Below are 57,671 nucleotides of genomic sequence, written 5' to 3'. Positions count from 1 at the left end.
AATTATGTGTCCGATAATCATACTATAGATGAAATAGCTCATCATTATGCGCTCGAAAAATTTATGACTGAGTATGGTTCAACTCATGTGGTGACATTTCACTCATCAGTTAAAAAAGCTCATGCATTCAAAGAAAGACATAAGAGGGACTATATTAATACTTTTTCTTATCATGTGAATGGGGGACAAAGCACTAACGAGCGTAAAGTTATTATGAATGACTTTGTTAGATCACCTAAATCGATAATGACGAATGCACGTTGCTTAACTGAAGGTGTTGATGTTCCATCAATTGATGCTGTTTATTTCTGCGATCCTAAAAACTCAAAGACTGATATTATTCAAGCTACTGGCCGGGCACTTAGACGTGCTGATTTTAAGAATAAAAAATTTGGTTATATTATTGTTCCTATTTTTCATCAAACAACCGAAGAGATAGAGGATGTTATTACAAGCAGCCCCTTTAAAAATTTAATGAGTATTATCAGGGCTCTTTCATCACACGATGAAAGATTAATTGATGAGATTAAGAAAATTAAGTTTAGTAAGGGAAAAAATATTGCTGTATCTGAACATATCGTTATTTCCGAGCAACTTAAGTTTATTAAGTTAGATGGTTTTCAAGAGAAGTTATTAGAAAGTCTATACTTACAAATAATTAATAAATCCCCCATTGTTTATAGAAGTTTTCAAGAGGCAAGAAAGTTTACCCAATCGCTTAATTTAAAAGGACAACATGATTGGGTCGATTATTGTAGGAATGGCTTGAAACCTGTTGATATTCCGTCTAATCCTGATCAAGTCTATAAAAATCATGGATGGAACGGGATAGGTGACTGGTTGGGAACCGGTAATGTAGCAAATAGCCAAAAAAACTTTCTTTCATTTGATTTAGCTAGAGCTTTTGTTCATACCTTAGGTTTAAAAAGTGCTAGAGCTTGGTCAATGTATTGCAAAAGCGGAAATAAGCCTCCAAATATACCCACAGCACCTGAAAAAACCTATGAGCATAACGGATGGATATCCTGGGGAGATTGGCTTGGCACAGGAAGTGTATCTCTTCAAAAGAAACAGTTTCGATCATTTGAAGAGGCAAGAAGATTTGTGCGCTCTTTAAAATTGAGAAGTCATGCTGAATGGTTGAAATTCCGTGAGAGCGGTCAAAAACCAGACGATATCCCAGTAAACCCTAATAATACTTATAAAGATGATGGTTGGGTATCATGGCCTGATTGGCTTGGTACTAACAAGAAACAACGAAGCAAAATTTTTCTTCCATTTGAATTGGCCAGAATGTATTCCCGCGCATTAAGTCTAAAAAGTCGAGCTGAATGGAACGTATATAGTAAGAGTATTCAAAGACCAGAAAATATTCCATCGAGTCCTGATAAGTTTTACAAAGATAATGGTTGGGTATCATGGTCTGATTGGCTTGGTACGGAGAATATTTCGTCGAAAAAAAGAGTCTATTGGGATTTTACTTTAGCAAGAGAATTCGTTCATTCACTTCAGTTGAAGAAATTTACAGAATGGAGAGTTTATTCTCAAAGTGGGCAACGCCCAAATTATATTCCTTCAAGTCCTGACGAAGTATATAGAAATAAAGGATGGGAATCTTTTTCCGATTGGTTGGGAACGTAATACTTAATAATTCTGTTTCAATTTGGTGATATAAAATTTTTATTTGAACATTTTATTCTTTGAGATAGATAACGTACCTTATCTATCTCATAGAGAGAATTCTCAATAATAAGAACCCATGTATTGTGTTTGCATAAAGTGAAATAAGGTGGAGTTTGGGATAGATAAGATTTTTATATATCTTCTTATATTTTGAGTTTGCGTGGACAAATAGAGATGACCACGCAAATTTAGTAAAAACGCTATTTAGTGAGTGCTAATAATAATCTCTGCATTTGTTTAGAATCCCAAATATTATTTAAACTAATAATATTTCGAGTTCGAATTTGATCAGCTAAGTCTTTTTTCTCAGGCGTCCATTCTTCAAAAACATATTTATCTAAGGCGATTGGAATTAAGATAGCGCTGGCTCCTTCTCTTGCTTCTCTTTCTAAAATTCTTTCCAGTTCATTAAGAACCCCATTTCTATGTAAAGAACTTTTAGAGCACAGCAATATAACCCGATCTGCTTCATTAATCATGTTACTCATCATTCTATGAAGCTTTTCACCTGGCAATGAATGCTCAGGATAAAACCAGGTTTTCACGCCATTTTGTATTAGAAAATCATTAAGTTTATCTGCTATATCTTCATCTAAGCCCCCATATGATATTGCAACTGAGTGATAATTAACTTTGTCGTTTTGTGCTGGTAACATGGGAGTAGGAGGTTGTAATTCATCAGTACTACGGTTCATTGGAATTCCAATATTCTTTATCATAGAGGAGATGCTATCAATGTGTAGTTTCCTTTTATTACAAAGACGTAACACAATCTCTTTAAGCGAAACATTGTACTCATTTAAATCATGATTTAAATAGTTGATGTGTTGTTTAATCCAGTTTATATAGTTTTCAAGGGTCTGTTTTGTTTGATCTGGATTAAATGTATCAATAACTACCTCAAAACTTAGGGTTTCATTACTAATTTGTATTTGAGGCAACGAGGCTAACATATTGGTATTGGGAGCCATATTCAGAAGTGTAAGATCTCCAGTGCAGGGAACTTTATAAATTAAAATTTCTTGTTGATGCGACTTATTTTGAAAAGGGCTCATTCCAAATCTCATTGCTGATATAGGATCTAATTCATGCGGCGAGATTTCTTTTTGGGCATGAGTTATAGAGTGACGATCCCATTCAGGTGTAAGTAGCTTAATAGTATTTTTTTCAATACAGGCATTGATGTAAGCATGTTCGTTTGACATCTGTTGTTCTGTTGCGGTGTCAATTTCTAGAGAAATAAGTCTTGTTTGTTCACGAAGATACTGACTCAAGTATAGAGCCATAGGAGCCCTGACTAAACTTCCATTTCTAACATTAATCATTTCAGAAAAATCCTTACTTACTTTAATCCTGAGCTCCCTCCAAATAAATGAAGAGAAACTTGATTTTTTTGATTATAGGGTATGATATTCGCGCAATTTTCTTTTATTAACATAGGTATTAAGGCCAATATGATTGGTATATCCCAGAAATAAAGCTATTTTTCTAACCGATAAGCCAAGAATTAATAATTCTTTGATTTTATCAGTATCTTTATCAAACTTACTTTTCTGAATAGTACCCTTTGGCTTACCCAATTTAATACCTTGGGATTTTTTATTTGCTAGAGCCTCTTTAGTTCTGAGGCTGATAAGGTCACGTTCAAGTTCAGCAAAAAGTGAGAACAATGTAATCATAATTTTAGAATTCATGTCATATTGCTTCATATCAAGGTTTTGCTTTATAACAATTACTCGTACTTGTTTTATTATTAATTCATTAATTAATCCAATAACTTCAGCTGTACTTCTACCCAATCGACTTAATTCTGTAACTATAAGAGTATCTGCATCTTTCAAAACGGCGAGCATCTCATCAATTCGTCGTTCTTTACTTGTTTTTCTACTTGAAATAGTCATCTGGATAAAATCATCCACTTCGAGTTTATTTTTTTTGGCAAACTCAAATATTTCAAGTTTTTGATTGTTTAAATCTTGTTTATCAGTTGATGCGCGAATATAAGCAATTGTTTTGGCCATATTTTACTCAAAAAATTGTCCGTTAAGTTTTAACATTCAATTACAAGATTAATTATACAGTTTATTATAAAAATATAAAGTGTAATACATTAACATTTTATATTAATTAAAACGGTCGTTATTACTTATACAAAAAAACAAGTTAGTGGGGCACCGAATATCCCTTAATAACGTCTCCTAAATCGATTTGAAGATAGAGGTGTCCCTTTAATATGAAAATGCGATTTAGGAGACATGGAATGAGATTCAATTTTTACCTCTAATAACTTATAAGTTAATAGACAAACTTTATATTTAATTTTATTTGATGAAGCTCATTTAAGATTTTTCGAAATTTGACGACAATACTTTAAAGACAACTTTTGCTATTTTTTGAAACTTTCACCTTAGCTAAATGAGAGATTATTGGTCTTATCTTTGATTTAATGCTCTGTATGAATAAGTACCTATTTTCCAAAAAATTTAAATACCTATATGACAATAGATAATAAGGATTATTATGAGTTGGAATGATAATTTAGATGATAAGGGCTTGGAAATAGCAAGTTCACAATCCACGCGGATTAGAATTATGGCTGGGCCAGGAACTGGCAAATCTTATATCATGAAAAAAAGAATTATGAGGTTAATTGAGAATGAAAAAATTAACCCAGAAAAAATTCTCGCAGTCACTTTTACAAGAACAGCAGCTAACGATTTAAAAAAAGAATTGCAATTAGGGATTGTTGGAGCAGAAAAAATTCACGCCATGACACTACATTCTTTTTGTTTTGGCCTGCTAAACCAAAAAGAAGTGTTTGATGGCCTACAAAGAACTCCTCGTCCTCTTAAAACTTTTAACTCAAAAGGGTCTCCACAATTTGAACTAAGTCCATTGCTTGCTGATTTAGATTTAGTTCATGATTTTGGCAATAAAAGAGAAAAATTTAAAAGAATCAAGGCTTTTGAGGCGGCTTGGGCACGAACACAAGAAGAAAAATTGTGGCTTAAGGATGAGGAAGATAGATTATTCCAACACGAGATAGAGCAATGGCTTAAGGTGCATAAGTCCATGCTTATTGGTGAGTTAGTACCACTTACTTTGCGATATTTACAAAATAATCCCGCTAGTAATATTTTTGATAAATACTCTCATATAGTTGTTGATGAATATCAAGACCTAAATAAAGCTGAGCAAACACTTATAGATCTATTAGGTGAGAGAATTAGCATCAGTATTGTGGGTGATATAGATCAATCAATTTATAGTTTTCGTTACGCTAATTTTAATGGTATTGAGGATTTTTCATCAAGACACAAGAGTGTTGAGGATAAAACGCTTAACAAATGTAGACGGTGTGATAAAAAAATCGTGGATCTTGCTGATTCATTAATCCGTTATAACCATCCAACAGGAACTTCAAATAAATTAAATTCAGATCCTGATAAGGAAGATGGAGAAGTCCGTATTGTTCAATGGAAAAATGCAGTTGAAGAAGCAGATGGCATTGCACATTTTATCAAATCATTAATTGATCAATCACGATATAAAGCAGGAGATATACTTATACTCTCTCCTCGTAGATTATTAGGATATAGGTTAAGAAATGCCATTCAAGCACTGAATATCTCTGTGCATAGTTTTTTCCATGAAGAAGCTGTCGAAGATATTAAAGCCCAAAAGGCTATTACCTTGCTAAATCTTCTTGCTAATCCAGATGATGCTGTTTCTCTCCGTTTTTGGCTAGGAATGAATAGCTCTACTTGGCTGTCTAATCAGTATAAAGTACTTGTAGAAATAGGTGAGCAAGAAGGGAAAAGTGTCCGTGAAGTATTAGATGAATGCATAAACGGTCGAAATATTAATAAAATTTCTCAAATTAAAAAGGCTTATATTAGTTTTCTATCTGCAAAATCCGATGTTTCAAATCTCTCCGTCACTCAGTTAATTGATTATCTTTTTCCAGACAAAGAAGAAGGAACATTGATATTGAGAGAAGCTTCACTTTTATTTTTAAATTCTAACCCTCTCGCGATAATAAAAGATCTGTGGGATTGTTTAGAAAATTTGATTACTCAGCCAGAGATGCCAGAAGAAGGTGATTTTGTTCGTATAATGAGTTTACATAAATCAAAAGGACTTACTTCAAAGGTAACTATTGTAACCAGTTGCGTACAAGGGTTAATCCCTAATATTGATAATGAGTTGGAAGGTTATGAAAAAGAAGAGTTTTTGCGTGAGCAAAGAAGATTGTTTTATGTAGCCTTAACACGGGCTAAGGAATATTTAGTAGTATCATCGTTTAATACAATCGAAACCAAATTAGCTTATACTTTAGGCGCTAAATTTTCTCATAGAGGATCTTTACCAGAGACTATTGCAAGCGTTTTTATACAGCAATTAGAGGGTCGGCCGGGATTCTGACGGAAAGGTCCGTTTGATGTTCTATTTTAATTCAATTTGTATTCAACCATTAATTTGTCTCTATCCATGCTCAATGGAAATACACCATACCTATTAATATGCCCACCATGATAGGGAGATAGACCATTTCGCATATTTTCTGTAACCTCAAGACCTTCTTCAGTTAATTCATTAATAACATTTGTCATGTTTGCCACAACATGTAACATGACAGCATTCGCAACAAGTCGACCAAAATTAATAGTCTTTTTCTGGTTAACTCGCAAATTATCTTCAATTGTTCCATCCCGGCCAAAGGAAACCCAGTCAATGAAATTGTTAAATTCCTCACTTTTACAAGTAGCGGCCTGAATTAAACGCCTTAAATCAATATCATTGATATAATTGAGTAAAAACATGGTTCTAACAACACGCCCCAACTCACGAAATGCCTGGTAAATTTTATTTTTTCGGCTTTGAGTGCATAATTTTCGTAAAATTGTAGAGGCTTTTATATTACCACTCCGAATGGACATTACGACGCGTAGCATGTCGTGGTAATGCGCCTCTATCAATTCCCAATCAATCTTATCATTAGTAAAAATACTGTCGATATGTTCAAATATAACACCATCACTCATAATGGGCCTGTAGTATTTTAAATGCTTAAAATTTCTAATTCTCGGCATAAGCTGTATAGCGAGAAGGTAAGCAAAAGCAAATACCACTTCGCTTTGTGCACCAGTATCTCCATGGATTGTAGTAGGTTGAATATCAGATTCATTTTCAATAATACCATCAAAAATGTATGTTGCCTCATAAACTCCACAGGGAATAAAATTGCTGAACAGCGCAATATATTGATCCGAAACATGGTAATAACCTATCCCACCGTACTGGCCATAACGAATGTGGTGCTCAGCAAGTAAATTGTTTGTGTAGACATTCCAATAAGTACCATCGACAGATCCAGTTTCACCAGTTCCCCATGATTTTGGCAGATCAAATTGATTGTAGGCATTAATTATTTTTTCAGTTGCCTTACTTAACCTATAGTCTGTGATGTGGTGGTTAAATAGCCAGGCAATTTGTTTACGACTGTACTTTTGTAAGCATCGCTCTGCTTGAACTGGACCCACGTTACACCCATAGGAAAAAGAAGTGGCAACAAACCTCATATCATAGTCTTTAATTTTAGAATCAAAACCAGACAATGGTTTAAAGTCTTTACTGATACTGAGCCATTGTTCAATATCAATAAACACATCTACAATATTTGTCAGCGGCAATCGAGTAGAAACTTGTTCAACAAAAGACATTATTGCCTTATCTTCTTTTTTACTGATGGCACGTTTTAAAACAGGTTCGCAGTTTTCAATACTTAGGTATTCATTAGCCAAAAAGCCATCATTTGTTTTTTTTGCTGCTGCATAATGTTGAATTTGGAGTGCGGCAATAAAATCAGAAGATTTACTCGGTTGTTTAATTAAATTACAATACTCTTCAAGTTGTGTGTCAAAATCATCCCATGAAATAAGGGGCTTATTAGGATCATCATAGTTGTTAGCACCTGGTAAAAACATATCAGCACAATTAATTTCATCAGCTAATGCATTAAATACTGCCAATTCAAAATTCTTTTTATTTACTTCCATAATTTCATCGTGCCTTTTTTGGCTTGTAACAAAACTGAACCATTTCTCACTAAGCCAGCTTAACTGATCAAAATCATGGGCGATGATTGACAATGTTTTTTGCTTACTATGACGATTTTTAATAATAAAAGTAACCGCCAATTCTAAGGACTTGTCCTTTGAGGCTGATTGCAAGCTAATCTGTTCAAGCAGCTGAAACAGAACGTAACGTTTATTTTGATAAAGCTTTAACATAAAAGGCAAGTAGTTATCACTCGCATAAGCTAAATACTTCTCACATTGATAAATAATTCCATTTTTATCTTCGGGTAAGCTGCTTTCAATAGCGGCTAGTCTCTCGGAAGGAGTACCTAGGTTATTAGATGCAAGCAAAACTCCAAGTAAAGTATTAACCAAACAATCAGTCTCAGTTTTCTTAGATAGCGTATATTCATCTAGTGCTACCTTTGCCTCATGCCTCATTTTCCGCATCCAACGAATCATAACCATAGCGATATCATCTAATCCTTGAGCAAGTTTAAAATGGAGTAACGTTGCTGCTAATGCATATCGTTTTTCTGGCTTAATATTTTTCATATCAGAGCTATCAAGGGCTCTCGCTTCATCTACGAATTGTTCGAGTCGATGGGCTGGGAGCTCATGAGTTGACGCAGGAGCTTCGGCCTTCCATTTTTTTAACAGTTCTAAATTAGTGACAAATAATTTAACATTATTTGTGGTTGGGCTTTTCATTTCCTGTTTTAAAAAGTCCCAGCCAGTTGTTGCTTTATCAGGAGCAAGTGATGTATCAAATAGGCTATCAAGAAGAGTTTTAGATTTATCATCAAGATTACTAGTTATTTCCTCACAGAGTCTGGTGTTAACAATAACTCTAGCTGCTCGAGCTAGCCGCTCTAATGTACTAAACCCAGGTAACTCGAAGCGCTCCTTAACTAAGGTTTCAATCATATCGTTAATAATATCGGCGAGACTTTCTTTAAATGATGCTGATTTTAGCGCGCACTCCTTTAAATAAATTCGCTGTTTTGTTCTATCATCTGAGATATCAAGATATTTTAAAATGATCTTTCGATGCCGCTTTTTCGCAGAAGAAGAATAGGTGTTTAAATCGAGGAGATTTTGAATTCCCATTGCTTGACTAATATAATTAACAATGACCTCTGGTATTTTTTGAATGTTAATCACATAACCGAGGCATTGGAAACATTTTAGTGTCAATATGAATCCTAACTTATAAACGTCCGACAATGACGACTTGGTACTATCTTCCATTAAAAATATTTCGTCATAGGTTGGCTTAAAATTTTTCTCAAGTTCATCTGGGCTCGGATTAGGTTTTAATCGAGGATAAGCTGTCTCATGGATTGCAGTCATGTCTAATTTTGGTTATCTTATAAGCGGCCGAAAACAGTAGTTTATGGCCATGTAAAAATCAAGACTTTTGATCCTTATATTTAAAGGCTTTGCGATAGACGAATTTCAAGGGGTTTTTGGCCAGGTATGAAAGTAGGAATTTATGCCCGAGTTTCAACGCATGATCAACATACGCTCGATTTGCAAATTGAGGCAATGAAAAAATATGTCAAAGCACGCGATTGGCAAATTGAAACTGAAATAGCTGAAATTGGCTCTGGTGCAAAAGAAAGGCCAAAGCGCGATGAACTTCTTAATCAGGCAAGGCGGCGGCAGGTCGATGTCATTATTGTTTGGAAACTTGATCGATGGGGCCGCTCTGTTAATGATCTTTTTCACACACTAAATGAACTCAATGGTCTTGGCGTTGGTTTTATTTCGCTAACAGAAGCTTTGGATTTAACTACACCAACAGGTCGAGCAATGGCAGGATTGCTGTCAATATTTGCAGAATTTGAGCGGGAAATTTTACGCGAGCGTGTTAAAGTAGGTATTGCTCATGCTAGAAGTAAAGGTAAATCACATGGACGGCCTGCAACAACAAAAAAATATTCAGATGAAGTTATTAGATTATTTAAATCAGGTCTTAATCCATCTGAAATTGCAAGGACGATTGGCATTGGACGCACATCGGTCAGGAGAATACTAGGCCTAATAAATGATAAATAGAAGTTATTCTTCTATCATTCATGTTAATTTATAAAAGCCAAATATGGCGCATTATAGACACTATTCTATTTACGCGAGGCACCCTACTAATTTATATACATTAGTGATAGATTACTTTACGTCCACGCCCTGAAGAGTGGAAGTATCTAATTATGTAAGGAAGCAAAATGAAATTATCAACTTATGGCATGTGGGAAAATCCTCGCCTTGATTTAGTGAATGCTCTTTTTAAAGATTTAGAGCTTAATTGTAGTATGGAACAAATTGATAAAGCTTTACTTGAACCTGTGATAACAAAAATTATTGATACATCCTATAGCTATCAACAAAAACTGCAAATAGAACAACCCCAACTTAGCTTAAAAGAAAAAACTCTAGCCACTTATAAGGTAGCCTTATCCACAATGTTATCAACTTTAGCGGAATCGTTGGACCGACCTGAAGAGCTGTTACACTCTTATGTCGAAAAATTTATTTCTGAATCTTTGGCTTTGTCTAACCAAAATATTGATTATTTAATGCAGTTGGCAACAATAAGTAGGCAAATCAAAATAAATGGAGTTACCGAGCTTTATGGGGATAATTTTTCTATGTCTTATCCCATATTAGCGCAAACATTACCTTTTAATGATGTTCAATTAATTGAAAAAGCGACAAAAGCCGTAACGGAGGCAATTCATAAGGATTGTCCTACTGAAATTTATCCAATAATGGCAGAACATATAAAATATATGAATGAAATTACTGCTCAAAAATTGGCTGACCCGCAATTTGCAGAAAAGTTCAAAAGTGAAACAGGTATGACAATGGAAGAGTTTAAATCTCAAATACGATTGAGTAAATTCACAGAAATACCGTCAGTAAGTTTGGTAGGGCACTTTAAAATGAGAAGCCAATTAAAAGAAACAGTTGAGGAAAAACCAGCAACAACTTTCTCAGGCCCCTAGTCAGACTAAATACTTAACCTCGTTTACTTTGGCAAAACGAGGTTAAGTATTATAAGGATAAAATATCAATCTTGGTTTCCGCATTAAATATTGAATCGAAATTAAACAATAAACGGCCCTTTTCGTCAGAATCCCGGCCGACCCTCAATTAGGTCAAAATTGTCCTTCCACCAAATTAGGATCGAAATGGCAATTAGATGGCTTTGGATGAATGATTGAAAAATTTTGTGCTTAGCCCGCAAAAAACGCAGTAACCGAGTATTTAAATTATAAGGAAAGAATCCAATAATTTTTGAGTAATGAAAATTCTAGGCTCATATATTTATTTAACCCTGAAAATTTAACTTAGTTTTTTAACCAAATTTTCTTGAGTTTCTGGTGGACGACAGAGAAGAGCGAACCAGTAAATAATCCTCCCCATTTTTTTACTTCACATTTAACTACATAAGATCTCTCATGAAAGAAAAGGGGACTGAAAGATTTTCGAAGTCATATATATTAAAGTATGAAATTCTCATTTCATCGCTATTTGACTATTTTTTTAGTACACTTCATTATTAAATGTTAATACATCTAATTAATAAGTTAGATTAATAAACTTTATTAACAATAAATTTGATTGTCCTATTTAGGAAATATTTATATCTATTCTTAGAAACGTAGAGTAATTATGTTCGCATTATCTCCTTCTCTCGAAATTGGCTCCTATGAATATCTTTTAAATGAGAGAGTATCTTCCTATAAGCAACTTGTTGATTTAATTGAAAAATCACATGCAACTAGCTTGAGTGATTTAGTTGAAAAGGATATTGCACAAAAGTATTTAAATCTTGTTTTGGAAAAATTTAATAAAGCCCCTATTCCTAATCTAAACGTATTTATTAGAGGTACTATAGATTATTTATCTAAATTGAATGATGCTGAATATCCTCTTCCTCTATTATATTATCAAGGTAATCTTGATTATCTATATACTAGGGGAGTTGCTGTTGTAGGATCGAGAAAGCCCTCTGAGACTGGTATAAAAAGAACACAGAAATTAGTTAAAGAGTTAGTATCTGAGGATTTAACAGTAATTTCTGGATTGGCGTCGGGAATAGATACTGCAGCCCACAAAACATCTATAGAGTTAAAAGGTAGAACTATCGCTGTAATAGGCACACCAATTACTCATTTTTATCCCCCTGAAAATAGATCTCTTCAACAATTGATTGCACAGGATCATTTGTTAATCTCGCAAGTTCCAATTATTAGATATGAGAATGGAAATCCTAAAAGTAATCGCTTTAATTTTCCAGAAAGAAATAAAACTATGTCTGCAATCAGTGAGGCAACAATCATTGTAGAAGCGGGAAATACTTCGGGCTCATTAACACAAGCAACAGCAGCAATTAAACAAAAAAGAAAATTATTTATTCTTAACAATAATTTTGAAAATAAAAACTTAACATGGCCTGAAAAATTTGAGAAATTAGGCGCCATTCGTGTTAAAAGCACCAACGATATATTGGATCATTTACTTTGATGTATAAAATACTTGCTTTAGAAAATTGGGAATTAGAGAGAAATCGCTTTGCCCTAGAAGAAAAGGATAAATGTTATTATTATATGACATATGATTCATGGTCTAGTATATTTGATAATGAACAAAAACAGATCGTTTCGAATTTAAAAATTTCCCCCCAAGATATTCGTAAGAATCCCCTGAGAGAAAAGTACAAAACAAAGAGTATAGCGACTATTTCTGAATGGTTAATACAGACAATTAAGAAACATCCTGAATTAACTAATTTTTTATGGATCCCTGCTCCTCCATCAAAAGCACCTGGGGATGAAAATCATGATAATAGGTTAGTTAGAATATTAGAGTTGGTTAGTGCTGCTATTCCTGAATTTATTTTTTTTGACGCACTTTATGTTAAAAAATCTGTGGACGAAAGCCATAAGACAAATGAGAGAGATGTGCAGAAAAAGCTACAGAATTTAGGAATTGACGAGAATTTTATCAATAAACTTAAAAATAAAAGTGTTGTTATTTTTGATGATGTATTAACTACCGGCACAACATTTAAAGCTGCACAAATAAAAATTCATGAGATTGATAATGCCTTAAAAGTTATTGGTATTTTTATTGCCAAAGCAATAGCCACTTCGAATAGTATTATGTAATGTTTATTCTATTAGCCACGGTGAATTAAATATTTTCTAACCACGTGAGGACTAAATCTGGATAAAACCACTAATAATTACTATAAAATCTGATTAATCTCAAAATCAATTATAAAGTAGCTCTTGCTCATACCTAATAAGTAGTACTATTTCTGCTTTTGTTATATTATTGCCCACATGATAAAAATTCAGGCATAAAACAATCGAAAATGATTTTCTTAATAACAATCCTGCCTGTTGAAACAAGCTTTAATAACGCGCGCAAAATAAATACAACTTAATAATAAAAACCAAAAGAATATTAATTATGAAGTTCAACTCTTGAAACGCCGGTTTTTGATCTCGGCACTGGAAAATGGCAATAAAATGGTGGATTTTAGGTTCGCTAGTTGTTTTTTTGATTTTTAATGTCATTAAACAAACTCTGCTGTACATCGTTTATGGTAAAAAATTTACTTTAGGTTGGTGAAACGATTCATGAAAAATAAATTCATTTATATAGTTCTTAGCTTGATATTTGCACTATTTATAACAATTATCTGGCTTTATCAGTTCGGACCACTTTTAACTACTAATGCATCAGTATTTTTAGATACAAGTTTTGGTATGTCTCTTTCCGAAGTTCAGCGAGCGCTGAAAAAAAACAATGTTGAATTGGTTGATGGGACTACTTTTGAACACCTTAAATCAACTCCGGAAAGAAATATTTTTTGGGGTAAATATCAAGTACCTTTATTCCATGATAGTGAGTTTAAGAGAACACTATGGTACATGCCATCAATCGAAATGTATAATTCTAGAGTAGTTGCAGAATTTGAATTTATTGAAGATAAGCTTACTAGTATAGAAATTCAAATTTTTCCAATTTCTGATAAAAACGTCGTCCATATCATTGATGCAATTACTGAGTCACTGAAAAGTAGATATGAATTTAACGATAAAAAATTTAATCAATGGATGAAAATTATAAAGAACCGTTATAAAACTCTTAAGTTATCAAGTAATACAACCATAGATCGTTCTGGGGCTAAGCGACCCATAGATCTTCTTGCCGACCGCCCTGAGCTGAATAAAAATGTAAAATTAGCATATAATCTGATATTAAAAAATAAATTATCACGATTGAATTTGTGGCTCAATTTATCAGATCAGTATAATCCAATAATAAAAGTTAGCATTTTTCCTACTAAAACAAATAAATACAAAATCAAACAAAGAGAAAAAAATGCATTTAGTTAACTAGCTGTTGTTGATCGCACTTATGATTTTACTTCAATCAAGAAAATATCGATGGTCTGATGGAAAAGTAATTTACCTAAATGTTGGTACACCATTGTTAATAAGAGCAACTACGTCTAGAAAAAGATTGATTGATTTAGAGTTAGTTTGGCATTCAAATTAACAATTAATAGAAACCTATTCTTTTATATTAGACAAATAAACAGAGTAATTTCGGGCTCTTTCAGTTAAACCATCTAAATTCATATGCGACAATTTTTGAACAATAGATTTTTTTTCTAAATTTTGATCTAGTTGAGGCTTTACCCAAAGCATAAATAAGTCATCTTCTGATAATAGGTTATTTACATCATTTCCTTCATCAAGAAGCAGCTCAATAGCGCAGGATACAAGCCATTTTGACGGATTGCTCTCGCCACTAGCCATACTCTCAAGAGCTTTAGGCGAGTAGCTTTTATCTTTTCCAAAAAGAGATTTTGCCTTTTCATATAATTTTTCTGATCTATTATGAACATGCAATAATTCTGCAAATACACCTTGTATTTGGGAGCTGTAATCAATTTTCTTATACTCAGCTATGTTTGCCTTTTCTAATATTGAAAAAGCCTCTGTTTTGCTCTCATTGCTTAATTTTGCGGTACTGATTTTCATTTGTTGGATGATATTCAGAATAATAGGGTCATAAACGTTAAGCTCCACGTTTTCCTTATTGCAAATAATACTTAATTCATTGAGAGCGTGGATTAAGCTTATAGGAAGCCTTAATCTGAATTCAGTGAGCACATCATTGATTTCTGGCTTTATATGTTTGTTCACAGCATCAATATTGTGAATAAACTGTTTCAATTCTGTTTGTTGCGCTACTGTTAACGCCTCCCAATTTTCAAAGGCATTTGTATTGTCCAAACTAAAAGATCCATAAATAGTCTTCAAATCAGGCGACTTAACATAAACTCGCGCAGGCCGACGTAAATTATGTTTTATTTCAAATGCTAATAATTTTTTCATTAAAGTATTCATCTTTTTTATTACTTAATGATGATGCTAGAGAATCAAATCAAAAAAGTCAAATAAAAAGATATAATAAAAACATCTAATTATTAGATATAATTAATTGACAATTTCTTGGGAATTTGCGATACTTATCTTGTCCATTAGGGACATCAATAACCAAAGGAAATCATTATGAAAAATTTTATTAGTATGGATGTGTTACGTTTTAAAGCCCCTTCCATTTTTACTCAAGCAAAAGCTGAATACACCAGTGAGAAATACCAGCATATTTCTACGAGCAATGTAATTGATGGGTTAATTGCAAAAGGTTTTTATCCCACTTGGGCAGCTCAAAGTAATTGCCGTTTAGAATCTAAAAAACCATTTACTAAGCACATGATTCGTTTTCGTCATTGCAATACAGCCCCGTCATTTTCAATGCTTTTCCCAGAATTGGTTTTAGTCAACTCTCACGATGGATTATCCTCGTATCGACTAAATGCTGGATTATTTCGTTTGGTCTGCAGTAATGGTTTAGTCGCTGGTCATTCCTATGAAGAAATTAGAGTGCGTCACCAAGGGGATATTGTGGGTAACGTCATTGAAGGCACTTATCAAGTCGTGGAAGAAACACAAAAGATGATTGATGCAGCAGAAAAAATGTCACAAATTAAGCTGAGCAATGATGAGAAATTATATTTTGCCGAAGCTGCTCACTCACTAAGATTTGACGATAACCCTATGGGGCAGATCGTAACACCTGATAAATTTCTTAAAGTGCGCAGAAGCGCAGAAGCCAACGCAAGCGATCTGTTTTCTGTATTCAATGTTGTTCAAGAAAATGTGATAAAAGGCGGATTAACTGGCTATGCAAGAGAACGGGGACAGTTTAAAAGAGTTCGTACCCGTGAAGTTAAGGGAATTGATCAAAATATTAAACTCAACAAAGCTCTATGGACTCTCGCTGAAAAAATGCTGCAATTAAAGCAATAAAATAACTACCATAAAACGCCTTGAGAATGCCCAAGGCGTTTCTTATCTTAAAAGTGCAACATAATAATGCTTGTATCAATTTCAACTTTTATTTTTTTCAGGTTGGTTTACGTTCCGTAATTCAAGGCATCATATTCTTTTTTAATATTATAAATTCTTAACACAGTTACTATCTATTCCAATAATCAAATGAATTAAATTGATTATTGGAATGCATATTGCTAAAGCCGGAAGGATTATTAATATGATGATGTATTGAGTGGTTGAAATTAAAACCAAATGGACTCCCTCCCGCATCATACGAACCTATCATGGGCAAACCAGTAACAGGATTTACTCTAAAAGTATCATGTGGATTATTATTAATTAATTGCTGGTGGTTAATAGAAAGATGCTCACTCTGATTTAATACACCATGCCCTTTAATATTAGGTAAAATATGTCGTTTAAAAAATTCATTTTCCATGTAATTAAAATTAGCATCTTTTGATGTAATGGCTTTTTGATATTCGAGATAACCTGGCGGTGGTTCTAATACAAAATCCTTAATTCGAATAAGCAATTGTATTAGTTTTTTTATATGGTCAATTAACACATCCTTTTGAAAAAATAGTTTCATTTTTTTATCCCACTTTACAATTAATCCCTTCACAAACGCGCAAAGCTTCGCGCTCTTTATTTATTCTCTAGTCCAATATTCTAACCATACTAATAGTAGTACTTCATAAGGATTGTGCCTAGTTGTATTTTCTGACTCTACACACACCACGCAATGTAATTGCTTTAAAGAATTTGCACATAACCATATGATTTATATATAAATAATTCAATAATCCTTTAATAACTAGTAATTTAAAGTTCAACCCCAATGTATACAATTGTATACATGAACCCCTAATAAATCAAAGGGTATCAAATTAAAAATACAGTTGTATACATAAATAATACTATTGTATACTTATATTGATTCAATAAATGAGCCCCTGTATGAAAGAAAATGATGTTATTACCTTGCGTATTTCAGAATATGAGCGAGAGTACTTAAATAAAATTGCACATCAATTTGATTTACAAAAGCGTGGCTCATCAGACATTTCGCCTGCAAAAGCATTAAAATTTCTTTTAGAATTTTGCTTACATAATGAGATTTCACCACAGAGAAAAAATGAAAATCCATTACAAGATATAAGAAAAATGATTGAACAAATTCATGCATCCATACCCCATTTGATGTATCACAATCATTATCAAAGTTTAGTGATTTCATCCAAAATTAATGACGATTCTTTGAAAGAAATAAAGCAAAAAACCATCGAATATTTAAACGATAACTTCTCGGGATTTCAAAATAACTCTTACAAAGAAGTTCGATTTAAAATGAACGGAATAGGCCTTAAAACAGTACCTATAGAAGAAGGTGTGTCGTTATGGAAATAACTATTGATATTGGCGCAGATACGCGACATTCGTTGAATAAAATAGCAAAAATGAATAGTACTGAATTAAACGTAACTGCAGCAGAAATGCTGTCATTTGGTGCACGTATTTATCTACAATCTTTAGAAAAAAAGACAGATGAATCGACTCAATTACTACTCGAAAACAGTGTTCGTTCAGTACAAATTATTACTGAAGTTTTATACAGCGTATACAACAAGGAATTGTCAAAAATTGGGGCTTATGATGCAGAAACCGCATTAGCAATGATTGAACGAATGCTTCCAAATTTATTAAAGAGTATTTCTTAAATCTCACGCTCCATTTCTCGATTAGGCAGTGGTTTATTAAAAGTACGATTACATTCTACAAACTCCCTCTGATGCACACGCTCTTTAATTCCATTAATTAACCCTTGATTGAGCCGTATAAACTCATTGTCATTTTGTGTATTTAGTTTGCGATCGTGCTTTATCAACGACTGGATATTCTTGTCTTGATTGATTTTTTTGAGCTCTAGTTCTTTGTTTTCTAAAGCACATTGTTTTTTAAATTCATCTAAGCTCATGAGCCGGCTTAATTGTTTTTTAAGCTCCTCCCTTCCTTCTTTAACAAGCACATCATTTAAATCGGTATTTTCTTTTTTAGGGATCATAAGGGATACCTGGATACCATAGTCATGTAATTTTTCAGCGGCTTTTATAATCGTATTAGTTTGTTCATTTTTTGCATATTTATAGGTATCTTTTCCATCATTATCCAGACAAATAACCACATGTTTAGGACTATCTTTTGGATCAATATTTGAAAAATTGGCTTTCCCCAAGACAGCATAGACACGCGCATGTTCATTGGCTTGAAGGATGCTTAATCCTGTCTCTACACCTTCGGTAAAATACGCAATATCGCCTTTGCCTTGATGATTTAAATTGACAAAATAATTATTGATTAAGCCAAATGTTTGTTTTACAGAATCACATGACTTATCTTTATTAGCAGAATTAGGATCTAATTTGGTGATCTGAACATGGTGTATATTGCCCTGCTCGTCTTTACTAAACGCCAATAGCGCGGGAACATGCTTTTGCCCATCCTGAGTCTTGGTGTATACAGAACGACAAAACCGTAAATCTGCATGCTCATAATGAGCCAGTCCACGATGAATAATTAAGTACTTTTCGGCGATGGTGCCTCGAATAGGTTGTGATTGTTGAAATAACCTTTGAGCCAGTTGACGTTTCCCTTCTTTGACTTCCCTCTCTTTTTTCTCATCCAATTTTTGCGGTACTTTACGTTCGTATTCAGGAATATAATGAATGTATTGCGCTGCATGCTCTAGGGTTTCCTTAAAATCGGACAAACCCTTCTCACGTTCAATAAGATGAAATAAATTACCCGACTCCCCTGTCTCAAAATGATGCCAAAGGCCTGAATCAAGATCAATTTTCAAGCTTCCTTTGGCTCCATATCGATATTCAAATTGGGTTGATAATCGATAATTCGGCTCTCCTAAAAGGCTTTTTACTAAAGAATCAGATACGTTCAATAATCCTTTATACAGTTCATCCGCGTTAATAGACGGCTTTTGAAAGGACTCATATTTTTTTACGGGTCGAGAATCGTTTCGCTGTGCCCTAGCTTCATCCAAAATGGGTTCTTGAGCACGATCCATGAGCTGCGTACTGATTCGTTGCTGTTTCTGTTGCTTCAAGTGGTAAGCCTCTTCAGTCAATACAGCAGAGGTTTTATCTGCATCACGTTGTTTTAAGGGATCCTCAAGTCTATTGACCAACCCTTCAAAATTATCGGTATAAAAGGTTGCTTGATGACTGGCGCGAGTTGCATCAATTTCATGAGATCGGTGGGTGGTTACCACAAGTCGATCTTCCAATTCCAAGGCAATCATGAACTTGGATGTAGCGCCCTGGCTAGAATAGGCTGTATTTGTATAAGCGTAATCCCAATGAAGATCTGCTTGTTCCTTTAAATTAAGCGTGACCTGATTTTTATGGTTGCTTAAACCTACTGACTCACCAAAAACCTGTGTGACCGTATATTCTTCATTGGCAATAATGCCGCGAGCATCATCATTTCGTTTTAATCGAATCCGATCCCCTGAGGCTAAAGGCCGTTCGTGCAATTTGTAAAAGGAAGGCATTGTTTTGGGTAAAATAGAAGCACTGATTGTAAACGCAACCTGCGACTCATCAACACAGAACAATTTATTTGATTCACTATCAATGGCTTTGATAGTGAAATACTCATCCTTTTTAGCCACTGAATAGTTTTTACCAAACCGAATGACATCACCTGGTTCAAAAGAATGCGCCTTTACTTGGTCCGCTTGATCCAGGCTGATTGGAAATAAGCGCTTACACAGTACATCTTGACTGTGTAATTGATGTTGTTTGCGCAAACCATCACGGAGTAACACTTCAATGGGTGTTCTGTCCTCATGAGCATGGGCAACTATTAGTGTATTTTTTTGACACTCAGGGGTTCGGCTGAGAAAATCGTCAGCGATAGCGCGATAAATGGATGTGTAGTCCTTTTTTCCTTCCTCATCAATACAATTAATTTCAACCAGTGATGAATGGTTCAATCCATGTATCGGTGTTTTTCGCTGTACATACTCTTCCGGAGCGATGTTTTTTATGAGCTCAAAAGCCTGACCAATTTCTCTACGTGATGCAAACTCTGCTGCTTTTTTTAATTCAGGATTCGGATTTTGGCGCACAATTTCCGTCATAAACGCTGTTTTTTGCGATTGGCTTTTGATGGTAAGCTCATGAGGAATCCCTGAAGCCAGCGATTGCAACTGTGTAATATCCCCTGTAAATACCATACGAGATTGGGTGTCAATGCACTTTTGCTGCAAAGCATGGTACTTCTCATTATCAATCATGGAACTTTCATCCACAATGACTAAGTGATTAGCACCTAACCCACCGTCATTGCGTAAAAAACTATCCACGGTCTGCGCCTTGATGCCATTCACATTAAGCTCTTCTACAGCCTTATGCGTCGGTGCAACTCCAAGGACTTGAAACTGATTGCTTTGCGCAATGTCTTTCACATGCCGCATCATCGTGGTCTTGCCCACACCAGCAAGCCCTTGAATGGATACAAAGCGGTCGGAGGTACTCACCACCAATGTGATGGCATCTTTTTGCCCCTGCGTTAGGGTTTCAGGTAAAGATAGTAGCTTTTGTACAGACGGCTCAATAGGCTGTACCGTATTTTGCTCTTGGTAATTAGCCTTAAGTATCGCCGCTTCAATGTGTAACGCTTCTTTAGTCGTCCAATAGGTATCCAAATACACCAAAGAATCGGCCATTCTCGCTTTCAGTAATGGGGCAATGTCTTCGAAATCTGCTTCTCCTAATGCATGCATTAACGCATGGGTCATTAAATCACTGTGTTTAAAGGCTGCATTGCGTTCGGTGCATTTAGCAAGCGCATACGTGAGCGCTGTAGCTGCAATGCCCTCTTTGTCTTCTGATTTAAGCTCAAGATGGTGACTTAACAAGTTGATTTCTCGTGCCAAAGCCTTATTGGCATAGGCTATATCACGGTAGACTAAATCGGGCTTTTTTTGTTGCACCTCATAGGCAGTCCATTTCAATTGCTCACGCTCTAAAAAACGCTGCGCCTTTGGTTCGTCATCCGTAAATAAGAGTACCTGTTGCGCGTTTTCACCAATTTCTCCGATGAGGTTACGATTGAGCTGGTACGGTTTTGCCGCCACAAGCACTTGAGTGGTTTCTGGTTTTATCTCATGCGGTTTTTTACAATAATCATAATTAAAATGGTGTTCGGACAGCACTTTATTAGTCAAAAATATGGTGTTGGACTCATGGCGTACATAAATGCCTTCTTCAGTAATTTTTGACACAACAAAGGAACTTTTGGGCGCATATTTAACGCGCTGATGGTATAAAGACTGTTCATTGATTAACCGCTCCCCAACAGCGACTTCCAATATTTTTTCTCGTGAGACACGATAGTCTTCTTTGGTATCATAAGCAAACAAGCTTGTCTTGCCCTGGGCATTTTCTAACTGCAGCCCATTGGCATCAACACCACATACCTTATAATGTTTCGGTGCTCGCCCTTCGTTATAAAACGTAATGTTATCGCCCACTTTATAAGAGTGGGCGTATCCTTTTTCCATTTGAGTTAAGGAAACTGTCGCAAGAACCGCTACCTTTTTCACTTGCCTGGATAACTGCCCTTGCTGCACCAGCCCTTCTCGTATCTGGCGCGTTATGGCCTCTTTTTGTTTGCTATTCAAAACAACCAGCGCACTTTTTTGTTGCTGTTCTGGCGACAACTGAAGCCAAGCGGCACTCATGGATTCATTGACTTGTTTCCCAACTGAGAGCTTCAGTTCTCCTTTAATAGGAGTTGTTAACGATTGATACGAATGAATGCCCTGCTCTTTTAAAACCTTAATGGGATTTCCTGCACTAAAACCCAAGGTTCCTGCCGCGTTATTCAATAAAATGAGTTTACTTTGACTTGCTTGAGTAATATCGCTTAACGCAGATAAATCATCAAAAGAAAGTTTTTGCGCATCATGAACAATCACTAAATCTTGCTTTGCTTTCGTAAACGGTGACGTTTTGATGCGTTTTCCATAATGATATTGAAACCCAGATACCGTATGCACAATATCGTCTTTAAACAAATTTTTAATCCTGGAAATGAATCCTGTATCTAAATGTTTGATGTCTGGTCGAAGTTGCTGTGTTTTTAGGCTACCAGGATGCAACACATAGGAATTGAGTTGGTTGGCTTCTGCAAGATGCACCATGTCTTGAATCAGCTCTTTCTCGCACCGAAAACCGGCTACATCAATGATTTGAATGCGCTCGTCATTTTTAAATACCGAAGAGCTGAGCCCTTGATTAGGCACTTTAATCGAAAAACTTGCTTTTAATTCGTTGGTGGTTTTTGTAATAAAATTCCTTTCGCGGGCAAGAAGAGACGCCGTTGTATAATACTCCAGGGATTTCCCCTGGATAGTCTCTGTAGATAGCAGAGATTCAATTTCCTGTTCAATGTCCTCATGCCCCACAAGACCTGCTGAAAAAGTCATAGCCTGGCGCACCAAAGCCCCATGCTGGATTTGAGTGGAATATTCTGACAAATGAACCAGTGCATCATTCACGGCCTTTTGCGCATCAGGGCTTAAAGGAGTAATGTGCGTGTTTTTAACCGCTCCTCGTCCAATATTTAATTTGGAGTCCTGGATTATCCCCCTCAAATCAATACCAAGCTCTTTAATTTCTTCTACCCACTGTTGATGCAGTGCTTGGCTGTCTATTTCCATTTTTGGGTTGCGCGTCGATAAATTAGATTTCTCGGCAGCCTTTGCACTGTTTGTGCCGCGTTCCTTCATATCATCAAGAATCTGTACACGCCTTTTGGATGTAGCAGTAATAGCTTCATCACTAAAACCTACCACTTCAAAATTACCGTACCTGTCTTTAATGCGAATATCATAGCCCAGCTCCTTAACTTTTTTCGCTAAAGAGGACATGTACACCAATCCCAAATAATGCTGATTGGAATAAATTAATTCACGAAAACCATGATCCAGATGTTCTTTATCATTTTTTGCTCGCGAGGATAAAGAACGCCATAATCCATCCGAACGTTCGGTCATGTTGAGTATGGGTACATGCGTGTGCAAATCAGGATCTAATTCACGTGACGTTGTATGGACAAACATAGCTGCTACTAAATTACGGGTTTTTTCAAAGGTGGTTTCACCATTAAATGTAATGCGTGCTTCTGCGGCGAGTTGTTCAATGCGACCAAAGGTAATGTTCACAGATTCTTGATGGGCTTGAAGCAAGCGCTCGTCCTGTCCCACCAAGGCTAAAATGGATACGGACTTAGGTGCAGATAAAGTCACATCGGTTCCAGGACGATGCTGACGCTCGCCCTTATCGATAATACCCAGTAATTGCCCACTGGGTAATTGTCCGTCTAGTAATTGCAGAAATTGCGACGGCTCAATTTGGCCGGACAACTGTAACTTTTGTGCGCCATTGCCTATCCATCGTGAAAGACTATTAAGCGAATCCCGATCGCTTAAATAATAATTATCTTGATCAGTGTAATAATGCACCGCGTCTTTGGCTGTACTTATTTTATTTAAGGTCAGCATCATACCTCCCTGGATGACTTAAAAAATTTCTTTTATAACAATGGACGCCTCACGCAATTCAATCGTATCGGTGTCGTTTTTATTCGCTGCAGATTGATCTTTGGGTTCCGCATATGGTGATTCAGGAGGCACTAAATCCTTATCTGATACCTCATGCGCCAGTGTTTCAAATTGATGGATTTTTTTAACGTCATCATTTCTTTGAGGATTATTTTGAACCATCAATGCACGGTGATTTACTTTTTCCAATGCATCAAAATTGATAGTTCGCTCAATAAGAGGTACGCAAATTTCTTTACGCTCAATGTATTGGTTTTTCAAACGGGTAATGGGATGATTGCCTACCAACCGAACATAGCACTCCATATCATCAAGAGTCATAATATCGCCCTCTTCGACCGTATTTCGCTTGGTACGTTGCGAGCCCACCGTATTCCCATCACGAACAGAATCAGGACCATAAGACTGACTTTCTTTCATCTCATTAATCACTTGTGGGCCTAAGTCTTCGGAAACCCACTTAGCGACTTTCGATTTTGGACTCCTAAAATAAATGGAAGTATTGAGTAGATCCGCAATGGCTCCGGCTTCATGGGTTCCATAAATAAAATCTAATTGCGCAATGGATTGAATGCCGATGGCAACACACCCACCAAATTTACGAATGTCTGCCAGAGTGTCTGAAATGGTTTCTAAACGATGCAGGCTCGCTAATTCATCCATGACAAGCCATATACGCCCTTTATTATTAGCCACCAAGGATTGCACTCCTTGCATAGCAAGTCCTAACCATAAAGAGATTAAAGGCTTTATTTCTTTATGGTATTTGGAGCGTGACGTAATAAATAACCACCCTTTATTGTACTTTTTAGGATCGGCTGTATTTTCAATCCACTCTTTAATCGAAAAATCTTCTTTACCCGACTTTTCAAGTCCCTCAAGAAAGCGCAGCGCCTTTGTGTACGTAGCCAGAACCGATTTGATGGAAATGGCCGTTTTTTCAATTTCCTTACTCACCAGATTTTCAGATTCAGTCCCTTTGAGAATATTCCTGATTTCCTCCAAGGAAGTAGTAAGTAATAATTGAAGAAGAAACACGGGATCTTTTTCTGCATAATCCCTGATTTTCCATGCCATCGAGGTGAAAATGGTTCTTGCTGAGTCTACCCAAAACGGATCGCTGCCTTGAACTGATTTAGGAATTAAATAGGTGGCAAACGAACCAAACTCCAACGGATTAGCACATTCTCGCCACATTTTCCAATTGGCGCATAATTTTGAAACGGGATTAAGTTCCACATCAATGCGCTCATCAAAGAAATAAGGTTTAATGGTGCATTCTTTATCATAAATGATTGCCGGTTCGCCCAGTGCCCTAATTTGCTCCAAAAGCATCATCATGGCTTGGGTTTTTCCAGCACCTGTTGTGCCGTGAAACAACATCCCTTGCTTTTCAGAATACTTAGGCATAGGTAAGCGATTCAACAGTTTAATTTCTGAAGCACCACGTTGTGATTCGTTGACTGATTTGATGGTTTCTTTAGGCGAGTCAGCCAAGCGCGTACCGGAAACAAACTGATCTTTGGTGTATTTTTCACCTAATTTAATAAAGAAGCGAGAAAATAACAGCGTAATCAACAGATACACCGCCCCACCAAAAATCAAAGAAATTTGCGATTTTCGCCAAAGAGCCTCTTGAGCCAGATGTACAGAGGCTTGAATAAGAGGGCTTTTTTGATAAAAAAGCGCTGTGATTTTACTCCCATTGAGGTTAGTCCATAACACATACTCCCCATTATGGAATTTCACGAGAAACCGTGAAATGTGGTGAAGCGCCACCAGTTTTAATTCAGAAGAGGCATAAAACACCATAATCAGCGAAAAAAGCACGACAAAACCTAAGACAGCCCAGTGAAAAATACGGTTACTCACCTGAATCATCATTTTGGTTTTATAATCAAAAATCTGTCCGCCACTCATAAATTGCCACATATTTTGCAAGGAGCTTTGTTTCATGATTCTAAATCCGCCCTACTAAGTACACGTGTTTGCTTATTCATAACGCCCTTCCTTGTACCAACGATCATTGTCCACATAATCCTGTTTTTGTTGTGCTTGCCGATGTGCTAAGTCCGCTTCAGATGTCTTAATCTCCTGTTTTGTACTGCTCTCTTGGTGTTGGTAGGCTTTCGATAAATCTTCTCGATTATCCATACGCAGATCGTGCGCTTGCTGGATGGTGTTGTCTTGCACCTGGCTTAAATGCCGCTCTAGCGATTTATTTAAAACGCCTCCAGAACCCTCCTGATGGGCTTGTTTGATGAGTGCTTTTTGATGGGTATTCATCGAAGCACGTTGCGCTTCAAATTGGTTTTTCACCTGCTCAGGTGATGAGTGCATCATACGGCTTACTTGCTCTTTGACTGCCGATTGTCCTTGGGAAGAGCTCATAAATTGATCGGCCAATTGTTGTTGTGCGCTCAAACTTGAAGTATCGGTTCCCATCAATGCTTTTTCTACCTGGACCCCATGATGCTGCACCGCCCAATCATGAAACGCCTGATCCAATACTCTATCCATACCGTCGGAGTGTTCTTTCACACGATTAGCCATGTGCTGATAATGTTCACCCTTACTGTATTCAGCTGAGGCCATATCCGATAAAGCATGTCCTTGGGATAGGTTGGCTGCGATTTGTTCGGATTTTGACAAATTAAACGAATCATTGGCATCCAAATGGTGCGTCTTGGCTGTAGACTCCATGTGGCTCCATGCGCTAGAGAATGATTGACCTTCACTGGAGTTAAAAAAGGCTTGCACCGAGTTAGAGGCAGACAAGCCTGTTTTCAAACTCGTGCTCGCTTCTCCAGAAATGCCCGTGACCGCATGGGTAAACGATCCAAATACCCCTCTGCGTGTATCAATTCTGGCCGAAACCGCCGCATCCCAAGACACCTGCCCAGATTTGTCATGATGTTGATTGTATTGGTTAACCGCATCGTGCATTTGACGAATATCTTGATTCAAAGCGTTACTGAGAGTTCTATTAATCCCCGTTCCTTCGCGCACCTCGCTGGCATCGCTTTCATTAAATTGAGAAAGCCCACTCAAGGCTTGCTGGTAATGAGAATCAGCACTGGTTCGATGCGACTGGGCATTTTGGAAAGATTGGCTTGCACTGTCTTGTAATGAGGAGCTGATTCTGTCGGATGCGTGTAATCGCGTTGCCATCTGACTCATCGCAGACTGTGCGTTAATCACGCGTGACCCATCCATTCCTTGCGAAAGCAAGGCACCGTTATCCGCTTGAACAGTAGCTCGCCCTTCCATATGCTGATAATTGGTATCCCATTTGTTCGCATGCGTGTTGTTGTAGTTCATGTTCCAACCACTGTAAGAGGCCATCGAAATATTACCTTGTGTGACTGATTGCGCTTCTCCTGTCGATAACGATTGCGCCATGCCTCCCAGATGTTGAGACGCAGCACTTAATAAATTAGGTAAGCCTTTGGCAATAAACAGGGAAATCACGGGCACACTAATAGCCAAGCCCCCTGCCGTATACGCAAAGCTACTTTGAATACTGGCGATGGAATCAATGGTTGAAAAAGTGACCCCACCATTTTTAGAACCAAATAAAGTTAGTGTGGTAGAGGACGCTAACGACACAAAAAAATGAATAATGATAAACATCGGAGGCCAAGACCATAAAAACACTTGGGTTTGCATGTAGATCATGTATACCCCATGCATGGCGGGCACCAGCGCTAATAACATCACTAAAGGGAAAATACACAGTGTCAGCATCCAAAAGACGGTCATATAATAAGGAAGCCGATATCCAGCAAGCCAAAAACTATTCGCTTCAGCCACATGCATTTTTTGCAGACTGGAGCTGTTGGTATAATTCATCAGCTCCGCATCCGCACCAGCAAAAGCAAAGGCATCAAGGGCTGATTCTCGGGTGGCATTGATTAAAATATTTTGCGTAAGGACATTGGCCGCATCTTTGGACACGTTCATAAAGTAGGAATGGGCGGCCGCCAAACCATCACTAAACTTTTCTTTATCACCCTTGGTCATAATATTCGATAAATGAACGAGTTGTTTTTCTATTCCCTCATTAAGTTGTGGTTTTAAACGTGCTGCTGCCTCAATACAGCTCAAATTAGTACCATCATGAAATAGGACACGATAAATGGGGGATGGATGCTCAAAATAAAGGCGAATTAAATCGGAGCTGTGCTTCAATTCATGAGGTGATATTTGTTGGCTGCCTAAAAGCTTTGCTGAAAAAATACATTGCCTGATGTAAGTGGATAAATCACGAGAAAGCTCTGGTGACAGAGATAAATCAGAACTAGTCGCAGCCAAAAAAGTGCGCGATCCGAACAACATTCCTGTTCTTGTATAATCTAAATCCTGGGGCATGTGTAATATGTTGCTAGATACTTTAGTAAGCCCATATCCGATACCACTAATTAGTGCCGCAGGCAGCCCAACGCCTAATGGCACATTATCTACGGTTAGTGCAGGTCCCGCCGAATCAGCCGTTTGCATGTCAATGATAGCAACCGGCGTTTTGATGCCTAAAATGCAAAACAAAAAGACAAAAGTACACAAAACATAACGACTAATGGCTTGAATTCTTTTACCACTGACGTATTGAAACCCGACCACTCCTACAGCAAGAATACTCACAATGTCCTGAGCCGATTTGTAAGTTGAGGTGCCAAGCAGCGTCACCATAGCATCCAGCACTGTTTTGAGATACTCGCCATTTTGTGGTGTATAAATGGTTAAAAGACTCATTGTGCGTCTCCATAATAGGCAGTTCTTAAGGTGGGTGTTAAAGCACTTAATGCTTGTTTGACGTTATTGCGGATTAATTCATTCGTCTGTAAAGCCGCATTAAACCGCTCACGACTTTCCGTGCTAAACCGCGCCACAAACTGTTGTGCCGTCTGCAGATTTTTATATAAACGCTCTTCATTGTGAGCGCCGAGTTCTTTTCCTGAGAGCGAAGCGCGAATAATATCGAGGGAATTGGAAAGGTATTGCGCCAATAAATCGGTTGCAACACTTTGAGCCAGCTCATAACTGCCTTGAATACCTGTGTTTTGTTGCGCATTGGCAGAAATAAGATTAAAAACTGCAGGTTGTGTTAACTCAATCAGCCCCTTTTGCTTATCTGATAACTCTTTTCCCATTTTAATGCTGTCATAAATCCCTTGCAGTAATTCTTGGACTTGAGCCACTAAGGCTTTTTTGGCACTGATTTCTTGTGTGCTTGTAGCATCAATGGATAAGCAATGCGACTGTGGCCCTGTATCAGTACAGTGGTAACTAGGTAACTTTCCTCCATACAACAAGACTTTAATAAAATCTTGATTGGTTGCAAGCGATGGGTAAGTCATTAACGCCCCTTTCGCGTTAAAGACAATGGTTCCTGAAATGGACATGTACACTTCGGCTAACTTAGGATCTTGTGCAATAAACTGATTAATTTGTAAGGAGTCCCAAACAATATTGGTGTTAATTAACACACGGTCTTTATATTCAGGATTATTTTTAGCCTCAGCCAATATGGAATCAGCTTCACCACCTGTGGAACATTTCTGACGTGCCATGGCCCAATCCGTAAAGGTTCCTTTGTGGCGACCCAAATCTTCGCAAAGACGCTGTTGTGCCGCCCTATTTCGCGGCCACACCGCAGCACTTAAATTTTCACCCATTTCACAGGAATTAAAATTGGTGCCATTAATTTCATTCGCCAGTTTTTGCATAAACTGCATCGCATGCGCAATTTCAGGAAGCTCGGTTTCTAAGGCCAGGTTTAATGCGTAACCTGCTCCTCCCGATAAGATATTTTGCATGAACTTCACAATCTGATCCGACTTGATGAAGGAAAAACCGCCTGCGAAGAGATCAATACCACCACAACCAGAGCGCATTCCAGGTACATCCACATGCGCAAGACGGATGGTACGTACTTGATTACGGGCATACACCGAACCAAGAGCCGCATAACCCGCTGCTTGAGTTTGATAGGCATGTGAGCCCGTCACATTGGCATCAAACCCCAAATTATTAAAAAAATGGGATAAATCGGATTCTGCGTTCGCAAAGAGCTGACTGGTTCCTAACAACAATAAGGCAGCAACAGTTTTTTTAAACATATTCATCTCGCAAAGTAGTGAATCTATTCATCATGAAATTTCTCCTCCAAATGCGTCATGAGTTCATCCAAGCGGTTTGCAAGTTGTGCAGGCTGTGCCTCACCAAACAACACAGCATACGCTTGGTTCGTAGGACGATTCACGAGGTACAGGGCAGGCACTACGGGCTTGTATTCGCCAGATACATATAAGGTTTGAAACAACTCAGGCGTTAAATTGGCTGAATCAAATCCATCTAAAGACTCGCCATCCAAACTGTAGGCCTCCACAGGAATATGAAAACTGGATGCAAAATCACGAAGTATGGGCGCAAATTGATGGCAATGAGGGCAGGTGGAGCGGTATATAAAAATAAAGTAATGTTGCTCCGACAGCGCATTGATTCTTTTGTTCTTGGTGCGCGTCAATTCCTCTTGCTCTTGTTTTTTATTTAAAAGTTGGGTTAATTCATCCAATGCCACATTTGCAAAAGAATGCGTACTAATAAGGAATAGTAGAATTAAAAAGAATCTTTTTTTCATTCAATCACTCCTTCATAACTAAATCGTTTAAACTGCGTCATCACATCAAAAATGCGCTGTTTCAACTCTTCTAAAGATAAAAACCCATAAGACACAGGCGACATCTTATTGCTCTTTAAATCCACGAAATAAAGCGCAGGCATGTACTTCGCCTCAAGTGCTACTTGTTTTTGAACCGTTTCCAAAGGAATTGATTTAGGATTAGGAAGCCCATCAATGAGTTGGCCATCCGTACTGACTGAAATCATGGAAAAACCATATTCTTTAATAAAGGGCAGTAAATGCACGACCATTTTTTGTGAAATAGAGCTCGTGCCACGATAAAATAAGATAAAACCGAAACGCACACTGCTTTCATGAATAACTTTGTTGATTAATACTTTTTGTGCATCATTACGTACCGCAATCGCTGAGTTATCGGTTGGAAAATTCAGCGTGCTATCCAATTCAGGATGGATCAATAAGACTTGTTGCCAATAGCGCACAAATTGTTGATTATTTTTTGAATAATCCATCTGCGCTTTCATATACTCGTGCGTTGCATTAAAAGATGGCGCAATCAAAGCCTCTGCCAGTTTATTCAGAGTTTCCTTACGTTTATCCATTAAACGCTCATAAGGAGATTTCGCAACCGTTGCAGGTCGTGGCTGTACTATTTTTTTAATCGGTTTGGGCTGTTCTTCAACGCTATACCAATGAAAGCCTTTTGCATGCTCCTGAACAATATCTGCATGAAGCGACGTCCCGACCAACCCCCATACCAACAGCATCAACAGGCGACTCATAATTCACCTGCCTTTTTTTGCATTCTTCGGGTGACTTCATCAATGGACTTTTTAGGATCTTGAGATTTAATCTTTAGATCACCTGCAATCCCTGCCGCTTTATTAGGTATCCCATGACCAAAGGGATAAATAGGTGTTACAAAATCAACCCGCCCCAAATCCATTTTCTGCAGTTCTGCCACACTCATTCCTGCACAGGTTGGATGCTCTGCATCACCCAAACCACGGGCATTCACTTGTGTAAGACGGGCCTCTTGGATAATTCGGGCCATTTTGCTTGGAAAGACACAATAAGAGCGTTTATGTTCTAAACAAACCCCAGCCACTTTTTCACTACAATATTCGCCTAGATAATGAGCCACATAATTTAATTTAGCGCGCCCCAGCGCTTTATCTTCCTCACGACAATGAAGCAAATCAATGTCTTTTCCCCATCCTTTATCATGGCAACAATCAATAAGATCCAAGGGCCATATTTTGCATTGCACGGCTTGTCCGCCAAAAAGAGACGCATTCGGTTGTTGGCTTAATTCATGCCCCGCTTCTCCTACAACTGCTAAAGAAGAAACGCTTTGCCCAAAATCACTGTTTTGAGTTTGGGAATGCTCCGTGCACTCACCATCAGCGCAAAATAAGTCTTTAATGCATTCAATAGGGGCTTCACACACATTTTCCTGGCAACTGTACGTCTGCTTATACAAAGCACAAGTTTGCTCATCAAAACGCGCACATTCTGATGCTGTTTGGAAACACCCTTTGTTTTTCTGTGCGAGGCATTCATCAGCGGCAGCACTGGAACAAGAATACGTCAATTCTTTTGCCCAACACGCACGAGATATGGGAAGACCATCAATTACTTTAGGGGACTGAGTATCCGTGCATTTTTCTTTTTTGATTCGACACAGCGACCCCTTATTTTCAAAGCTCGTACAATGATTATCCCAATACTCTTGACTAATGTAGGGTTTGGAGTGTGCTGTGACCGTCAAAGCAACTTGAATGGGATAGACTCGTCCCCATCCTTTATTAATATAAAAGGTCAATAACCCATTATTCGCACACGTTGGAGTGCCAATTACCTGAACCCAATAAGCATTCGCACCATTATTTCGTATCGAATGAATGGTGACACTCATGCCATCACAAGGATGCTTCATTCGAATGGGATAAGGAACCGAGCCGCCCACAGCATTAGTGATTGCTCCAGTCACCAAATTTACGGTAATCACTCCGGTCCATTTTTTAGCAACATAAAACGAAAAATCAGCGCGTTGCACTACTTTTTCAGAAGCCACCAGGACCTTAAGGTTCTGGGAGCAAGTTTGATCGGGCAATGAACGAGAGCTGAAACATTGTTCTTCATGCGTCTTCATCGTGCAGAGAGGCTTTTGATTCGAGCATTGAATGCGATCATTGGATTGTCCATGCGTAATCGCATAACTTTCAGCCTGAATCAACTGGGATTGAGCCAATACGGAATTGGCTTGATTGAGTTCAAATTTGTTTGTTCCAAAATGATCAATAACGGTTTGAGCACCAGGATCATTTTTAATCGCCGCATTAGCCTGAGTTGATAAATCCGTTTGTTCCTTTTGAACCCCTTGATAATATCCTTCTTGTGCGGGATGCTCTGAATACTTTTCAAAAATCGCTTGAGGTTCAAACCCACGCATAGCCTCTTTGGGTTGGGCATTTAACGATTTAGCATACTTTTTAAAACCGTTAAAATCGGTCCCTGTTTGATTCGCAAAACAACCCATAGAAAGTAGTGCCATCAACACACCCCACTTAAGCATTAGCATTCTCCAAAAGAGCCTGCGCCACCTCATTGGCACTATCACCTTTCTGCGCTATGAGTTGTAAACTGTTTTTTATAGACGCATTGCCATACACCACATCATAAGTCTGTTCAGGACAAAGTAATTGCTGCCCACAAGAGCTAGGCCTTTTACTTACAACCAATGCAGGTACTGCAGTAATATGAAATTGTTCAAACCATAAAGGATCAACCGACACCCCATTAAATGCCCATTTGGATTCTTTTGCCTTAGCATGAAGCTTAGAAAACGCCGTAATGGTTTTTTTAAAATCCCCATCAATCAAACCATTAATCACTACTGGAATTTTATAAGAAGCTGCCTCATCGCTCAGTGAAAACAACAAAGATTCGGGCATGGAAAAAGAAACAAATAATACTGCTCCATCAACAGTTTGGCCTTTTTGAGCAACAGGAGTTCCATCGCGTGATTGCTCAATAATTTGATCAATCAAAGTCTTATTTTGGGCAATGGATTGATTGGATGCTGCATTCCAATGCGCCAACGTATCCTGGCTTACTGAATCGTGTGCTGTCTTCCCTGTTGCCGATGCCTCATTAAGAAAATCATTCACATTGGCATGACTTGCTGTGGCTAAAAACAGGCTACTTAAAAAAACTCCAAATGCATTCATGATTCATCCCCATCATTTAAAGAAAACAACAGTTTCTTTTCTTCCAAATCAAAAACCCAAAATTGTCTCCGTCACCTGGATAGGTGTGCCCTGCTTCCCAACTAATCACTGATTGCCCAAACGGATGACATTGACGCGCCTCAGGCAAGGTATTCACTAGCTGATAGCGATAACGATCTTTGGGCATAATGCTCGATGCATAGGTGTGACATACTGCAGGCCAATCTTGGCCTATTGAATCGCGTATCGCAGGTGTTGGTGGTCGATGCAATTTAAAATCAACGCGTTCGGCAAGTAAGGCTGCGGTACTTATGGGACTTGCCTGGTGTGCAACAAAACCCGTTAATGGATACGTAGAGCCTTGTGCACCCTGACACCAAAAAAGGCTGTTCACGGCGGTGCCTGCAAGTGCTTTACTCGCATCAAAGGCACAAGAAGCTCGTGCAGGAGGCGAAGTAAATAAAACAGCTTCAGGATTTAGAACAAAAGCCAGTTCGGAGTCATTCCAGGTGGGGTCTAACTCTGATGGATATAAGATGTCAAAATCTTCCGTTTCCATACACCCTAAGGACGTTAACACCTGCAGCCAATACACCAGAGGGTATTTGTACCAATGAACGTAATAGAACGCACCTCGCCCATCCACCTCTGGCATCTGGGAGCCGCCTAACCCTTTTTTTGTAACATTCAGCTGCACACCTAAATTGACCATGCACCAGGGTTTCGGTGTCACATCAACCAAAGCAGCAGGCTCCCAATAACCAGTGGTGACGCCTAAACGCTCGCCAATGGGCGTGGGGCATAAGCACAAAGGATTGCCTGGATTGTTTGTATCAGGATAACTGCTCTTAACCACCTCACTGCTGCCAATGGTGAGTGGAAACAAACAATTCCAGCAGACATCAGTAATTGGATTAACAAAGTGCCCTTTGCATTGAGACGCATAAACAAAGCTTGGCGAGCTCAATAAAAACAGCACCATGAATCGAGCAATCAACGTTTTTTTATTCATAGTACTTACTCCTATTTGCGTAACTCGTGTTGTCCAATTTCTTGAATACGCCAAACCAATCTCTTCTGGCTGACCACAGAAGGCACATGCTTTAAGTGAAAATAACTACTCAAGCGTCCTTCCAAATCAAAATATACCGAACCCAAAACTTCGGAAGCCGCCTTAACATCCCCTCCGGTTAAAATAAATTTAACCTGGTCAAAATGCGTGTAATGCGCTTTGACCCAAGCAAGTTGCTTTGGATCATCGGCATCGAAAAAAAACAGCGTTTTAGAAAAAGACACATGTTCAAAAGGATTAAGATGCGTCCCTTTCTTAGCAATCACCGTCCCATCATGGGCATAAAGCGTTTGGTTCACGACGATACTTGGATCTAATTCATGCGTTTGAGGAGTCGTTGTCGTGGGTAAATGAAGAGGCTTGGGTCTTCTTACGTGCTCCTCCACTCGCGCCACTATTTTTTGTTGATGCTGTTTCAAGGCGCCTGATTGTTCTAAGCGATGCAGCTTCGTCATGATGACCTCGCGGATGTCTTTCTCAACCACAGGAAAAAGCTGGCCGTAATTGCCTAAGTTTTTGGCATACACCGGAGCAACGTTCATTAAAATTGCCACAACCAACCCCGCTACGTTCTTCATAATGCACCCTGCTGGTCCAAGGTTGCGGCAATCACCTCATCCGTCACATCAAACCGTCCACTGGAAATCACTGTTGCAGTGATTAGGGTTACATGATGAGAAGCCCCATACTGTGATAAGACCTGAGGCAACAACGACGAATACTGCTTTAATATCTTTTTTTGTTCCTGTTCTGATAAGTTACTTTGACTCAATAAAACTGCAGGCTGATTAAGTAAGCGCTGCATATCCACGACAGCAATCAGTGTAGGCTTGTGCAAGCCCCATAACACCATGCCAGACAAGATTAGAACCGCTAGAATTAAGAGTTGAGCCTTATAATTACGCAGCATCGGCAAGCCCTCCTTCTACCAACACGTTTTTGGATAAATCATAATGTTTGTTAGCTACCAGCATCGCGGCATGAATGTATGAATACCCTTGCTCGATGTAATTCATTACTGCTTGATAATCACGTCCATCAGAAGACAATAAGACCTTCGTAAACGGATCAACAAAAAGCCGATGAAAGGAAGAAATGCCGTCTGCACGAACAAGAACTTGCGAAAATCCAGCATCCTTCGCTTTAGGAAAACCAGAAAGTAATTTAAATTCAAAATCAGAAAACGTGTTATGCTCCTGTTGGTGCTTGATGAGGGAGTCTCCATCTTGAAGAAAAATGAGTTTGATTGCCGAGTTTTCCCAAGCAGCACGTGCTTCAGGAAATGCGTAGTAATCATCAATACCTTGCGTGATTGTTACAAAGGACGCATTATGCCGCCGTCCAGTACGAAACCCTCGATTAATGAAATTCACTGCAATTTGATCACCAGAGAATAAAGACCAGGCCTCATCAATAATGCACATTTTTTGACGGCTGCGATCGGAATTAAACATCCGGCCTTGAAACTGAGACAAAATAGACAGCAATACCGGTGCACGAATGTGTTCATCGTCCTCAATTTCTTTTAAATCCACGACAATAATGCGGGCATCAGGCGCTAATTTAGAGGGTGCATTAAAAACAGTACCGTGCTCTGAATGAGTGCAATAGGGATCAAGATTTTTCGCCAGAATTTTCCCTGTAGGGTATTTTTCTCGGTCGTTTTGATGCAATTCCAAAAGCTTACTTTGAACGTTGTCAATTAACGTGGTTTGTTGATGTTCAGAAAACGCCTGCAGTATGGCCTCACGTAACGTCCCGCGATCATCATCACTGGCTCCATCCTTAGCGCACGCTAATAATTGAAACAAGGAAAGAATATGCTGTATTTCTTTGCCAATATTCGTGACATGAGTAAAGGGATTCATTGCCAAATTGGAGTATTCCAAATACACGCCACCTAAAGCATGGCATAACTTCTTATAACTTCCTCCAACATCGACAATAAAGAGATCCCCTCCGTTGAACAGCACGTTGAGCATCAGCATTTGTATAAAAAAACTCTTTCCCCCGCCTGAGGTGCCGGTCACAGAAATGTTGTAGTTTGTGCCTAGCTTCCCTGAGAACGGATCAATACAAGAAAATTGATTACGTAATGTCGGCAATAAAATACCCGATCCCGTCCCTGACCAATCTGACAAAAGTGGCATGTATTGAGTCGCATTCCATGAGGAAATAGGCCACATCATCGTGGGTAGTTGAAATCCTTTTTGGAGATGGTTCGTAAATAAAAAAGGCAATGTTGCCAAAAAATAAGGGGTTTGCATCCTGCGGCTTAACGCAAGCTTAATACCGTTATAAGAAAAACAAGTACGGGCTGCCTCCACATCTCGGGCATATTCAGCACGTCTGGAAAACAACACGACGTTATAGAGCATCTTACAAGAACGTGTCTTTCCTGAAGCCAAATCATCACGAAAATGACGCCATTCACGTGCTTTTCTTTCTGTCCCTGCCACATGCAACGCATAATCGCTCTTCGCTTTTTTATCCAAATCACTCGTTTTGCGATTCGCACGCCCTTGAGCTTTATTTTGTTCGGCAACCAGGTAGGTCACAGAAATAATGTGATTACAGGGAATGCTTTGCTCAGGATTAAAAATATTGGCGCTGTTATTAATATTATCCCAAAGATGGTATTCACCTGGTAAACCATCGATGGTCATCACGGAAGCCACCGTTTCAAAGGCCATTCCTTGATTATTAACCCCTTTAAAAAGTAAGCCTTCTTTGGCCACCTCTACATCAAAATCACGGCCAACCACCTGATGTTGAATGAGTGTTTTTGGATCATAAGAGGATATTTTTGGGTAAATATTATCGGGTTCATGAGCCAGATAAAAATGAAGTAAACGTAATAACTCTTCAGCATTACAGGTTCTAAAACCAATTTTGGCTGACATGAGCGAGGCTTCAAAGGCAATACGAAATTGAGCAAAGCAGGCTTTAGCGTCTTCCTCATTTTTTCCCTTGATTTTATCAACAACGATATAACATTCGGTTTGTGTAATTCGAGGATTGACATTGGTATTGGTTTTAAATCCATGAACTGCCGCCTCACCATAAAACGAACGCAGACTTTTACCCATCACACTTAATTGCTCAAAATCTGGATTCATGAACTGCTTTGAAAAAACATCCAGCTCAGGCCCCACTTGATTGTGTTTGACTAAGATGAGCTGCAAGGTAAATTCATCAGAAACCTTGGTTCTTAAAATTGAATCCAACTGCTCTGCAATTTTTTCATTCGCACCGGTTAACGGGGTAATGCGGTACAATAAGCCTGTATTCCAGCGATTAATAAATAAATGCGATTCCTCATCATAATATTGATAAGGAAGCTCCTTACAAAAAAGAGGATATTGGTGATCGCCTACATTTAAGGTATTTTGAGAAGACGATTCCTCTTCCCCGTCCACCAAATAATCATCAATTGAATTCCTAAAACCCTGGACGTATTTTTTTAGTGTTGCGAACATAGTTAATCCTAAAAAAGTTTCCGTTTCATTTATTTTGAATAGGCGCTGCAGCCTACACATTGCTCTTGTTGCACGTATTGCCCATCCGGTGTAAATCGCCGCGCATCCACCATCCGATTCACCTGCTCCATGCTTTGGCACCCACCACGCTCGACAAAGGGACAGCGAACATCTTGATGATCAAAAATGGATCGAGAACATCCCGTAAGTGCCACTGCCGAACAACAGAACAAAACAAGCCATGCCTTAACCATGTATGTCTCCTGTAGGATTAACTGTTGAAAAGAGGGGTTGATTAGACATCCCATTCTGATTTAAAAATTGCTGCGCGGTTTGCGTATCGGATTGGAACGTGGACTGTGGGGCTGAAGGCTCACGACTGCCACTCTCCCCTGCTTCACCGCCTGCTCGGCTAATGGTTGTGGTAATTGCAGCCTCATTTTGAGCCGATTGATTATCAATGGATCTACCCGATTCAAACGATTGGTGCGCCCTATCAATCCAAAAACCTTTGGTAAACATGATGGATACACGCCGCCCTGCACGCGCCACCACCAAAGGATGATAAATATCAGCGATTTTCATGATATAGTCGGAGATTTTATTGGCCGGATTACTCACCGCCCCTCCTGCTGCGGATTGCATCAACGTGGAAGCCTGACCATAAGTCGTAATGGTACCTGCGCCTGGATTAATAGTCTGCGCTGTATTGAGGTTTTTAAGCCCATCCCCAAAGCCTGCTAAAATTCCTGCAGCCGCACTGTATTCTAAAAGAGGTTTAGTTTTTAAAATGGATGTACCGCGTAAGTCTTGCATCGCATCCAGGTCATAAACCGCCCCATACACCTTTTGCTCAAAGCTTAAATTAGGTTTCGCACACGAGAGAGTTTCAAGGTGCATCACTACGGCATCATCGGACAAATCCCCATAAGTAGAGACAATAGCCAGACAACCGTTAAGGCGTGAATGGCGGTTATTGGGCATAATGCCATTAGAATCCAAGCGAATGAGTGCCGTTCCCATATTTTTAGCACCATTAATCCCAGCATCCCCTTTAGCTCCGCTCAGTAAAATGCCTTCAGCATGAGTTCCTGCCCAGACGTAATTATCCGGTGTGCGCTCTTCTTTTTGTTGACGGCGGTAATTAAAGTGAACTGTTTCAAGACCCGCTTTGCCATAATAGGCTTTTTCGTCTTGTATGCGTTGTTTATGACGTGCCTCGATTTCTTCACGTGTAGGCGGTCTTGCAGCCACTGCCGCTAAACTGGTTTGGGAGTTTTTAAGCAACGCCACCTGTAGTTTTCCGTTGATTTCCTTATTTTCAAGCGCAAGCTTCTCTAATTGTTTTTGCATGGCGTTTAATAAGGCTTGGTTCTCCGAAACCAAATCGTTTGATTTATTAGGTGTACTCTTTTTATTTTTTTCTACCACCGCTTTAAGTGCATCAATTTGGCGTTGTTGTTTTTCAAGTACCGCTTCATCACTTAATTTGCTAAAGGCACTGTCTAACACCCCATCAAACACCGGTTTTTTATTGGTAGGAAGTGTAGGTTGTGGCTTTGACGAATACAGATAGAATCCATAACACAATCCACCCAACAGCAAAAAAGCCAATCCATTACGAAGCTGCTCTATTTTGGCACTCTGATTAGGATTGGCTTTTTTATTCATTAACTTTTTAAACGATTTCATCATGACACGCTTCCTTATTACCCGATGTTGGATTGTTCACGGTAAATGCCATACAAATAGGCGGTTTGACTGGGCTGCAGCATTTTTTCGGACAACTCCATCGTCATCAATTTGGGGTGTTCGAATAATGTTGGTGTTAATTCCATGGGTTTATTGGATTGATTTTCAATGCGATACACATAGCCAGAAGACTCTTTGCCTCGGACTTGTTTCACCAGGGTTACTTTTAACTGCTTATGCAGCCGAAAGGTTGTGGGTTTTATGCCCACTTCTTGAAAACCGGAAGGTGTAGTTCCCTCCATAAGCGCCGTCATTAAATCACTTTGTTGGTATTGGATCTGCTCTTGCGCCTTTGCATAATCAAACCCTTTTAATTTTTTAGATACTAATTTAATGGTTTTACCTAAATCATCAGTCGGAGAAACGGTGGCTGAAAAATGATGATTGAGATTGGTGGTGAAATAAACGGTTAAGGGAATATGCGCTAAGGGCTTTAAAACCACAGCACCATCCAAATCATCCTCAGATTCTTTGCTTTGTTCTACGATAAAGGAGTGTTCAGGGAAGCTGACTTTAACAATGCGCTCTCCTTCTACATCAATGCGATTAAAATTAAGCGAAGACAAAGACAGCGTAAATCGCTCCCCTTCCTCAAATTTAAATGTGTCTACTGTATTGCCAGCATGCAATGAGGTAGTAAACACGCTACTTAACATGAAGAGTCGAAGTGCGTTCATTGACGGATCTCCTTAATCGCTTTAGGCCACATCATCCCGTTTGAATGAGCAAACTGGACTAAATAAATTTTCTTTTGTGGTTTCACTTCAAGACCATGACTGGTTCGATTTAACGTTCCGTCTACCTTGGCTTGCAGGGTGGATTCATCAATGTGAATGTTCTTTTCATAAAATACGGAACTAATGTTTTTTTCTTTCACAACGGCTGACTCTGAGTCCAGAATGTTTTTGAATGCCTCTTGATGAGATGCAGGAATTAAATGGGCTAGTGAGGCAAATCGGGCAGCAACTGTATCTGGATTGTAGGTTAATCGTAATTGAATGACCTTCTTAGTCATGTCTTTAATGTAAGAAGGAGAAAAAGAAGAATTACTTAAGAAGTACCCGTCCTCGGTACAAATGGGCAGCCAATGCGTTTCTTTATTATTAACGACATGAACGCAAAGCCCACCTAAAATTAACACAGCAAGAGTAGCAGTGACAGCCCAAGCCAATGTCAGATGAAGCAACACTTTATTTTTTGAAAGCACATTGTCACGAAATACACTGTTCATAAACTCACCCCACGTAGATTCGATGCGCGGAATTTGGGAATGACCTAAAAAGAGCTGTCGTCATCGCATGCGGTAAGGACCAATAAATTATTCCCAATAAAATTCGTAGGGGCAGCCCGCCATACTGAACATGCATGATCAAACTTAAAACAGCCCCAATTACAAAAAGCTGCGGCCCTAAACCCACCAGTAATCCGATACCCGTGAGCAAATACACGGGTAATCCTGTGGTCAAAGGAATCCCTGCAATGCGCGGTTCCTCTGACAACATAAAAGTGGAATAGTTATGCGACATAACTTAAGCCCCAATGCGTGAAAATCATAAGTAAAGGCAATCCAACAAACACCCAAGGACTTTTAGTCTTCATCCAGGTAACACCAGCCACGAGTGTTTCACCCGCATATAAATAACCAGGCAAATCCGAGTTTTTACCGAAGGTAGCGCTGACATCTCCTTTCATCGCACTTAAATAATTTTGACCTTCTGCATGCCCCGTGCTGGTAAGGCATAAAACAACAACCCAGCTTAAGACCAACAATGGGACTGACCACTGTATAAGTTCATGAAGCTTGATACTGCTTTTTCTGATTACTGCACTGACATTCATAATGCTCTCCTTTAGTTTGATGAACGTTGATTGAGTGAATCCAATTCGTGAATTGAATGATTTATTTTTTGTGCAAAAGGCCGTGTCATTTTTAATGAACCTCCGTTTTTGGGTAAAGAAATCCCCTGAGCCCCAATTTGTGCTCATTTTTTATTCTTTTTTATTTAATAATTCGCGGTTTTAAAATGAGTTCTTAAACATGAATATTTGAATTGCGCTCATTAAGTACTCCTCTTCTATTGGCTTATTTCTATCTGTCAATGCACTGTTTCATTCTCGATCGGATACATTAAAAACAACTGCTGCCTTCTTAATAATGAATAAGCATATATAGCTGCTTGTGCATGTTTATCAAAATCAAAGCCACCTATGTTTAGAGCTGCCTGCTGCAAACAGGAAATACAACTCTCTAAAATATCAAATACTTCTTGCTCTACATTCATAATGGATTATTTTGATAAGTAATATGGTTATTGAACCATCATTTAAATAAAGGTGCATTCACCTAGGTGCAAGGATAAGAAAAAAGTGAAATTTTTTTTTAGAATGAATAGGCTAATTAAAATAACTATTGAAATCGTAGGTAATTATCAAATATTTCATCAATTTTACATAGTCGGTAAAGAGTTGTTCTAGGTTAGACTCATGCAATGCCATATCCTTTAACCAGTTAAAAAAATCCTCTCCTTTTAACAAGTTATGCTCCTCTCTAAATTGTTCGACTTGATATATAAGCTCGTATTCTGTAATTGTGTACGCTTGTTGATCAAGAAGAGACAGTAAGTATTGATAATGGAGCCTATTCTTTTTTGTTTCAGGAATTGATAGTAATTTAAGAATATTTTCCGCCCTCTGTAGAGAAGACGAACCTTCTATCTGCTCATGCGCCGGAGCACGCAACCAAACAGGAGACAAGGTAGACTCAATTAATTTTTTTTCAAAAAGAGTAAACTCTCTTTTTTTTCTATTTAAATCAAAAACCGTAGAAGGAATGTGTTGTTGGCTTAAAGAAAACAATAACGACTTTGCATCCTCTTTTTTTGCGTCTATATAATGAGATTTAATCAAATGATAAAGATCTTCTGGCACGTATTGAGCGATTTTCTCCCAAGTTCTTTCAGCATAAAAAATGGAGCGTATTGAATTTAAAATAGTTTCATTATTAATACTATTTAGTCGTTTAAGCGTTATGCGGATATTGATTAAAGGAATAGTTTGCACGTTATTGAATTTAGAATAAGCAATAGCCACCTCATCGTCACCCTCTACTTCTTCATTCTTATACATCTCATATATACGTCCATGTCCCCTCATCCCAAACGAATTCAGCTCCGCTGCTCTCAAAGCACCCATTGAAGCTGCCCCCCAAACCTCAATACCGTAGTCTAATGCTGTTAATATTTCTTTATGCCACACAGAAGGAACCCAGGAAAAATTTCCATCGATGATAACTATCCGTTTATACCCTGATTTTATTGCTTTAAGTACATCTCCCTTTTTGATTGAAGGGAAATACGCCGCATCGGGAAGTAGATGCATCGCCTCTTGATGGGTTAACGAAGTTTCTAAAAAAACTACGGTTTCATACATGACTTATCAAATCCATAGAAATTAGTTTTACTTTTAAAATGCATATTTCTTTGTCATAGTATTTATAAACTAAAATATCCTGATTGTTTCCTTTAATTTTTTCAAACAGAACCGAAAGTGCATCTTCTATTGTCTTTACCGAATAATTAGGCAACTCAGAAAAATTATTTTTATCTTTGACGACAGGAAATTCACTAGTTTTAAAATCATACTTTGTATGAATCAAGTCATCACGGGAACCTGCTATTGTAGTTACTCGCGATTGAATAGCCTCAGTCAGTGCACGATTTAAAGCTATTTGTTTATCGAGATGACATCCGCCACCTTTGAATAGAATTTGATTTTCAAAAGGATTTTTTGATTTAACACATACATCAAACGAAGGAATTTCATAAATATTTTCATGAAAGTAAATATGACAATCAAATTTTTTTGTTATATTTTTGACCACTTCGCCATTAACAAAAGCAGTATCAGATATCTTTAGAGCATCTTGTCGTTCTATTACCTCTAGAATTCCGTGTAAAAGAGCCTCGTTATAGTTATTCCCCCCAGCAAGTCCAGTTGTATCAGGAGAGTAAATCAATACTTCTGGCAAATAAGAATTTAGTGAGAACTCAGCAAAAGGCACGAGAATGGATTTTTCTGCAAATATTAGTTCAGCTTGTACCCAATTCATTGGCCGTGATGAATCATTAAAGTGTACAGACTTTGAAAGATCGTTTAGTGGTATAAAAATAGCTTTTTCTTGATCTAGGTCAAGCTCTGACTTATTAGTCACTTGAGGGATTAATTCTTCGGCAAAATATACTTCAATGGACTCCATCAATGCCGAGCACTGAGCTGCTTCTTTTGTTAATCCTTTTCCCTGACTCGTGGTTAACGATTTTGCTCTAGGCCTTATCGCAGTATAGACAGGTAGAGCAGTGTAATCTAAATGGGTTAAATCAGCTAACCGTGTAATTCCCGCCAGTTTCTTGAGAGAAGTCAATACGCCTAGTGTTTCGCAGTAATTGCGAGCTCTTAAAGACGTTTCTTGATGCTCAAAAATCATTTAAAAAGCCTTTCATTAAGATAATAGGCATCAACACCTAAGTTTCTCAGTTCTGATACAAACAATTTACTTCGATATCCTGATGCACAATAAAATACCAACTTCTTATCTTTATAGGATAAGAAAAATGAATAATCAGTATTCTCTTTAACAGGAAAAAATAGATCATCTTCTAACTTAGTAATCTCTCGTTCTTCTTTTTGCCTTATATCAACTAGAAAATGCTTGGTTCTATCAAGTTGCCCCAGGGTAATTCCATAATCAGCGCCTTGATTCTGTAGATAATTTAAGCTTATTTTTCTTTGTTTACATGCAAAACAGTTATTATTTTGCTTTATAGGCATGGAAGAAATATTGAAGTTTTTTGCATCTATTATTCGTATTTGTGGTACTTTCTCATTCTCTATATTGAGTAAATAATTTAATGCCAGATTAGCAGCCATTGTTCCTGCCATTCCTGTCACAGTGCCTAACACACCCGCTTCCGAACAATTAGGTATTACACCTATAGGTGGTGGATTGGGATATAGACAACGATAACAAAGGTGCTTTGTATCAAATAAAGCAAGCTGAATGATATTGACCAAAATACTACAGCTGATAAATACTTTATTCTTTAAAACACAAATATCGTTAATAAGGTATCTTGTTTCAAAATTATCTGTTCCGTCAATAATCAAGTCGATATCAGATACTAAGGAATATCCTAAATCCACATCAAACCTTTTAGTGTGAGCCTCTATAACAATATTTTTATTAATTTTACTTAAAACATCCCTCGCCTTTTCTGCCTTATAGAACCCTATATCGCATTCATTAAATAAGATCTGTCTATGCAAATTAGAAAGGTCTACTTTATCATCGTCGACAAGAATTAACTTTCCAACACCAGCTGCGGCAAGATACTGAGCTACCGGACTGCCTATCCCGCCGAGTCCAACGATCATAATTGCTGTGTTATTTATTATTTTTTGACCCTGCTCTCCAATAACGGAAATTTGACGTTTGTATCTATCCACTCACCTACCCCCCTGAAATAGAAGTCACAATACACACTTCATCATTTGGGTTAAGAATAATGTCTTTAATGGATGAGATCTGTTCTGAGTTAACGAATACGGAAATGTATCCCTTTGAACAACCAGAGTCGTCAAACATCTTTTCAAAATTTTCTTTATAAAATTCTGCTAATACTTGTTGCAAATTTGATTTACTAGAAACCAATTGGATTTGTTTTCTATCTGAATTAAACTCTATTAATTGATATTCATGCATTCTCATAACCTGTAGATTTTTGTATAAACGACATATATAATTTACTCATATTTTTAACAATTGTGACGAAAATATGAACGAACAACTGTTTAAAGACCTTACTAAAAACTCATCAGCAGCCAAAATGAGGCTATAATCGGTTTTTAGAATTAATATATTTCTACAATATCTTGCTCTGCAAGAAAGCTACCTGCTTTATTTATTTCAGTAATAGAGTCATCCCAACAAATCACCATCGCTGACTTAGACATATGCGCCATTTGCTCACTGATATCATCAGGCCTAACAAAAAGTATCCACTCGTTTTGTACAGAAAGTTCTGGCTTATGAATTCTTTTTATAACACCGTTCTTTCTAGGAAAATAACCACAAATGTAATGACTTTCATTCTTTACCAAGCGAGGAGGCTCAACCTCACAAACAATACAACATAAAATTGTTTCAAGACTTATGGAATATTTCTTCTGGTATAACTTATTTAGACCAATACCTGGAGGTCTAGCATTTGTTTCAATAAAGTGAATACAACCATCCTCACTCATGAAAAACTCAGTGTGAAGCACCCCATTATTGAATTCTAATAACTGGCAAATCTTAACTGAAGCATCCAAAATTAATTGTCGCTGATGCTCATCTAAAATATTCAGACTAAATATAGGCAAATTTTTGCTGACCATTAAATGATTTGGATGCGTATATTTTCTAGCTTCTACAAATAATATATCTCCATCAAATACTGCCAATTCTGAATGGTATAAATCATCTGCAATATAAGCTTGAGCAATATATTTTTCCTCATCCTCTTTTTTATTGGTCAAAAAATCACAAAAATCCTTCTCGGTTTTAATATGATATGTCTCATAAGAACCAGATGAATTAATAGGTTTAATAAATATCTCTTGATTACCTATCCTTTCTTTGATTGATTTTAGGTTTGAAGATTCAATCAATGTAGTTGTTTTAGGATATAAAAATAAACCATCCAATTTTTGATACATAAGATTTTTATGACTTAATAGCATCGATGTATTCAAACCCATGCCTGCAATATTTTGTTTTTCCCTGACTTTTGCTACATCAACAAACATATCTTCCGAAAAACAGACAATATAATCAGGGCGAATCGAATCACAAATAGCGAGCAGATCTTTAAATGAAAATGAGCTTACTAATACATTTTCTCTGTCCTTAACAAACTTAGATGCATCTTTAATCAAAAAAATGGGGGAAATTCCTAGCTGAACGAGTAGATCACAATCAATTAGTTCATAATCCTGGAGGGGATCAATGCATAACAGTTTCTTTATTTTCATTGTATTTAATACCAAAGCATCCTACTAAAAATGTTGTTTTCGAAGGGAACTGATCCACTGAATAACCAAGTTTATCTGTTACTTCTAAAAACCGAGAATCGTAAGAAAAAATTGTCTCTCTAGGCAATTTAAATAGGTTATTAGTCACTTGATTATTTTTTTCGTGAAAAAGTGTTAAATCCAGATTAGTAGCACTTTCAAAAAACGGGGTACTCTTGAAATGACCTAACTTCTTTATATGATCCGCATATTGCAAATAAGTATCGTATATTAATTCACAGCGTTGTGGTTTATTTGAAAATGATGTTGGTTTAAAAGCCATCTCTTCTTTGAGTATTGAATAAAAAACAGGATTGTTTTTATTTTTATCAAAATGTACTGGCTCCATAACAAAGGGAGTGTATTTGGATTTATATATATCGCGATACACCTCAACAATGAAATCTAAAGGTAACAAATCATCACCAACAGCTAAACCGTATCCAGGAACTTGGCCAGTTCCTATAGTAATCAATTGACTAATCGCATTATTAGTGAATTCATTTTGAGATATTTCAGGATTATTTGCACGAACATAAGCCATTAGATAATTATAAAAAGGCAGATTTGCATAATATCCTGTCTGATTGGAATCAAACTCCATCACCAAGCTCAAAAGAGCAGGTAATTTATTCTCTTTTATTAAGGTTACAATTTCAGAGGGAAATACCAATAACCTTGAACGCCAGTTACAATTAGCCGCATTGCATAAGCTTTTGAAGGTTAAATAATGATTTCCAAGATCATCTGGAACAGGAATATCTGCCTTAAAGTATTTTTCTAAATTAGCATGAGGCCTTGCATCTGCCACTGGACACAATAAGAATGTATTCCTTGCACCTGATGAAATCTGCAATATATCTGTGGGATGATGGGTATTTGAAACATTATAAAGTGAACTAACACTTAAAAAATCGCCCTCTCTATAGACTTGGTGTGTACTCGACTTCCCTTTAAATTCAATAAACATTTCAAGATTTTTTTCTAAAACCATTGAAAAAGGAACTGAAGGTAGCTTCCCACCAGTATTAGGTAAATAGAAATGGTGTTCATCTGCAATTATTTGCCCATACTGATATTCAAGCACAGTAAAAAGCATATTTTGAATACCGTCGATGGTTTCTAATACTTCATAGAGGCGCTTGTTAATCCGAGCTATATCCGTTTTTACCTTATCCCACGATAATTCACTCATATGGCATCAATATAAAATCCTATTATTTAACGGAATCATACAAGAGAACAATAACGTATTCAATAAACGTGTATTTCATGTAATAAAATTTATTGGTAAAAACAGTTATTTTTATTGCATTAATGCGTTTCAAGTTATAAATTATGTCACATGGAATGCGTTTTAAATAAAAACGGAGTTTTAAATGACAATCGACCATGTGGATAATCAAATCATAAAAATGATAGTCAACGGCTGCCATGTGAATGACATTGCTGAAGATACAAAGAAGTCAAAAAGGTACATTCTTTATCGACTTAGTGACCTAAAAACAAGTTTTAATTGTAAAACCACCCCTCAGTTAATTTATATGCTGACCACATCGGGGTTAATTAAGTAATTTTTTTTCACATGGATGTATTATGAATAATTCGATTTATTATTTAGGCTTTAACAAGCTTCTTTCATTAACAAAATGCCCTAAAGAAGCTCTTCTCTTAGATAAAATAATCTTTCATCATCAAGGCACTCTTTTAAAGCGTGAGAATAGATTATGGTTTACAAAAAAAATTCCTGAACTTGCAGCAGAGCTTGGGTTTAGTGAAAGCAGAATATATATTTATCTAAAGAATTTAGAAGAAAACGGCTTCATTATCAGAAAGCGATTTAAATATTACGGTGTACCTCGTTCCTTTATTGCCATTACAGAAACGCTTCAAAAAAAATTACAACTGATCCCCAAAGAGCCCCAAAACACTATAGAGATAAAAGAAAAGGAGTTTGTTCCTGAGCCGGATATAAACGAGAGAATGGATTATCTTGTTTCAACAGATATCATTAATAAAGAAAATAATAGAGTAATTAATAATATTACCATTTCTCATTCAGATACTAAATTACCACTAAACGAGCTCAATATTGCTAAAGGGATGTTATTGAATGTCCAAAAGCAACACGGAATAAAAATATCTTCACCACAAAAAGTCTTGGATGAAGTTGTATTTTCATTAACTAACCAAGAACAATTTCAAAATGTTGGCACTTTTCAACACAAAATTAATATCATTTCTCAACTTCTTCGCTCAAATCGCTGGAGAACACCCAAAGGATTTAATCAATATTCTCCGGAAGGGAAACGTTACAAAGAAGAGCAAGATCAGGAAAATGCTATTCGACTGCTATTAAAGAAAGAGGAATGTGCTTACTCTGGATTAGATGAGATTGCTACAAATAAACGTTTATCCAATGTTTATGAATTAGCCGATCCCCCATGTACTAACATGAAATTACAAAAGTCACTTCAAATTCAACAAAGTCTTATAAATGGCATTAAAAAGGATATCAAAACAATAAAAAACCCTAATATATTGAAAAATTTTCTAACCATATTAGTTCAAGAAGAAACAAAGTTATCCAAATTACAGGCTGAATTATCATTACAATAGATTATGCCATTCCTTTGATCGCTTCGACCGACGTTTTTTGTATACTATTCTCAATCGTTTTAGAACAAAACCAGAGAATGAGCGCACCAAAGATGGCATAAAGACCTAGCTGGGTAAATGCGCTCATATAATGTTCATTGCTAACAAGTGGATTTAATGATTCAGATTGAGTCATTAAATTAGAAAAATAATTGGATAATGTGGCTGCTATTCCTGAAGCCATCATCCATATCCCCATCATAAGCCCTTGCAGTTTTTCTGGCGCAAGACTTCCTATCATCGCGTAACCAACTGGAGCAATAAGCAACTCCCCTATCGCTTGAAGAAGATAATGCGCGATAATCCAAACCATACTAGTTAATCCCTCAGTGCCACAATTCATTATGCCAATAGTCAATGTCAAAAAAGACATTGCAATAAATACTAAGGAACACATAAATTGTTTAGATATCGAAATGGTGATTTGTTTCTTTCTTAGTTTATCAAATAGAGTGATTGCTATGGGTGAGCCGATAATTACAAAAATTGAATTTAAATTCATTAACCATTGCGGAGGAATATAATTAGAAGCTATATAAATATTCACATTATACTTCAGAAACTGAGTAACCCCCATAGGCCCTACAAAATAGAGCATCCAAAATACAATTGAACTTCCCGTTAAAAATACAAAAGAATAAATTTTTTTCCGTGCATTATGCGTACTTAAACTACGTCCAAGTAATGTGATATAGAATAAAGCCGCAGCACCAATAAAGAGTATGAGGCCATTTGCTAACCAAGAACAATAAAACCCTGCCAGAAGGATAGGTATAATAAGTATGATTAATGCCAGCCCTAGTCGACCCCTCTTTAACTCATCCATGGTATTTACTTTATTTTTTGCGAAATATCTCCACGACTTAATAATGAAAAACACTGTAATTAGATTAATCAAATTACTTACTTCAAATAAACGATCGTATCTATCGTGAATATCAATAAACCCGCTCATAACATAACCGGAGAGAAATCCTATATTCATCGCACTGTAATTATGAAAAAATGCTTTTTCTCTTAATTCATTTTCGTGACCTGTAAATTGTTGGGTAATAAGGCAGTTAATACATGTAGATCCTAAACCACACCCTATAAGAAACAAGCTTAACCCTAGATACACAAAAGAATCCGAAAAATTAAGCACTATTAAACCTAAAGTTTGTATGAGTGTTGAAATAGCAAATAGCAATCGATTATTTAAAAATCTATCTCCAATATAACCAGAAACAAAATGCAGAATAAAATTCGAGGCAAGAAAAAAACCTACAATTCCATTAGATTCTGTTTGGCTCAACCCAATTCTTTTAGTTAAGTAAAGCGACAACGATGAAAATAAGATAGCGAAACTAAATGTTGTTATTCCGTTTAGCCAATGTAAATATGCTATCCCTTTAGAAACCCTCTTTCCAACATCCATTTAACGTCCTAACACTCTATTATTGTAAGCCCACCCATGCTATTTAATTTTGTAGGAAGAAAGTTGCTTAACAAATTTATAGTGACGAATAATATCGCAATCAAAAGTAAGTAATTATATGAGAAAAAGCAATAAACAACATCAATTAAATGCAGCAAAAACAATTCGATGTTATAACTTAATAGCCAAATCACCATAGATCATTTAACCATAATCCTGCAAACGTCACATTTCCCTCTATACGTCACATTAAAATCCCGCAAATGTCACAAATCCATCCTGCTTATGTCACTTACCCCCCTGTAAATGTCACATCAAATCCCGTAAACGACACCTTTCAACTAAAAAAAACTTTTAAAAACAATTAGTTGAATTGGGTTAAACAATTTAAACTACTTAAACAAAAAAACAAACTGTTAGTTGTTGATTTTATATTGCATATAACATGCAAATGCATATATTATGTTTTTACATAACCTACTTAATAGTAACAATATGGCAAAAGTTATTGTAAATGCAACCCACAAAGGTGGGGAGGGAAAGACAACAAATTCAATTGTACTGGCTGAGTATTTGGCACTAATACAAAACAGAAAAGTATTATCAATGGATCTAGATCCACAGGCTAATTTTTCTGGCCGGTATCTTCAGATGACTTATGATCCAGCTTATCAAGGAGGAAAAATCCCCCCTTTGCATCCAGATTATGAGCCTGACATTGATACAGACTGGGATGGTAGAAGTGGCATTGCAAATATATTCTATGGCGAAGGAGTTATCCCCTACCCTACTCAAATTAATAATCTTGAAATTGCACCTGCACACTCAATTAAATTACAAGAAGCAGAAGCAGTCACGAAAAATGAAGTTAAAGAAAAAGTACATTTGCAAATTAAAAAATTTGTAGAAGATCCTGAGGTACAAAAAGCATATGATGTGATTATTATTGATACACCGCCATCAAAAGGACCTTTAACAATTTCAGCAATAAAAGCTGCCACTCATTTAGTTATTCCAGCACAAATGGAGCAATTTTCTATTGAGGGAATTTATGGGATGTTGCAACTTTGGAAACAGGAAACGTACGCAAGATCCAAAGATAACCCCATTGAATTGATCGGAATTTTACCTAATCAAGTACGAAATATTAACATTCATAAGCATTTTCTAAACGATCTCAGAAATAAGGAATTTACCTCTAAATATGTTATTCCTCATGAGATAAAGAAAAGATCTGTCTATACAGAAATACTTGCTGAAAATGCAAATCCTAAAAGTATTTTCGAGCTTTCAGAAAATAGTATAGAACGAATTGAGTATGAAAATGTATGTCAATATATAACGAATAAGGTATTTAACAATGGCTAAGAGAAAAGTATTTTCTATAGGAAGTTCTTTATCAGATGGATTAGAACAGACTTTTGCTGCAGCTCAAAATTACTCAAATCAATTACGTATTGATGTTATTCCATTAAGTAAAATAGAGGTTGATCCTGATAATCCAAGGACATTAACGATCTCAATGAACGATCTGCTCCATGGAATTTCTGACAACGATCCTTTATTGGAAATAAAAACTACAGAAAAAGAAGAATTACGATCATTGGCAAATTCAATAAATGAGCATGGCATTCTAAATCCGGTCATAGTGTATGAATCAAATGCAAGTTATCGTCTAATTGCTGGTGAACGTCGAACATTAGCCTCTATTTTAATTGGCAAGACAGATATACAAGCCAAAATAATAGATAAAAAACCTGATGAGCTTAAAATTAGATTATTGCAATGGGTGGAAAATTCCGAACGGACAGACCTTTCCTTGCACGATAGACTTCTTAATTTTGAAATGATTGTAAACGCTTATGCGAAAGCATCAAATTTTAATATCAATGATATAAGGCCTGTAGATATTAGTAATTTAATAGGCTGTTCAAAACCTCATGCTTCAAATTTAAAGTTACTTTTGGCTGCAGATCAAGATATTAGAAAGATAATCGCTGAAAATAAGATCTCTAATATTGAGAAGATAGCTATATTGTGTCAAATCAAAGATTTAAATCTTAGAAATAAGGCGATACAGGACGCTATAAATGGAGCAACACTTGTTGATTTAAAAAAATATCTTGAAATAAATTTTGAAATAAATCACCAACATGAACATGTCATGGTTTCCTCTTATGTAAGAGGAAAAAAAATTAGTTTGGGTTCAATAAATAATATTAATGCAGCAAAGAAAATATTCTGTATTTTATTAGATCATGTTGAAGATAGAATGTTAAAAACAAATCTATCCAAAGTTAATATGGATAATCCAAGAGATATTTCTAGAGCACTAAAAACTATTATTTCAAGTTTGGAACAAGTTAATGATTAAGATAGATACAAAAAACACTAAAGCTAGGATAAGTTACTTTATTTCTGAACTAATCTTATCAGACTTAAAAAACGATATGATAAAGAGCGGATATGATTTAAAAGGCAAGAGTAAATGGATTTGTGAGGCAGTACTTGAGTTGTTAAATATGAATAATTATAAAGAACTTGTCATGTTAAGTGATCAAATGCAGGGGTTTGAAAAATTAGACTACATCTCTGTAGATAGATCTTTTAAAACATTAATTAGTGATGCTGTAATTAATATAAGAACAGACTACCCTTCTCTTGAAGGTGTTCAAAGTAAGATATTGAGAACAGCTATTTTACAAAGATTAATTAAGTCTTAATTTTTACTTTTGAAATAAGAATTTATAGATTTCTAGTTATGTTAAGAAAGCAAATGTGACGTTTGCAGGAAAAAGTTAAGTGACTTAACTTTATGTTTAAAGCAGCTCAATTTTTATAACATACATAATAAATTGCCATGCTTGCTAGATAAGACTAATTAATTTTATCTTCTAGTTGGCTCAGTGGCATAGGTAGATTAAGGCAAATTATTTAAATGTGACACTTACGGGAGAAAGTTAAGTCACTTAACTTTCCTATTAGACCGATGAATTTAAATTTTAAGAAGATTTGACGAAATGTGACGTTTGCAGGAAAAAGTTAAGCCACTTAACTTTTCTTGAGCTGAAGTCTACAAAGGACTTGGAATGACAATAACAACAATAAATAAAGAGAAATTTGAGTTAAAGAAACATATAGCAACAATCCACTGTCATGGGAAGATAACTTTACTACAGAGAAAAATTGCTAATGCTTTATTATTTCATGCATATCATAATTTGATGACACAAGATGATCATGTAATCCAAATTTCCGAACTAACAAAGCTTGTCGGATTCGATAGTAATGATCATCGAAAAGTTAAGGATGCTTTATTAAAACTTTTATCAACTGTAATTGAGTGGAATGTTATTGACGAGCTATCAGAGGATAGTGAAACATGGAACGCAAGTTCAATTATTTCTGATGTATCAATTAGAGGTTCTATATGTAGATACTCATATAGTAATAAAATGAGAAAATTATTATATCATCCAGTGCGATACGGTAAAATTGATCTTAATATCCAGACAAAATTTCAATCAAGTTATGGATTAACCCTATATGAGAATTGTAATAGATATAAATCCATTGGAAATACGCCTTGGTTTGATCTTGAAACATTTAGAAAGTTAATGGGTGTTGAAGATGGATTGTATAAAATATTTAGGGATTTGAATCATAGAGTCATAAAAAAGGCGGTAGATGAAGTTAATCAATATACATTAATGTCAGTAGAACCTGAATTTAGGAAGCTTAATCGCCAAGTTGTGTCGATTAGATTTCTTATAAGAAACAAACAACAACAAAATGCAATCTTAGGTCAAGATACATTTAATGATTTAGTAGAGAAGTTAAAACAAAAATTTGGCTTTTCATCAAAACAAGTTGATGAAGTGCTTAAGCAATTTGATAAATCTTACATAGAAGAAAAAATCAATTTAATAACTAGTAGCGAACCATATAAAAATGGTGCGATTAGAAACTTATCAAAATATTTAATGGCAGCATTAAAAGATGATTACCAGTCACCGGTAAGTTCAAAAGAACATATAGTTAATCCCAAAAAGGATGAGATCGCTAGTAAAAAAAATATAGAAGAATACGATCTGTTTAAGCGCAAGCATATTGAGACTATGTTCAACAACTTATCCGAATTTGAAAAGAACAACGTAGTTCAGCAGTTTCAAGCAAAGATAAAAAAGACGGTCTATTATTCGTTATTTGAAAAAAATGGAATGGAAAACGTGCTTATCAGAGATAGGTTTTATCTTTTTCTAAAAGAAGTGATGCAAAATACAGAAATGCCTTCGATTGAAATGTTCCTACAGCAAAAGGAGGAATTAAATATGGAAGAGGTCGTTGAGTAAATATTGTTCACTTGATGTATTCTAAAAACTCAGAAAGATTCAAATTGTCTTTGAAACTAACCATAAAGATAAAGCTATTTACGTACGTGAGAATGAGAAATAAAGGTTAAGTTAGTAGCTGTCGCAATGATATGGACTCTCCTTTTCTTTTTGTTTTTACACAAAAACAGTTTGGCTCATCTAATAGCCGTTTAAAAGGGAGGATGAGTCCATATCATTGCGACAGCGACAAGTTATTCACATTTTCTGTTGATAACTCTGTGGGATAACAGTGGAGTTGCGATATGGAATATACGAAACAGATATTGGCAATGTTAAGAGAAGGGGACTTTGCGCATCCTAGTGAAATTGAAGCAATCGAGGTTTCTTTATCACCTATTGCTAAAAACAGCGAAAATCGTTTACTTAATGTTGGATGTGGATTAGGTGGAACTGCTCATTATGTACAAAAAAAAGGATAGGGTATAGTTACAGGCGTTGATATCGATAGAAATCTTATTGATCTTGATCGCGCAAAGACGAGCTATCCTGACGTTAAATTTATATGCGAAGATATTTTGAGCAGCACAAAGCTTTCTCACAAATCATTTCAATGCATTTATAGCTGCAGTGCCTTTTTTTGTTTTGAATCTAAAGAAATTGCGTTAAAAAAATTATGACAGCATTCAGATTCTCACGGGACACTCGTTTTAATCCAATTTATTTACCTGAAATAAAGAAGCAGCTCTCTGCAACTGGATGGACATTTAAAGAAAGTGTTGATCTCAGCGAGCACTTTATTCACTGGTATACAATTTTATTAGATTCTTTTGAACAAAAGCGTGAGCAGGTTAAGCAGCAATTTGGTCAACAAGCTTGGGATATTCTGTATTCAGGATACAAGCAATTATTGCTGGGTCTAAATACAAAAAAAATCGGTGGTATTGTGGTGTATGCAAGCCTGAATCACACTTAACTTATTTCAACCACTGATATTTTCTAAAAGGAGCGAGGCTACTTTAGAGACTTATGCTTGGTTTATGTATGCATTCAATGCTTATTATTTGATGTTTTTATCCGTAATATTTTTTCTATAGAAGAAACAACGAACTATCTTATAATGACGCCTATTTTTTCCTTCATGGTATCTTATGTATCGAATTTTAGTTTTATTGTGCTGTATCTCTCTAAGTTATGCTCAGACTCCAGGCTCTTTTTCACAATCCAAGAAAATTGCGGCACAATTATTTAAGAAACACCCACATACCATATATTGCCAATGCAGTTATGAAGAAAAAGAAGTTAATCTAGCCAGTTGCGGCATGCTAGCTGCTGATTCAATCAAACGAGCACATCGTATTGAGTGGGAGCATATTATGGCTGCCGAGCATTTTGGGCGGCAATTTGCGTGTTGGCGAGAACCAATGTGCGAGGATAAACAGGGAAAACCCTATAAAGGGCGACGATGTTGTGAAAAAATCGATGAACAATTTCGCCATGTGGAAGCCGAACTTTATAACTTATGGCCAGAAGTAGGGGTGGTGAATCAAGCCCGTTCGAACTATCGATTTAGCGTGTTGCCTACACAACCCGATTATCTAGGATGTCCCATGAAAATTGATAAAAAATTGCGGCGTGCTGAGCCGCCTGATTCTGCCAAAGGAGTGGTGGCACGCGCTTATTTATTTATGGCGAATCATTATGGCTTATCCTTAAGCTCATCGCAAAGACAATTGTTTATGGTCTGGAATAAAACATTTCCTCCAAGTTCTTGGGAAAAACAATGGGCATTGCACGTTGCTTCAATTGAAGGATATGAAAATCCTTACATTATAAATTGGCATGAAAATGTATCGCTTAGGATGGTTTCTCAATAAGAAAAATCACTTTGGTGGTTTCTTTTTCTATCACTAGTACCATCCTGCGATAAAAAGATTGATTATGTAAATAATGAACAAAAAAATTTCCCCTTTAGTAACTCAAATTATTTTGAGCTGTATTTCAATTTACTGAATCAAAAAAAACGTACAAATTCTCTTTATGATTAGTTCACGAGACTATTCTCATTAATTTCGATTGCGTATTCCGGAGGACTTGATCACTAATTCCGTTAGTCATTTGATCACCGATTCCGGA

The 57,671-nt window shown here is 36.9% G+C and carries 50 protein-coding genes (1 of these 50 running past the window's edge); 20 read left to right on the top strand and 30 right to left on the bottom strand.

Going from position 1 to position 57,671, the window contains the following annotated elements; all coding sequences use genetic code 11:
- Positions 1–1,641, top strand: the 3' portion of a protein-coding gene (locus DGG96_RS15500) for a DEAD/DEAH box helicase family protein (protein WP_110143555.1). Its footprint begins 1,293 nt before the window's first position; 1,641 of the gene's 2,934 nt are visible here — the last part of the coding sequence; its start codon lies beyond the left edge, outside the window; it ends in the stop codon at positions 1,639–1,641.
- A gap of 242 nt (positions 1,642–1,883) precedes the next feature.
- Here the strand turns inward: DGG96_RS15500 and DGG96_RS15495 are convergent, their stop codons facing one another.
- Together DGG96_RS15495 and DGG96_RS15490 are read right to left on the bottom strand one after the other, a co-directional pair.
- Positions 1,884–3,008, bottom strand: a complete 1,125-nt coding sequence (locus DGG96_RS15495; protein ID WP_110143554.1) for a toll/interleukin-1 receptor domain-containing protein — start codon at positions 3,006–3,008, stop codon at positions 1,884–1,886.
- 72 nt (positions 3,009–3,080) lie between these two features.
- Positions 3,081–3,704, bottom strand: coding sequence for a recombinase family protein (locus DGG96_RS15490; RefSeq protein WP_110143553.1), 624 nt, complete (start codon positions 3,702–3,704; stop codon positions 3,081–3,083).
- Positions 3,705–4,203: 499 nt separating this feature from the next.
- On the opposite strand from DGG96_RS15490, the gene DGG96_RS15485 reads away from it, so the two are divergent.
- Positions 4,204–6,108, top strand: coding sequence for an ATP-dependent helicase (locus DGG96_RS15485; protein ID WP_110143552.1), 1,905 nt, complete (start codon positions 4,204–4,206; stop codon positions 6,106–6,108).
- 26 nt (positions 6,109–6,134) lie between these two features.
- On the opposite strand, the gene DGG96_RS15480 is transcribed toward DGG96_RS15485, so the two are convergent.
- On the bottom strand, positions 6,135–9,116 hold the full coding sequence (locus DGG96_RS15480) for a Tn3 family transposase (protein WP_110143551.1): 2,982 nt from the start codon (positions 9,114–9,116) through the stop codon (positions 6,135–6,137).
- A 126-nt stretch (positions 9,117–9,242) separates the two neighbouring features.
- Here DGG96_RS15480 and DGG96_RS15475 point away from each other — a divergent pair, with 126 nt between their 5' ends.
- The 5 genes from DGG96_RS15475 (at position 9,243) to DGG96_RS15455 (ending at position 14,179) form a co-directional block, all read left to right on the top strand.
- Positions 9,243–9,824, top strand: coding sequence for a recombinase family protein (locus DGG96_RS15475; protein WP_110143550.1), 582 nt, complete (start codon positions 9,243–9,245; stop codon positions 9,822–9,824).
- A gap of 167 nt (positions 9,825–9,991) precedes the next feature.
- Positions 9,992–10,771, top strand: a complete 780-nt coding sequence (locus DGG96_RS15470; protein WP_110143549.1) for a hypothetical protein — start codon at positions 9,992–9,994, stop codon at positions 10,769–10,771.
- Positions 10,772–11,441: 670 nt separating this feature from the next.
- A complete protein-coding gene (locus DGG96_RS15465) occupies positions 11,442–12,296 on the top strand; it encodes a DNA-processing protein DprA (protein WP_110143548.1) in 855 nt (284 codons plus the stop codon).
- Complete coding sequence (locus DGG96_RS15460) at positions 12,296–12,940, top strand: phosphoribosyltransferase (protein ID WP_110143547.1); 645 nt, start codon at positions 12,296–12,298, stop codon at positions 12,938–12,940. The genes DGG96_RS15465 and DGG96_RS15460 overlap by 1 nt, the downstream gene beginning before the upstream one ends.
- 477 nt (positions 12,941–13,417) lie before the next feature.
- Positions 13,418–14,179, top strand: coding sequence for a hypothetical protein (locus DGG96_RS15455; RefSeq protein ID WP_110143546.1), 762 nt, complete (start codon positions 13,418–13,420; stop codon positions 14,177–14,179).
- Between the two features lie 177 nt (positions 14,180–14,356).
- On the opposite strand, the gene DGG96_RS15450 is transcribed toward DGG96_RS15455, so the two are convergent.
- Positions 14,357–15,187: a hypothetical protein gene (locus tag DGG96_RS15450; RefSeq protein WP_240610469.1), complete on the bottom strand. Its 831-nt coding sequence runs from the start codon at positions 15,185–15,187 to the stop codon at positions 14,357–14,359.
- 177 nt (positions 15,188–15,364) lie between these two features.
- Between DGG96_RS15450 and DGG96_RS15445 the strand changes: the two genes are divergently transcribed.
- Complete coding sequence (locus tag DGG96_RS15445) at positions 15,365–16,165, top strand: DUF932 domain-containing protein (protein WP_110143544.1); 801 nt, start codon at positions 15,365–15,367, stop codon at positions 16,163–16,165.
- Positions 16,166–16,334: 169 nt separating this feature from the next.
- Here DGG96_RS15445 and DGG96_RS15440 read toward each other — a convergent pair whose 3' ends face one another.
- On the bottom strand, positions 16,335–16,784 hold the full coding sequence (locus DGG96_RS15440; protein WP_110143543.1) for a hypothetical protein: 450 nt from the start codon (positions 16,782–16,784) through the stop codon (positions 16,335–16,337).
- A 356-nt stretch (positions 16,785–17,140) separates the two neighbouring features.
- Here DGG96_RS15440 and DGG96_RS15435 point away from each other — a divergent pair, with 356 nt between their 5' ends.
- Both DGG96_RS15435 and DGG96_RS15430 read left to right on the top strand, forming a co-directional pair.
- Positions 17,141–17,602: a hypothetical protein gene (locus DGG96_RS15435; RefSeq protein WP_240610468.1), complete on the top strand. Its 462-nt coding sequence runs from the start codon at positions 17,141–17,143 to the stop codon at positions 17,600–17,602.
- Positions 17,593–17,913 (top strand): hypothetical protein, encoded by a 321-nt coding sequence (locus DGG96_RS15430; RefSeq protein WP_110143541.1) that lies wholly within the window; start codon positions 17,593–17,595, stop codon positions 17,911–17,913. Before DGG96_RS15435 ends, DGG96_RS15430 begins: the two co-directional genes overlap by 10 nt.
- Here DGG96_RS15430 and traI read toward each other — a convergent pair.
- From traI to DGG96_RS15305, 24 genes are all read right to left on the bottom strand, one after another.
- Positions 17,910–23,783 carry a conjugative transfer relaxase/helicase TraI gene (traI, locus tag DGG96_RS15425; RefSeq protein ID WP_240610467.1) on the bottom strand — a complete coding sequence of 1,958 codons (5,874 nt, stop codon included), beginning with the start codon at positions 23,781–23,783 and terminating at the stop codon, positions 17,910–17,912. The two genes, DGG96_RS15430 and traI, sit on opposite strands and share 4 nt — an antisense overlap.
- Before the next feature lie 15 nt (positions 23,784–23,798).
- Positions 23,799–25,796: a type IV conjugative transfer system coupling protein TraD gene (gene traD / locus DGG96_RS15420; RefSeq protein ID WP_110143539.1), complete on the bottom strand. Its 1,998-nt coding sequence runs from the start codon at positions 25,794–25,796 to the stop codon at positions 23,799–23,801.
- Between the two features lie 36 nt (positions 25,797–25,832).
- A complete protein-coding gene (locus DGG96_RS15415; protein ID WP_110143538.1) occupies positions 25,833–28,592 on the bottom strand; it encodes a conjugal transfer protein TraG N-terminal domain-containing protein in 2,760 nt (919 codons plus the stop codon).
- On the bottom strand, positions 28,589–29,959 hold the full coding sequence (locus tag DGG96_RS15410; protein WP_233590608.1) for a conjugal transfer protein TraH: 1,371 nt from the start codon (positions 29,957–29,959) through the stop codon (positions 28,589–28,591). The genes DGG96_RS15415 and DGG96_RS15410 overlap by 4 nt, the downstream gene beginning before the upstream one ends.
- A gap of 23 nt (positions 29,960–29,982) precedes the next feature.
- Positions 29,983–30,480, bottom strand: a complete 498-nt coding sequence (gene trbB / locus DGG96_RS15405) for a type-F conjugative transfer system pilin assembly thiol-disulfide isomerase TrbB (RefSeq protein ID WP_110143536.1) — start codon at positions 30,478–30,480, stop codon at positions 29,983–29,985.
- A complete protein-coding gene (gene traF, locus DGG96_RS15400) occupies positions 30,477–31,265 on the bottom strand; it encodes a type-F conjugative transfer system pilin assembly protein TraF (protein ID WP_110143535.1) in 789 nt (262 codons plus the stop codon). The genes trbB and traF overlap by 4 nt, the downstream gene beginning before the upstream one ends.
- Complete coding sequence (gene traN, locus DGG96_RS15395; RefSeq protein ID WP_110143534.1) at positions 31,262–33,061, bottom strand: type-F conjugative transfer system mating-pair stabilization protein TraN; 1,800 nt, start codon at positions 33,059–33,061, stop codon at positions 31,262–31,264. The genes traF and traN overlap by 4 nt, the downstream gene beginning before the upstream one ends.
- Positions 33,054–33,716, bottom strand: coding sequence for a type-F conjugative transfer system pilin assembly protein TrbC (gene trbC, locus DGG96_RS15390; protein WP_110143533.1), 663 nt, complete (start codon positions 33,714–33,716; stop codon positions 33,054–33,056). The genes traN and trbC overlap by 8 nt, the downstream gene beginning before the upstream one ends.
- 16 nt (positions 33,717–33,732) lie before the next feature.
- On the bottom strand, positions 33,733–34,728 hold the full coding sequence (gene traU, locus DGG96_RS15385; protein ID WP_110143532.1) for a conjugal transfer pilus assembly protein TraU: 996 nt from the start codon (positions 34,726–34,728) through the stop codon (positions 33,733–33,735).
- A gap of 11 nt (positions 34,729–34,739) precedes the next feature.
- Positions 34,740–35,366, bottom strand: coding sequence for a type-F conjugative transfer system protein TraW (gene traW / locus DGG96_RS15380; protein WP_110143531.1), 627 nt, complete (start codon positions 35,364–35,366; stop codon positions 34,740–34,742).
- On the bottom strand, positions 35,363–35,698 hold the full coding sequence (gene trbI, locus DGG96_RS15375; RefSeq protein WP_110143530.1) for a type-F conjugative transfer system protein TrbI: 336 nt from the start codon (positions 35,696–35,698) through the stop codon (positions 35,363–35,365). Before trbI ends, traW begins: the two co-directional genes overlap by 4 nt.
- Positions 35,688–38,408, bottom strand: coding sequence for a type IV secretion system protein TraC (traC, locus tag DGG96_RS15370; protein WP_233590607.1), 2,721 nt, complete (start codon positions 38,406–38,408; stop codon positions 35,688–35,690). The genes trbI and traC overlap by 11 nt, the downstream gene beginning before the upstream one ends.
- Positions 38,409–38,513: 105 nt before the next feature.
- Positions 38,514–39,962 carry a TraB/VirB10 family protein gene (locus DGG96_RS15360; RefSeq protein WP_110143528.1) on the bottom strand — a complete coding sequence of 483 codons (1,449 nt, stop codon included), beginning with the start codon at positions 39,960–39,962 and terminating at the stop codon, positions 38,514–38,516.
- Positions 39,963–39,976: 14 nt separating this feature from the next.
- Complete coding sequence (gene traK, locus DGG96_RS15355; protein WP_110143527.1) at positions 39,977–40,696, bottom strand: type-F conjugative transfer system secretin TraK; 720 nt, start codon at positions 40,694–40,696, stop codon at positions 39,977–39,979.
- Positions 40,693–41,250, bottom strand: coding sequence for a TraE/TraK family type IV conjugative transfer system protein (locus DGG96_RS15350; RefSeq protein ID WP_110143526.1), 558 nt, complete (start codon positions 41,248–41,250; stop codon positions 40,693–40,695). The genes traK and DGG96_RS15350 overlap by 4 nt, the downstream gene beginning before the upstream one ends.
- Positions 41,251–41,254: 4 nt before the next feature.
- Positions 41,255–41,545 (bottom strand): type IV conjugative transfer system protein TraL, encoded by a 291-nt coding sequence (gene traL / locus DGG96_RS15345; protein ID WP_019235301.1) that lies wholly within the window; start codon positions 41,543–41,545, stop codon positions 41,255–41,257.
- Positions 41,535–42,005, bottom strand: coding sequence for a type IV conjugative transfer system pilin TraA (locus tag DGG96_RS15340; protein WP_240610466.1), 471 nt, complete (start codon positions 42,003–42,005; stop codon positions 41,535–41,537). The genes traL and DGG96_RS15340 overlap by 11 nt, the downstream gene beginning before the upstream one ends.
- A gap of 110 nt (positions 42,006–42,115) precedes the next feature.
- Positions 42,116–42,301: a hypothetical protein gene (locus DGG96_RS15335; RefSeq protein WP_004450445.1), complete on the bottom strand. Its 186-nt coding sequence runs from the start codon at positions 42,299–42,301 to the stop codon at positions 42,116–42,118.
- A 112-nt stretch (positions 42,302–42,413) separates the two neighbouring features.
- Positions 42,414–43,448, bottom strand: coding sequence for a TfuA-like protein (locus tag DGG96_RS15330; RefSeq protein ID WP_110143524.1), 1,035 nt, complete (start codon positions 43,446–43,448; stop codon positions 42,414–42,416).
- A complete protein-coding gene (locus DGG96_RS15325; RefSeq protein WP_110143523.1) occupies positions 43,441–44,502 on the bottom strand; it encodes a YcaO-like family protein in 1,062 nt (353 codons plus the stop codon). The genes DGG96_RS15330 and DGG96_RS15325 overlap by 8 nt, the downstream gene beginning before the upstream one ends.
- A complete protein-coding gene (locus DGG96_RS15320; protein WP_110143522.1) occupies positions 44,499–45,521 on the bottom strand; it encodes a HesA/MoeB/ThiF family protein in 1,023 nt (340 codons plus the stop codon). The genes DGG96_RS15325 and DGG96_RS15320 overlap by 4 nt, the downstream gene beginning before the upstream one ends.
- 4 nt (positions 45,522–45,525) lie before the next feature.
- Positions 45,526–45,783 carry a MoaD/ThiS family protein gene (locus tag DGG96_RS15315; RefSeq protein WP_240610465.1) on the bottom strand — a complete coding sequence of 86 codons (258 nt, stop codon included), beginning with the start codon at positions 45,781–45,783 and terminating at the stop codon, positions 45,526–45,528.
- A gap of 143 nt (positions 45,784–45,926) precedes the next feature.
- Complete coding sequence (locus DGG96_RS15310; protein ID WP_110143520.1) at positions 45,927–47,090, bottom strand: ATP-grasp domain-containing protein; 1,164 nt, start codon at positions 47,088–47,090, stop codon at positions 45,927–45,929.
- Positions 47,062–48,324, bottom strand: coding sequence for a hypothetical protein (locus DGG96_RS15305; protein WP_110143519.1), 1,263 nt, complete (start codon positions 48,322–48,324; stop codon positions 47,062–47,064). The genes DGG96_RS15310 and DGG96_RS15305 overlap by 29 nt, the downstream gene beginning before the upstream one ends.
- A 184-nt stretch (positions 48,325–48,508) precedes the next feature.
- On the opposite strand from DGG96_RS15305, the gene DGG96_RS15300 reads away from it, so the two are divergent.
- On the top strand, positions 48,509–48,703 hold the full coding sequence (locus DGG96_RS15300) for a hypothetical protein (protein ID WP_058533776.1): 195 nt from the start codon (positions 48,509–48,511) through the stop codon (positions 48,701–48,703).
- 22 nt (positions 48,704–48,725) lie between these two features.
- Positions 48,726–49,748, top strand: coding sequence for a hypothetical protein (locus tag DGG96_RS15295; RefSeq protein WP_110143518.1), 1,023 nt, complete (start codon positions 48,726–48,728; stop codon positions 49,746–49,748).
- Between the two features lies 1 nt (position 49,749).
- On the opposite strand, the gene DGG96_RS15290 is transcribed toward DGG96_RS15295, so the two are convergent.
- Entirely contained in the window at positions 49,750–51,204 is a 1,455-nt protein-coding gene (locus DGG96_RS15290) for a peptide MFS transporter (protein WP_110143517.1), read from the bottom strand.
- A 495-nt stretch (positions 51,205–51,699) separates the two neighbouring features.
- Between DGG96_RS15290 and DGG96_RS15280 the strand changes: the two genes are divergently transcribed.
- The 8 genes from DGG96_RS15280 to DGG96_RS15250 all read left to right on the top strand — a co-directional run bounded on the left by DGG96_RS15280 (position 51,700) and on the right by DGG96_RS15250 (position 57,412).
- Positions 51,700–52,572 carry a ParA family protein gene (locus DGG96_RS15280; protein WP_158618891.1) on the top strand — a complete coding sequence of 291 codons (873 nt, stop codon included), beginning with the start codon at positions 51,700–51,702 and terminating at the stop codon, positions 52,570–52,572.
- Positions 52,565–53,578, top strand: a complete 1,014-nt coding sequence (locus DGG96_RS15275; protein WP_110143515.1) for a ParB/RepB/Spo0J family partition protein — start codon at positions 52,565–52,567, stop codon at positions 53,576–53,578. The genes DGG96_RS15280 and DGG96_RS15275 overlap by 8 nt, the downstream gene beginning before the upstream one ends.
- Positions 53,571–53,927 (top strand): hypothetical protein, encoded by a 357-nt coding sequence (locus DGG96_RS15270; RefSeq protein ID WP_085663086.1) that lies wholly within the window; start codon positions 53,571–53,573, stop codon positions 53,925–53,927. The genes DGG96_RS15275 and DGG96_RS15270 overlap by 8 nt, the downstream gene beginning before the upstream one ends.
- 366 nt (positions 53,928–54,293) lie before the next feature.
- Positions 54,294–55,556: a replication initiation protein gene (locus DGG96_RS15265; protein ID WP_110143514.1), complete on the top strand. Its 1,263-nt coding sequence runs from the start codon at positions 54,294–54,296 to the stop codon at positions 55,554–55,556.
- Between the two features lie 284 nt (positions 55,557–55,840).
- Entirely contained in the window at positions 55,841–56,017 is a 177-nt protein-coding gene (locus tag DGG96_RS20915; RefSeq protein ID WP_158618890.1) for a hypothetical protein, read from the top strand.
- A 3-nt stretch (positions 56,018–56,020) separates the two neighbouring features.
- Positions 56,021–56,215, top strand: coding sequence for a methyltransferase domain-containing protein (locus tag DGG96_RS21440; protein ID WP_110143513.1), 195 nt, complete (start codon positions 56,021–56,023; stop codon positions 56,213–56,215).
- Positions 56,212–56,511, top strand: a complete 300-nt coding sequence (locus tag DGG96_RS15255; protein WP_110143512.1) for a hypothetical protein — start codon at positions 56,212–56,214, stop codon at positions 56,509–56,511. The genes DGG96_RS21440 and DGG96_RS15255 overlap by 4 nt, the downstream gene beginning before the upstream one ends.
- Before the next feature lie 175 nt (positions 56,512–56,686).
- Complete coding sequence (locus tag DGG96_RS15250) at positions 56,687–57,412, top strand: endonuclease (protein ID WP_110143511.1); 726 nt, start codon at positions 56,687–56,689, stop codon at positions 57,410–57,412.
- Positions 57,413–57,671: the final 259 nt, after the last annotated feature.

The sequence above is a fragment of the Legionella qingyii genome (assembly GCF_003184185.1).
The sequence above is the reverse complement of the archived record's forward strand: the minus strand, read 5'-3'. Positions and strand labels throughout refer to the sequence as shown.

Excerpts from the sequence above, each read along its gene's own strand:
- DGG96_RS15495 (WP_110143554.1), bottom strand. The coding sequence starts at position 3,008 with ATGATTAATGTTAGAAATGGAAGTTTAGTCAGGGCTCCTATGGCTCTA.
- DGG96_RS15490 (WP_110143553.1), bottom strand. The coding sequence starts at position 3,704 with ATGGCCAAAACAATTGCTTATATTCGCGCATCAACTGATAAACAAGAT.
- DGG96_RS15485 (WP_110143552.1), top strand. The coding sequence starts at position 4,204 with ATGAGTTGGAATGATAATTTAGATGATAAGGGCTTGGAAATAGCAAGT.
- DGG96_RS15480 (WP_110143551.1), bottom strand. The coding sequence starts at position 9,116 with ATGACTGCAATCCATGAGACAGCTTATCCTCGATTAAAACCTAATCCG.
- DGG96_RS15475 (WP_110143550.1), top strand. The coding sequence starts at position 9,243 with ATGAAAGTAGGAATTTATGCCCGAGTTTCAACGCATGATCAACATACG.
- DGG96_RS15470 (WP_110143549.1), top strand. The coding sequence starts at position 9,992 with ATGAAATTATCAACTTATGGCATGTGGGAAAATCCTCGCCTTGATTTA.
- DGG96_RS15465 (WP_110143548.1), top strand. The coding sequence starts at position 11,442 with ATGTTCGCATTATCTCCTTCTCTCGAAATTGGCTCCTATGAATATCTT.
- DGG96_RS15460 (WP_110143547.1), top strand. The coding sequence starts at position 12,296 with ATGTATAAAATACTTGCTTTAGAAAATTGGGAATTAGAGAGAAATCGC.
- DGG96_RS15455 (WP_110143546.1), top strand. The coding sequence starts at position 13,418 with ATGAAAAATAAATTCATTTATATAGTTCTTAGCTTGATATTTGCACTA.
- DGG96_RS15450 (WP_240610469.1), bottom strand. The coding sequence starts at position 15,187 with ATGAAAAAATTATTAGCATTTGAAATAAAACATAATTTACGTCGGCCT.
- DGG96_RS15445 (WP_110143544.1), top strand. The coding sequence starts at position 15,365 with ATGAAAAATTTTATTAGTATGGATGTGTTACGTTTTAAAGCCCCTTCC.
- DGG96_RS15440 (WP_110143543.1), bottom strand. The coding sequence starts at position 16,784 with ATGAAACTATTTTTTCAAAAGGATGTGTTAATTGACCATATAAAAAAA.
- DGG96_RS15435 (WP_240610468.1), top strand. The coding sequence starts at position 17,141 with ATGAGCCCCTGTATGAAAGAAAATGATGTTATTACCTTGCGTATTTCA.
- DGG96_RS15430 (WP_110143541.1), top strand. The coding sequence starts at position 17,593 with ATGGAAATAACTATTGATATTGGCGCAGATACGCGACATTCGTTGAAT.
- traI (WP_240610467.1), bottom strand. The coding sequence starts at position 23,783 with ATGATGCTGACCTTAAATAAAATAAGTACAGCCAAAGACGCGGTGCAT.
- traD (WP_110143539.1), bottom strand. The coding sequence starts at position 25,796 with ATGAAACAAAGCTCCTTGCAAAATATGTGGCAATTTATGAGTGGCGGA.
- DGG96_RS15415 (WP_110143538.1), bottom strand. The coding sequence starts at position 28,592 with ATGAGTCTTTTAACCATTTATACACCACAAAATGGCGAGTATCTCAAA.
- DGG96_RS15410 (WP_233590608.1), bottom strand. The coding sequence starts at position 29,959 with ATGTTTAAAAAAACTGTTGCTGCCTTATTGTTGTTAGGAACCAGTCAG.
- trbB (WP_110143536.1), bottom strand. The coding sequence starts at position 30,480 with ATGAAAAAAAGATTCTTTTTAATTCTACTATTCCTTATTAGTACGCAT.
- traF (WP_110143535.1), bottom strand. The coding sequence starts at position 31,265 with ATGAGTCGCCTGTTGATGCTGTTGGTATGGGGGTTGGTCGGGACGTCG.
- traN (WP_110143534.1), bottom strand. The coding sequence starts at position 33,061 with ATGCTTAAGTGGGGTGTGTTGATGGCACTACTTTCTATGGGTTGTTTT.
- trbC (WP_110143533.1), bottom strand. The coding sequence starts at position 33,716 with ATGAATGCATTTGGAGTTTTTTTAAGTAGCCTGTTTTTAGCCACAGCA.
- traU (WP_110143532.1), bottom strand. The coding sequence starts at position 34,728 with ATGAATAAAAAAACGTTGATTGCTCGATTCATGGTGCTGTTTTTATTG.
- traW (WP_110143531.1), bottom strand. The coding sequence starts at position 35,366 with ATGAAGAACGTAGCGGGGTTGGTTGTGGCAATTTTAATGAACGTTGCT.
- trbI (WP_110143530.1), bottom strand. The coding sequence starts at position 35,698 with ATGCTGCGTAATTATAAGGCTCAACTCTTAATTCTAGCGGTTCTAATC.
- DGG96_RS15360 (WP_110143528.1), bottom strand. The coding sequence starts at position 39,962 with ATGATGAAATCGTTTAAAAAGTTAATGAATAAAAAAGCCAATCCTAAT.
- traK (WP_110143527.1), bottom strand. The coding sequence starts at position 40,696 with ATGAACGCACTTCGACTCTTCATGTTAAGTAGCGTGTTTACTACCTCA.
- DGG96_RS15350 (WP_110143526.1), bottom strand. The coding sequence starts at position 41,250 with ATGAACAGTGTATTTCGTGACAATGTGCTTTCAAAAAATAAAGTGTTG.
- traL (WP_019235301.1), bottom strand. The coding sequence starts at position 41,545 with ATGTCGCATAACTATTCCACTTTTATGTTGTCAGAGGAACCGCGCATT.
- DGG96_RS15340 (WP_240610466.1), bottom strand. The coding sequence starts at position 42,005 with ATGAGCACAAATTGGGGCTCAGGGGATTTCTTTACCCAAAAACGGAGG.
- DGG96_RS15335 (WP_004450445.1), bottom strand. The coding sequence starts at position 42,301 with ATGAATGTAGAGCAAGAAGTATTTGATATTTTAGAGAGTTGTATTTCC.
- DGG96_RS15330 (WP_110143524.1), bottom strand. The coding sequence starts at position 43,448 with ATGTATGAAACCGTAGTTTTTTTAGAAACTTCGTTAACCCATCAAGAG.
- DGG96_RS15325 (WP_110143523.1), bottom strand. The coding sequence starts at position 44,502 with ATGATTTTTGAGCATCAAGAAACGTCTTTAAGAGCTCGCAATTACTGC.
- DGG96_RS15315 (WP_240610465.1), bottom strand. The coding sequence starts at position 45,783 with ATGAGAATGCATGAATATCAATTAATAGAGTTTAATTCAGATAGAAAA.
- DGG96_RS15310 (WP_110143520.1), bottom strand. The coding sequence starts at position 47,090 with ATGAAAATAAAGAAACTGTTATGCATTGATCCCCTCCAGGATTATGAA.
- DGG96_RS15305 (WP_110143519.1), bottom strand. The coding sequence starts at position 48,324 with ATGAGTGAATTATCGTGGGATAAGGTAAAAACGGATATAGCTCGGATT.
- DGG96_RS15300 (WP_058533776.1), top strand. The coding sequence starts at position 48,509 with ATGACAATCGACCATGTGGATAATCAAATCATAAAAATGATAGTCAAC.
- DGG96_RS15295 (WP_110143518.1), top strand. The coding sequence starts at position 48,726 with ATGAATAATTCGATTTATTATTTAGGCTTTAACAAGCTTCTTTCATTA.
- DGG96_RS15290 (WP_110143517.1), bottom strand. The coding sequence starts at position 51,204 with ATGGATGTTGGAAAGAGGGTTTCTAAAGGGATAGCATATTTACATTGG.
- DGG96_RS15280 (WP_158618891.1), top strand. The coding sequence starts at position 51,700 with ATGGCAAAAGTTATTGTAAATGCAACCCACAAAGGTGGGGAGGGAAAG.
- DGG96_RS15275 (WP_110143515.1), top strand. The coding sequence starts at position 52,565 with ATGGCTAAGAGAAAAGTATTTTCTATAGGAAGTTCTTTATCAGATGGA.
- DGG96_RS15270 (WP_085663086.1), top strand. The coding sequence starts at position 53,571 with ATGATTAAGATAGATACAAAAAACACTAAAGCTAGGATAAGTTACTTT.
- DGG96_RS15265 (WP_110143514.1), top strand. The coding sequence starts at position 54,294 with ATGACAATAACAACAATAAATAAAGAGAAATTTGAGTTAAAGAAACAT.
- DGG96_RS20915 (WP_158618890.1), top strand. The coding sequence starts at position 55,841 with ATGGAATATACGAAACAGATATTGGCAATGTTAAGAGAAGGGGACTTT.
- DGG96_RS15255 (WP_110143512.1), top strand. The coding sequence starts at position 56,212 with ATGACAGCATTCAGATTCTCACGGGACACTCGTTTTAATCCAATTTAT.
- DGG96_RS15250 (WP_110143511.1), top strand. The coding sequence starts at position 56,687 with ATGTATCGAATTTTAGTTTTATTGTGCTGTATCTCTCTAAGTTATGCT.